This is a genomic window from Streptomyces sp. NBC_00878 (assembly GCF_026341515.1).
GTDB lineage: Bacteria > Actinomycetota > Actinomycetes > Streptomycetales > Streptomycetaceae > Streptomyces.
Map to the genome: position 1 here is coordinate 1 of NZ_JAPEOK010000004.1, position 52216 is coordinate 52216.

The window sequence follows — 52216 nt, forward strand, 5'->3', positions numbered from 1 at the left end:
TGCTCCGGCGAGGATCTTCCCCGCGATGATCGAGTTCGCGGCGATCTTGTCTGAGGTGACAGCGAGCGCGTCCAGCTTCGCGGTAGTCACGGCGGCGGCCGCGATTTTCGAGGCGACGACGGCTTCGGCGGCGATGTTCCCGGCGAGGATCGTCAGGGCGGCGATCTCAGTGGCCGTGATCGTGCCTGCGGCGACCATGCCTCCGGCGATCAAGGTGCGGACCTCAATGTTGTCGAACCACGCCTCACCCACCGAGACCGAAGACGCCTCCACCAGGAGGAACGCGGCGATCGTGTTCGGTGGCGCCTGGACCTGCCCGGTGGCCCGTTGGTAGGCGCCTCCGACGGTGAGTCCGTCGACGACGCCGTAGCCGGTCACCCCGCCCGCAGCGTCCTCGTAGCGGAAGAGGAGCTTGGCGCCGCCGCCGTTGAAGTCGGCGGACGTCTTGTAGTCGAACGCCAGGAAGTGCCGCTCTCCCGGCAGGACGTCGTACCGGCCCATCTCCACGTTGATCCAGGTGGTGAACCCGGTGTTGCAGTCGATCATCAGGGCGGTCGCTGAGTTGTTGCCCGGGGTGACCAGCGAGAACTCCGGCCGTCCCGCGATCTTCGCGGCGATCAGCGGGCCCTCGAAGGACGGGTCGGGGGCGAGGTTGCCGATACCGAGGCCGAGCTGGTCGGCGCCGATCGCCCCGACGGCGACTTTCGCCGCGGTGACGGCTTCGTCGGCGAGCTTCAGGGTGGTGACGATGCCGTCCACGATGTCGTCCGCCACCACCGGAGTCGGGCCGAACGGTCCGACGGTGGCGGATGCCGGGGAAGCGGTCCCGGATGCGGAGCGCGCCACCAGGCGTACGTAGACCGGGGTATCGCACGGGATGACCACGGTGGCGCCCTGCGCCGTCTCGATCGTCGACTGCAGAGTGGCCGGGATCGGGTCATAGACCGCAGTGATGGAAGCGTGGACTTCAACCCGCTGCCAGTCCATGGGGATGACCGCGCCGCCCGCGAACAGACCGTCCCAGCCGACGGAGACGCCTCCGAGGACGGAGGCGACGATCGGTGCGGACGGCTGCGGTGGGGGAGGCCCGTTGACGGCCTGGACGCCGACGGTGCCGTCGCCCTGGAGTCCGACGATGGTGCGCAGGCTTCCGGTGGCGTCGTTGACGGTGATGGCGGCGTTCTCGATGCTGCCGCCGTGCGCGTACCGCTGCCCCTTCTGGACCTGTTCCAGGCGTCGCCGCAGCGCGTTCAGTTCCAGGGGGATCGACGTGTTGGCCATCAGGCGTCCTCGGATCCGTAGTGGAAGGCGTCCGCCCGTTGGAGGGACAGGGTGGCGGTGTCGGCGCGGTCTCCGGGTTTGTAGGAGTCGGCGAGGATGCGGGCCCAGCCGGTCCAGGACACCCACTGGTTGTGGACGGCGACCTGGACGTCGTCGCCGATCTGCCAGGATCCGAGGGGGGCGTTGGGGTGGTCGCGGATGGTGATGTCCTGGACCTGGCCCATGACCTGCAACTGTCGGCGGCGGGCGCGGGCGCGGCGGCCGAGGACGTCGTTGCCGTTGACGGTCGGCAGGGCCAGGACGGATTCCATGCGCAGGCGTCCGTCGCGGACGGGGTCGACGGCGAAGCGGGTGCCGGTGCCTTCGCCGGATCCGGTGGCGATGATGACGTTGGCGTAGGCGTCGCCGGAGTACTCCACTGCGGGGGCGTCGATGATGTTGACGCCGGTCTGGAAGCTGATGTCGGTGCGGCGGGCGCCGAGGCGGGGGTAGCCGAGTTTGATGCGGCGTTCGATGCTGCCGTTGGCCAGGAATGATGAGGTGTTGGTGTACTGCGGGGAGCCGTCCTCCGACACCAGGTCGTCGAGATGGTCTCCGAGGAGCGGTGTCTCGTACCAGTGGGAGGCCCACGGCTCGGTCGGGGTGCCGGCCTTCGCGCTGGAGGTGGTGGCGTCGACGATGACGTCCAGGTCTCCGTCGGGCTGTTCCTGCGCGTACGCCCAGATGTCGCGGATGATGACGCACGGATCCTGGTTGACGTAGGGGGCGCGGCCGTTGAGGTTGCCGTGGCTGTCGTAGCGCTTCATCAGGTACGACGACCAGGAGGCGGCCTCCAGACGGTATTCGCCGTCCTCGGCTTCGACCGACCAGACGAGGCCTCCCCAGCGCAGGCGTCCGTCGGCTTCTGCGTAGATCAGGGCGGTGGCGGGTTCGAGGACGGACGCGTTGGCGCGCACCCACTTCGGCGCCAGGGTCGCGGTCAGACTGCCGGGCCCGTTGAGTTCGTTGCCGAACTCCACCCCCGACAGCGGCAGCGCCGGGTGCAGGACTTCCCCGGTGAGGGCGTGCTGCGCGAAGTACCGCCAGCGACCCATCAGAGAGGGCCCTCCTCGAACTCCACGTCTGCGACGAAGGTGGTGGCGGCGTCGCAGCCGAACTTCCCGACGTTGCCGGCCTTCGGCCGCATGCGGGAGCGCAGGGTCACGTTGGTGCCACGCATCGCCGCACCCAGGGTGTCGGTCAGCGACAGGGTGTCGGCCATCACCGCGGTGTAGCGGTGCGGGGCGGTGCCCTGGTTGTCGTCGATGTAGACGGCCTGGGCGGCCTGTTTGGTGCCGAACTGGAAGGTCAGTTCGCCGAAGATGTTGCCGTCGACGAGGCGGATCCCTCCGACGTCCCACTTGATGCGGACCTTCGACGCCCAGGCAGGGACGGCGATGGTGTAGGTGACGCCGGAGGGGAAGTTCTGCCAGGTCTCGGTCGTTCCGGAGATCTCCACCAGGGGCCCGGGGTAGAACAACGGCAGGAGCTGGCGTTCCCGGCGCGGGTTGGCGACCTGCCGCAGGTCCACGATCACCGCGTTCGTGACGGTGGCGGTGGAGGCGGGCAGGTCGATGCGGGCCAGGGGGATAGCGGAGTATCCGGACGGCACCGTGGTGGCACTGCTGGACACGTTGGAGATCACCTCGAAGAACACGATCGGGTCGGTCTCCGGGTCGCGGGTGCCCTCGTACTCCGGGTCCTCCACCCGCAGGACGATCATGTCGGAGCGGGCGGAGCCGCCGGTGGCGGCGATGCCGACGCTGGTGTCGGTGCCGATGTTGTACGCCGCGTAGTGGCCCTGGACCGACGACACCTTGCCCGCGATGACCGCGGACCCGTCCGAGATCTGCACCCCCGCCCCGGGCGTGGACAACTGGGACACCTTCATGTCCAGGCCGGTGGTGACGCCTTGGTTGTCCCGCGCGAGGTCCTTGACCATCATGCGGAACTGCTGCGCGGTGTGGCTGGCGCCGGTCGTCATCATCGGCACGGGGTGCAGCGTCATCAGGGCCTCCTACAGGGCCTTGTAGGCGGGCCACCAGGTGACGGCCAGCGTGCTGGTCAGGGTGGGGTCGGTCGCAGCCCACGCGATCTCGTTCGGGCCCGGGGTGAGGCGGAACAGGTCGATGCGGGACTGCGGAGTCATGGGGGCGCCGCCGCCGTTGTTGCGCAGCACGGTCCGCCAGCCGGGCCGGGTGTCGATCTCCACCCATTCGCCGTCGGCGAGGGTGGTCTGCACCGTGATCGAGACGCCGGATTCGACGTGGGTGATGGACGGGTTGGCGCACGGCCCGTTCACGCGGAGCAGCGGCCACGTGGGCGCGGTTCCGGCGACGCTCAGGAAGGAGGGCCGTCCCACGGCGAAGGGGTCGCCGGCGATGGTGAACGGGGGGACGATCGGCGCGGTGAACCCGCCGTGGGAGAGGATGCCCAGCGGGATGCTGGTGGTGTCCGGCTCGTCCGCGTAATAGAGGTGGTCCTGGCCCTGGAATTCGATGTCCAGGGGGATCCAGCCGTGGATGGACTTGGTGACGTCCGGCTCCAACTTGCGCAGGCGGCCCCGGACGACCCGGGTGGGCCGCCCGGGGAACTTCAACCTGAGGCTCATCGTCAGCCCGCCGGAGCCACGCACTCCTGCGCTGTCCGCATCAGCCTGCAGGGCGGCCAGGGTGTCCAGGGCCCCGGCCTGGTTCCCGGACTGGCTGATCCCGGCGTCGATCCTCAGGGTGCGTCCGCTGTAGTAGTCGGCGCCGATCCACAGGCCGTCCTCACCCGGGGGTTCGACGTCCTGGGACCGTACGGACGGCTGCCCGAGTCCTTCGATGGTGGCGATCCGTACGGAGGTGCCGCGGCCGATGAGGACGCTGCCGAGCTGGTGCTGGCCGTCCTCGAGTTCGATGGGCGTGCTCATTGGCCTCTCGCCCCCACTCCCCCGCGGGCGAGGCGCCGCAGCTGGTAGCCGTTGTGTGCGTCGACCTTGCGGGCGGTGTCTTCCGCGTTCCCGCCGGAGGTGACCTGCCAGGTCTGTGAGCCGATCAGCGGTCCCTGTTCGCGGATGATGACGACCCGTCCGGCGTTGGCGTCGGTGAGGCCGACGCCGAAGCGGGAGGCGACGTCACGCAGGACAGGCATCGCGTGGCGGCGTTTGTTGGCGCCGAGTGGCAGGTAGGCCTCGCCGCCAGTGGACGGCTCGGCGAAGGTGACCGCGCCGCCGCGGGTGGCGTAGATACCGGACCGGATACCGCCGTCCGCGTACGCCATGCCCTTCTGCGCCTTGCCTAGGTCAGCGAGGAAGCGAGTCGATCGGGAGCCGAGCGCCGTCTTGATCTGGGAGGTGGCCTTGGTAGCGGTGGCGATGATTTCGTCCTCGCCGAGACCGGTGGTGGCCGCGACGTCGTGGATGCCCGTCTTGGAGTTCTTCACCGCGGCAATGATCGACACCAGCGACTGGACCTGGTCGGGGGTGAGCGCGTTGTTGGCGCGCTTCGCGGCCGCGTTCGCTGCGGACGCCTTCTTGCTGTCCGAGGCAGCGCTGGCCGCGAGTTGCTGGGCCGCCTCGTCGTTCTGCGCCGCCAGTTGTCCGGCCAGATCCCCGAAACCCTGCGCGGCCAACTTGGCGAGGTTCTTCGCGAACAGCTCCTGATTTCCGGTCGCGTGATTGAGCTGCACCTTGTAGTCGGTGAGCGACGCGCGGGCTTCCTTGGCCAGCTGGCGCAGGGCGATCGACATCTGCGCGATGTACTTCTTCGACCCGTTCGCCATCTTCTTCGTGAGGGCCACGCCGTCTTTGCCCATGGAGGCGAGGGCTTCGGCGACGTCGCCGCCCGCAGTTGCCGCGACCTTCTCCAGGTCCCGGTTCCAGGCCGCGGTGGCCCTACCGGCGGAGATGAGCTTCTTCTCCACGGCGCCGACGTCGAAGTAGTTGACCTCCTTGGTCGTGGTCTTCCCCTTGACCTTGACCTTCACCTTCTTGGTTTTGTTGCCAGCGGATCCGGCGTCGGATGCGGAGTACAGGGAGCCGGTGGTGGGGTCGTAGCGCCAGTCGGTGACGGAGCCTTGGGCGTTCCACTGGATGTCGTCCGGGTTGCCCCCGAGGCGGCGTACGGTCTCCTCCGCGATCGCGCGGGAGCGGGGCCGCTTGGAGGACGCGAACGGAATGTAGGCCTCGCCGCCGGTTTCGGGTTCGGCCCACATTCGGTAGGTGGGCTGGGCGATCTGCGCGACGTGGTTCTCCCGGCCCATGCCGCCGTCGGCGAACCGCTGCAGGCGGGCGCCGGCGTAGATGTTGCCGTCGGCGGAGCGGCCTGCGGTGGAGCCGTAGTAGGTGCCCGACGGGGGGCCGCCCGGGCTTCCCTTGATCTTGTACACGGTGGTATAGGTGACCGTCACCGAACGGTTCCTGAGTCCGGCGATCGCGGAGGCCAGCGAGCCGACGTTCGCGCGCTGCGTGCCGGTCGGCACGCTGATCACGACATTCTTCCCCTTGGTGTCCCTGATCTTGAATCCGAGGGCCTCCAACTGCTGACGGGCTTCGGCGGTCGGGGCTTTCATCGTGATGGTCTTGCCGTTGGTGGAGGCGACCTTGCTCTTCACGGCCTCCAGGTCGGCGATGGCGTCCTGCGTCGTCGCGTTGATCGCGAGGGTCTTGTCCTTCAGGCCGTCACGCTTGCCCTTCAGGGCGTCCAGGCCCGCGCCTGCGGCGCCGGTCTCCGCGGTGACTTTGAACTTGCCGTCCTTCAGCTGCACGACCTTGAAGCCGAGGCTCTCCAGCATCGACACGGCGTCGCTGGTCAGCGCGGACACGGTGACCGACTTGGCGTTCGGGGTCTTCTCGATGGCGGAGATAACCGAGTTAAGGCCCGCGATGGCGTCCTCGGTGCGCATCTCCAGGGTGACGGATTTCTTCTCCGGGATCTTCAGGTAGGAGTTGGCGAGCGCTTCCGCCTGCGCCTTGGTCAATCCCATCGCGTCGGCGGCCTGGATGAACGCGGTCCGGCCCTCGGTGTAGATGGCGTTGACCTGCTGCCACGACTTTCCCTGATCTCGCGCCGATGCTGCGGCGGCGTCGGTGTTCGCCGCCAGGTCGGACAGGACCTTCTCCGCTTCACGGGCCTTGCCTGAGCCCAGGTCGAGTTCCCCGTTCTGCATCTTCAGGACGCCACCGAACTTCCCGGAGGCTTTCTGTACATCGTCCAGGGACTGTTCGAACGCGCTCATGGCGGAGGCGCCGGCCCGGTTGACGTCGTTGAGGGCTTGCAGGCTTTGGCGGAGGCCGTCCGCAGAGGCTTTCTGGTCGGCGAGTTTCGCGGAGGTGTCCTGCGCGGCCTGCCCGAAGATGCCCATGGACTGGGCGGCCAGTTCCTGCTCGAAGGCCTGGTCGGCCAGGGCGGACTTGTAGTCGCCGAGTTGGGCGCGGAGTTCCTTCCCGGACATGCCCTGCTTGCGCATCGCCTCGGCGACCCGCTCGAAGGCGGCTGCCGCGATCTCGCCCTTGCCGCCCCGCACCAGGTTTGCGAGGGATTTGTCGACCGCGTCGAGGTCCTCCTTGGCTTCCTTAACGGGGGTGGAGTCCATCCCGACGAGCTTGGTGAGGAACTGCTGCGTCTTGTCCAGGTTGGAGGGCCGGGCCAGGGTCCGCAGGCTCTCCCCCAGCCCTTCCAACTGGGGGCCGAACGCGCGCAGGGCTTCGCCGGTGACCTTCCCGGTCTGCCCGAGCTCCCCGAGGCTCGTGGTGAGCTTCTCCACGTTCGGCGGGGCTTCCTTGCCCATCTTGGACAGGCTGGACAGGACTACAACGACCGCGGCGATCCCGGCGACGATGATGGATGCCCGCGCGGCGACGCCGAGGGACATGAACGCCGCTCTCAAGCCGGCCAGGCCGCCGCCCGCTGCGGCCGCGGTCGTGCCGAGCGCGGCGATCCGGGCCTGGACGGCTGCCATGCCACCCGCCAGTGCCGCCATGCCCGCTCCGGACAGCTGCAGGAGTTTCAGGGCGGTGGCGACCTGAATGATGATGCCGACCAGCTCGGGTGGCAGCGCGGCCACCAGGCGGGCTGCTGCGGTGACCAGGGTGAGCATGGTTGGTCCGGCTTCGGATGCGGCCTTCAGTAGCATCACCACGGCGTCTGAGATCGCGCTGAGGGCTTCGCGGGCGGCGGGCCCGTTGGTGCGGGCGTAGTCCATGAACTGGGCGAGCGGCCCGGACTTGAGAGCGCCGCCTTCGGACAGGACCCGCAGGAAGTGCATGACCTTGTCGGTCATTGCGTCGAGCTGGCGGTCGGAGAAGTCCGCGAAGCGGTTCGCCATCGCATCGAATCCGGGCGTGGCCATGGCGCCGCCCGCGACGGTGGTGAGGCGGTCCAGCTGCGCGGATGCGGACTGCACGTGCGGGGTCAGCCGGGGAATGATCTGGTCGAGGACGGTGATGCCCTGTGTGAGGGGCTTCATCGTCCAGGTCGCCATGTCGTCGGACCAGTCGGAGAAGTTGCCCTTCAGCCGGGAGACGGCGATCGCGGCTTTCTGGGCTTCCGGCGGCAGTTCGGCGAGCGCCCGCTGGTAGGTGAGCTGCGCGGTGATCGCTTCGGTGCTGGCCTTGCCGTGCTCACTGACCGCGTCCTGGTACTTCTTCTCCGCGTCGGCGACCTGGCCGAGGCGCTCTACCTGGCCGCCGATGGCGATGCCGAAGGCGGTCGCGCCCACCGCGGCGGATCCCAGGGCGCCTCCCAGCGGGATGAGGGCGGTACTCAGGCCGGCGGTGAGCGGTACTGCGGCGGTGGCCAGGCCGGTGAAGAGTGCGAGGAGTCCGCGCACGGACTGGCCGGCCTGCTGGTTGGAGGCGGTGAGCCCGCCGACGCGTCCGCGGAGGTCTCCGAGGCGGCCGTTGACATTGGTGAGGGAGCCGTCCAGGTCGTCGAGGTCGCTGCGGAAGGTGCGGGTGCCCGTCGACAGGTCGTCCAGGCGGGTGCGGGCCCGTCCGGCGGCGGTGCTGATGCGGCGTACGGCGGACGCGGTCAGGACGGCTTGGGTCTGGAGTTCCTCGAGTTCGTTCTTCGCTTCGCGGGCGGCGCGCTGGAGGGTGTTGAGGGAGTGTGCGGTGTCCTGGGATGCGCTCTGCAGGGCGGCAAGGCCGGCAGTTCCGTCGACGTTCAGGCCGACGGTGATGGACTGGTCGGCGCCAGCGGCCGTGACGGCGGCGGTGACCTCATCGCGCAGATGGTCGCCGTCGACATCGAGGCGCACGGTGAGGGCTTGTCCGGAGGCGCCGGCGAGTGCGGCCTGGATGTCGCTGTGCAGGTCGGCGTCGTCGATGTCAAGGCGGACTCTGAGGCCCTGCCCGGATCCTGCTGTGGTGAGGGCCGCGTTGACATCGGACCGCAGATGGCCGGCGTCGATGTCGAGGCGGACGGTGATGTCGTTCGCCGCGGCGGCCCGTAGTTCAGTGAGTGCCTGTTTGGCCTCGTTGATGCGGTCGCGGAGTTTGCGGGCCTCCTTGGCGCTGTCGCGTAGTGTGCCCTTGAGGTCGGATCCCTGCCCGGTCAGGCGTACGGACAGATTCCACTCGCTCATGGAGGCCCTCCCCTCGGTCGGTCAGTGGTGGTCGCGGGCGAACTGCATGGCTTGGTGGACGCTGGTGGGAATCAGGGCGACCTTGACGCCGTGCCCGTCGTCACCCTCGGGGACGGTCTTGCGCTTGTCCTCGATGAGTTGGCATCCGATGCAGCGGTGGGTGACGGCCTGGTAGGCGTCCTCGTCGCCGTCTGCCTGCTCGTCCCACTCCTCATGCCGGGTGCCGCAGTGCGGGCACACGGTGTGCTGGTAGGCCTGGTAGGCGCGGGCTTTGCGGCGGTCGAGGTCGGACCAGGTGCCGTCGCCGTGGCCGCGGAACTGCGAGTGGGGGATTCCCCACCGATTGCAGAGCTCCATCTCGGCACGGAAGGCGGCATCATCCGTCAGCCTTTTCCCAGGTCGGTCCGCTTGTGGAGCTGGACGGACCAGGCGGCCTGCCACAGGTCGTGGGCGTCTCCAGACGACCAGGTGGCGAGGTACTTGGCGGCGGCCTCGACGGGCATGCCGTCCAGGGAGGCGGCGGAGATGACGGCCGGAGCGAAAGTTTCCATGTGCCACTCGCGGCCTGCGGATTCGTCTTCCTCGGTGGCCGGGTGTGCCGCCTGCAGCTTTTCCAGGTCCTGGCGCTCGAGGGCTTGGAAGGTGAGCACGATCGTCTTGCGGTCGTAGACCTTCTTCAGTTCGTCGGCCGCGGCTTGGGCTTCCGTTGCGTTCTTCTCGACCAGGGAGCGCGCTTCGGGATCGGTGTCCGCCAGAAAGTTGTCGCGGTAGGCGGTCAGGCGCTGGCACTCCTCCTTCGCTTCCAGGTACCTGGCGCGCAGTTCGGAGTCCTCGCACAGCCGAAACGTCCGCGTTGGCCGCTTGACCGCGTCCAGACGCTTCTGGAGGGCTTCCCACTTGCTGGTGGTCGTCGTCATGTCGATTCCTTTGGGAAGGCCCGGCCGGGCGCGCGGCGCCCTTCCCAGACACGCCGGGGCCCGGCCGGGGGCTTGAGGAGGTGGGGTCAGCCGCCGGGCGTGGTGGTGGTGACGTTGACGGCAGGGCTGGTGCCGCCGGTCAGGCCGGCCGCGGAGGCGGTCATCTGTGGGACGTCGACACCGTCGTAGGCGCCGCCGAAAGTCACCGTCACCGGGGTTCCCGGGTGGGGTCCGCCCGCGCACACCACGTCGCCGGGCGCCAGGTTGGACAGCGCCACGAGAGCGGACTGCACCGCGGCCGCGTTCGCGTCGAACGCGATTCCGGCGGTGGTCTGCCCACTCCAGGTGAGCGTGTAGGTGCCGCCCGTCGGGGTGCCGGTGATCGTGACGGTCTGCACCTCGTCGGTGCCCGCGGCCGGGACGGTGGCGTTCTGCAGCGGACGGTCGGTGATGACGAACTGCACGTTGATCTTCGCGGCCTCGTTGTCCGTGCTGTAGCCCTTGGAGTTGGAGGCGACCTTCACGGGGAAGACCTCCAGGCCCTTGGCCCCGGGAACGTCTCCCTTGGAGAAGACGCACATGTACCCGGTGGTGCCCTTGGCGAGGTCGGTCTCGATGTCGTCGAGGGTGTTGTCCTCGTAGAAGCCCAGGGAGCTGTCGGCGGCCTGGTCGTCGCCGTCGATCTTCGCGACGAACGTGGTGCCCATGTCCGGGGTCTCGATGGGCTGGTTCTCGAGGTTCCAGCCGTCGATGGTGTGGATGCCGTCGGTCAGGTCGTTTCCTGCGCTGATCTCTGCACGAGTCGGAAGAAGATCCGTCGATGCGATCGTCGGCAGGAACTTGAATTTGGTTGTGCTCTTGCGGTTGAACCTCATGGTGGCCCCTCGCGGATCGGGGCCAATCGTGGGGCCCCTGCTACACGTGTGTCGGTGTGGCGGCCACCTGTGGTGGTGGCGTCCGCGTGGGGTCCCGCCGCGGTGCGGTGATTGCCTCCCTGAAGAGGGTCAGGCGCCGGTCTCCTCGAGGAAGAACCGGTAACGGATCACACTGGTGATGATGGCATCTCCCGCGTCGGACGTTCCCCCGGGTTCCCGGGCCTCCCGGCGGTCGCAGTGCACTCCGGGAATGGTCAGAGGGTGCTGGTAGCCGGGCGTTCCGTCGGTGCGGCGCTGGATGACCTTGCGGCCGCGGTCGGCCAGCCACTGCGCCTGTTCGCCGCCGCCGCGGGTGTCGTCGTCTCCTTCGGCCGGGCCGGATACGAACGTCGCCTGGTAGGCGGAGATGGCGGTGGTGTGCCGGTCGGCCAGCGTGTGGTCGTCGGTCAGGTGGTCCAGCGGGTCCAGGAGCGTGTACGGCGGCGCGTACGGCGTGCCGGTGGCCGGGTTGATGGGTACGGTGCGCTCCCCGACCGGCTTCCCGGTGACCAGCTCCAGGAGTTCGATGACGGCCTTGGTGACGGGCTCTCGGTCGATCATCATCAGCTCCCGAAGATGCGGTCGCAGGCGGCTTTGAACGGGTCGATGATGATCTCCTCGAGCTCGTTGACCGACGGTTCCACGTGCGGGAACGGGGGCTGCCGGAAGAAGCGGCCGAGGCTGTCGTACATGTTCATGTAGCCGTACTCGAGACGCCGTCCCTGCGGAGCGCGGGTGCCGATGGTGACTCCGCCGCCGTCCGGCACCGGGAACGGCTCCGGCTGCCACGACCCGCGGTAGTCGCCGGAGATGACGTTCGGCCCGGGCCTGCCCGACGCCCGCTCCATGATGAGCGCGCGCAGGAGGCGGCCCTGCTGCTGCACAGTGCGGTCCACCTCCGGTCCGACGCGGTCGGCGGCCGTGTTCAGCCGTTCGGCGAACTGGTCCAGGTCCATCAGGTCACCTGCCTGGTCTGCTGGATCTGGTCCAGGGCGGTCGTGCGGACGACGGCGATGGTTCCGGCGCCGCCCGGGTCCTGGACCCGCCACTTGCGGCCGAGAAGCGCCAGGTCCCCGCCCTCGTGGATGGCGACGACGGAGACGATCTGGTCCTTCTCCGCGACCGGGGCATCGAGGGGGGTGAGGAGCCGGTACTTGGAGCGCGTCTCGGGCGCCCACGGCAGGTTGGCGCCGGGGATGGCGATGACTTCGGCGGCCGTGCCGGCGGTCTGGACGGCTCCGCGCCCCTCGTAGAGGGTCTCCGGCTCCGGATAGGTGTACTGGCCGGTCTCGGTGTCGAAGACACGCGGCCCGGTGCTGGGGTCGGTGATGCGTACGGTGTCCCAGGGGATCAGGTCCTCGATGACCTGGGTGATTGCGGTGAAGTCCAGGGCCATCAGTCGCCTGCCTTCCCGCCGCGCGCCCACTCCGTGAGGACGGCGAGCATCGACCGGGCGGTGGCGCCCGGGCCGCCGCCGTAGTCGGACCGGTTCAGCGACTCCTGGTCCAGCAGTACGGGGTCGACTTGGGCGAGGAACGCGGCCACGATGTCGCCGGGCGTCTGGCTGACCCCGACGGCGACCTGGGCGAGGCCTTCGAACGCTGTGTTCTTGGGGTGTCGGGTGTGCAGGACCAGCCGGGGCAGTGAGGCCGCGATGTCGTGCTCGAGGACGTACCCGGTGACCAGGCCGTCGGACAGGGGGGTGCCGTCCAGGGCGATGGTGGCGTGGCCGGGCTGCGCGTCGATCCGTACGCCGCGCGCCTGCGGCTCGGACGGAGTGGCCATCACTCGTCGCCGCTCTTGCGGATCTCGGACTGGTTGACGATCTGCTGCGCCGACGTGATCAGTCCGTTCTGGTCGATCCACGACAGGCCTTCGCTGCAGGACAGTGCGAGGGAGACCTCTCCGTCCTTGTCGACGACCTTCGCGATGACGAGAGCGGACGACACGAGGTCGCCTTCGTCCATCTCCAGGGTGTTCCCCAGGCCGTCCAGGATCGGCCCCATGGGCTGTTCGGTCATAGGAGGGCTCCGGACATGATGTCGGTACGGCCAGCGATATCCAGGCGGGGCAGCAGTTCCCGCTGGCAGTTCGGATGTGCCACGGGGTGGGCGAGGGCGTCCTGCACGGTACGGATAGTCCGGTTGGCCTTGTCCTCGTCGTCGTGCGACGTCCATCCACAACCAGCGCCGTCACGGATCTCCACGAACGGCGTTCCGAGCTCATCCTGGGCAGTGTGGGCGGCGCCGGTGTTGGCGGTGGTGACGGCCTGCCAGGTGACGGCTGCGGACGCCCACGAGTCGACGGGGTGCCGGGCGTTGTTGGCGTAGACGACGGTTCCTAGGGGATGGTCGCGACGTAGGGCGGCGGTGTCGACGCGGAGGCTCTGCGGGTCGCGGGCGGCGTCCTGGGCCGCGCGGAGGAAGGCGCGGGCGCGGCGGAGGGCTTCGCGGATGCGGGAGGTGAGGTCGGCGTAGTACTGGGCGGAGATGGTGGTGATGGCGTCGCGGTGCCGGGCGGTCCACCCGAACCGGGAGAGGGGCCGGTCGGCGCGCTCCAGGATCTGCCAGGCGCCTTCGCGGTAGACGAGGGGCAGGTCGGTGGCGGCCCAGCGTTCGACGAAGGACATGGCGGCCCGATCGAAGGCGGCGAGGGCCTGGTTGAAGGCGGCGACGGCGGCGCGGACGCGGGCGTTGGCGCCGCGGCTGGGCCCGGGCCGGATCGTGGCGAGGGCGGCGAGGAGGGCGTTCTGGGCGGTGGCGAGGATGCCCCAGGCGCCGGTGAGCCGGGTGGTGGCGTTGGTGATGAACCCGATGAGGCGCTGACGGAGGGTGCGTCCGCGCCGTACGGGGGTGCTCATCGGCGGGGCCGTTCAACCAGGTACAGCACCCCGAGCGCCGTGTCGCCGCTGTCGCCGCTGTCGCCGGCGGGGTCGTCGGGCGCGGGCGAGGCGCCAGACTCCAGGAGTGCGATCTCCCGCTCGTACGCTCGGATGTTTTCGCTGATGGAGACGGAGACGACGCTGGAGACGTTGACGGTGGCGACTTGGGCGCGCAGGTCGGCGAGGCGTTCGTTGAGGACCTCAAGGGCGACGGCGCGTGCGGTGCCGAGGCGCGTGTAGCGGGTGTTCAGGTCGGTCAGGTCGGTGGCCCTGCCGAGTTTCGAGATCAGCCACGCTTGTACGGATGCGTCCACGGGGCGTCCTTCCAGGGGCGGTGGGAAGAAGTGGGTGCGCGGGTGCGGGCCCGCCCTGTTGGCGCCCCCACCACAGGGGGCGGGCCCGCACTCCGCTAGTCGCCGCTGTCGCCCTCGCCAGCGGCGTCCCGGCCCCGGGCCGGCTTGGTGGCCGCGGTCTTGCGTGCGGCGGTCTTCTTGGCTGCCGGGGCGGCCTGGGGGTTAGCGTCGCCGGAGGTTTCCGAGGCGTCGCCAGAGGCGCCGTCCGGGCCGTCGCCGGTGCCGGCTGTCTTGGGCGGGCGGGGCAGCTTCCCGTCGACCCAGGCGGCCCGGCTCGTCACCAGGGCGGCCAGGCGCGGCTCCGGGCAGGTGCCCGGGTGCAGCGTGACCGACTGGCGGGTCTCCGGGTCCGTGACGTACACGGTTGCTGCGAGCTGTGCGGCCATGGGTCACCACACCGTCGCAGCGATGTGGATGTCCGGGGTGTACATGACCGGCAGTGCGGCCGCGGCGCCCTTCGTCCACACCTGGACCGGGTCGTCCTGGTAGCCGGAGGTGACGATGATGCCGGGGGCTTCCTCGCGGTCGATGGCGGGGTTGCCGCCGCTGGAGAGGACGATGCCTTCGGCGGTGAGCCCGTACTGGGTCTCGGCCATCTGGCGGGCGTCCGGCGGCAGGAGGAAGAACATGTTCTCCGGCAGCGGGCGGGCGTCGGTTCCGTCGTCCAGGGGGATCTTCACGTCGTAGGTGACGACCTGCGGCAGTCCGTACCGGGCGCGGACCGTGTTGACCTGGTCCTGCGCGAGGACCGCGGTGGGGATCGTGGACGCGGAGTTGACGCTGTTGTAGTAGGCGGCCCGGTAGGAGTCGTTGCCCAGCATGAGCGCCCACGTGGTGTACGAGGTGAGCGCCCGGGAGGGTGCGGGGGCTCCGGAGTCCCGCAGGACCTTGATCCACCGCATCTCGTCGGCGAGGATGTCGGCCGTCGGGTCGGTCCAGTCGACCGGAGCGGTCGGCATGTTCGCCGAGGGGACGTTGTGGTTGGCCTCGATGGTCAGGCCGTTCTCCCCGGTCAGGGTGAACTTCCCGTCGACGAGGAGGTCGCCGGCCGCGAGTTCCATGCGGTGGCGGACGGACAGGACGTGGGCTGCGGCGTCGTCGTAGATGGATTCGACGAGGTCGTCGCCGTCCATGCCGCGCTGCACGTTCTGGAGGATGGTCTCCAGCTCGCTGATGATGTACTTCTGGCCGAGCGGCAGGAGCTTGCCCTCGGTCACCCAGCGGGTGATCTCCCGGGAGGCGACCTTGGTCTGGGCGTCCCACGCGCGGTAGGAGGCTGCGGCCACGCGCCGGTTGCCGCCGCGGATCTGGTACTTGACCGAGTTGACGGTCCGCTCGGGGATCACGGACTGGGTGAGGAGGTAGTCGGCCGGGGTCTGGATCTCCCGGACGAACGCGTTGATCTCCGTCGGGTTGATGCCCCGCAGGAGGACCTCAAGCATGTCGTTAGGCATGGGGGGTCCCCTCTCAGACCTTGTAGACGAACTGGGTGTTGGAGCCGGTCGGCACGTCGGTGGGGTCGAACGCGACGGGCAGCTTGGCGGGGTTGATCTGGCCGTGGACCATGAGCGGGGCGGCGGCCTTGGTGGCGCCGGGGTAGAACGACACCTCCATGAAGAGGAATCCGGCGAAAACGTCGGTGCCGTCCGCGGGGGCCGCGGTCCCGCCTGCGGTGGTGGTGGCGATGGTGATGTCCGGGGTGGTGCCGCCGGTGAAGCTCTCGGTGGTCGTCGGCGCGGCGACGTTCTCACCCAGCTGAGTTCCGCCCCAGGTGAGCGTCCACGGTCCGCCGGCCGAACCGGTGACGACCACGTCGCCGGGGGCGATGTTGGACAGCGCCTCCAGAGCGGTCTGGACCTGGGCTGCGGTGGCGTTGTAGGCGAGCGCGGCGGTGGTCTGTCCGGACCAGGTGATGGTGAACGTTCCGCCGGTCGGGCCGCCGGTCACGGTCAGGGTCTGGACCTCGTTGGTGACCGCCGCGTACGGGGCGTACAGACCCGATGCGGTGATCTTACCGAGGGGGATGCCCGACTTCAGCTTGCGCTCCGGCTGGTAGGCGGACGCCGCAGTCCAGTGGAGGTTCTCGTCGAACTGGGTGAGGTCGAGGGTGACGGTCTCGTTTGCTTCGATGCCGAGCATGCTCATGAGCCACGGGCGGCCGACAGCGAGCGTCTCGGTGCTGGTGTACGGCTGGATGTCCACGCCGTAGCCCCTTTCGCGAAATACGCGGGTGTGTGTGAGGGCACCGGTTGGTGGTGCCGTCCACGTGGGGTCAGGGCGTGGTCCCTACGGTGGTGCCGTTCTGGGGTCAGTCGGTGTCCGGTGCGCGCAGGCCCCGGTCGATGGCCATCTTCCGGGCGCGTTCCTTCACGGCGTCCTTCCCGCCGGTGGGCTGGCGGGGTGCGTTGCCTCCGGCCGGCGCCCCGGACGGTGCGGGGGGAAGGGTCTGCGGGGCGGCGGCGGTGCCGAACAGTTCCGGGCGGCGCTGCTTCAACTTCGCTGCGGCGTCCGCCACAGCGGCCGGTTCGGCGTCGGGGGTGTCACGCAGGTCCCGCTCCAGCATGGCCAGCGCGTCCTGGAGGTTCGGGGCCGATACCTGGCCCTGGTCGTCGAGGACGTCGATGGCGCCGATACGGATGAGGGCCTGCTCCCGCAGCAGGGCCCGGCGGTCCGCGGCGATCTGGGCGCGTTCGCTGTCGACGGTCTGCCGGTCGCTCTGGAGGGCCTGCTGCTGCCGCTGGATTTCCTCCTGGCGGCGCTGCTCCTCGGACAGCTGCTGCTGGCGGGCCTGTTCGGCCTGCTTGAACACGTCACCGAACCGGGCCGGGTCGAAGGAGTCGGGGTCGATGCCTGCGGCTTCGGCTACCTGCCGGAAGGCGGCGCGGCGGCCCTCTTCCTTCTCGTCCTTCATGATGACGTTGAGACGGCGCTGGGTGAAGGTGACCTTCTCTTCGTCCGGGTCCACGGCGGGCGCAGGCGGTACGGCAGGTGCTGCGGGAGGCTGCTGGCCGGTGCGGGCGGCGAGCTCCGCTGGCGTCGGCACGGCGGCGGGAGGTGCGGCCGGGTCGGTGGCGGTGCCGGAGTTGTAGAACGTGGCGAGGGCAGCCACGCCGGTGTACGGGTGGGCCCATCCGGTACGGGCTACCGGGCCGAGGCGGTGCTGCGCGGGGCGACGCATGTGTGCAAGTCCTCCCAGACTCGTTTCAGGCCCCGCGCCTAGATCCAAGTTGAGCACAGGAATCACGTGGTGTTCCCCCCGCTTCCCTCGGGCACCAGATCCGGGTCCTCATCGAGGCCCGTACCGGCGCCGGTGGGCGGCAGTTGCACGGCGGGTGCTTCGGGCTCTTCGGGGGCCTGTCGGCCGAGGAAGTCGGCTACCTCGTCGGTGTTGCCGAGGGCGTCGGCGAGCATGCGGGCGTCCTCGAAGGAGCGGGCTTCGATCTGCTTGATCTCCTCCTGGGCGTCCTCGATGGGCCAGCCGGATTCCTGGAGCATGCGGATCGCGGTCTCCAGGCTGATGACCTTCGCCGCGTAGGCGTCGGTGACCTGCTGGAGGACGGCGGCCTTGTCGGTCGGCGTGTACGGTCCGCGCTGGATCCGGGCCGGGAGCGGCTTCACTCCCGCCCAGTCGGGGTGCTGGCCGGCGAGGAACAGCCGGATGACGAACTTCGGCAGGAGCCGGTCGGCGTGGTCGCGGGCCAGGCGCATCGCGGAGATCAGCGAGTCGAGCGGGCCCAGGGACAGTTGGAGGGCGTAGCCGGAGGGGACCTTGGAGGGGTCGACGGTGCCGAGGGCGACGGGCGGGATCCGTACGACGTTCGCGGCCCGGTCGGCGAGGTGGTGGACCTGGCTGCGGAGTTCGGCGAGGTTGTTGCTGGTGTCGACGGTGGTGAGGGCGCCGCCTTCGCCGAGGGTGAGGACCAGGCCGGGGGCGACGCTGTACTTCTGCTGCGCGCTGATGGCCTTCCCGGAGATCCCCAGGATCGGGGCGCCGGTGGTGGCGGAGGCGCGGGAGGAGTCGGTGTCCGATCCGGCGAGTTCGTCGAAGACCTGCAGCGCCTTGGCCAGGGACGACTGTCCCCAGTGTTCTCCGGCGGGCGGGGGCGTGTTGGGGACGTGGATGACCGGCACGAAGTCGATGAGCATGTCGAGCCGGTCGAGGACTTCGCCCTGGTCGCTGGTCGCGAACTGGGCCTTGTCCATGGGAAGGCTGTCGACGTCGACCGGGGCCTTCAGGTCGCCGAGTTCCCAGGTGGCGTCGGTGAGGTAGCAGGTCTTGTAGGAGGGGGTGTCGCTCCACGCGTACATGCGGGTGATGGACCCGTTGCCGTCCAGCTGGTCGCCCTGGCCGAGGACGGGGGCGGGCGGCTGGTCGGCGGCGGCGGAGAGGACGTCGGTGCGGATGGGCCGTCCGGTGCGGTCGACTCCGCTGGACGTCTGGGGGCGGATCCAGTCGAGGTGGTAGGTGATGCGGCGCAGCCGGGCGGGCAGGTGGCGGGCCTTGTCCTCGGGGAGCTCCCACGCGAAGTGAATCTTGTCGGGGTAGTCGGATCCGTCGTCGTCCTCGCCCAGGACGGGGAAGTAGAAGCCCGGGTCGTAGACGCGGACGCGTGCGCGCTGCTTGTCGGCGTCCCAGTAGAGGAGGTAGACGCCGTCGCCGAGGCCGACGGCTTTGCGTTCGGTCTGCAGCATGCGCAGCGGAAGGAGTTCCTCATCGGCCCACTCGCGCAGCAGTGTCTGGAGGCGTTCCGCGGCCGCCGCGTCCGGGCCGCCGCCGGTGCCGGTCTGCTCGGCTCCGGGAACGGTGATGGTCTGCTCATTGCCCAGGACGTCGGAGGTCAGCTTGTCGACGAACATCGACGGGTCGCCAAACTCGCGCTTCTCCCGGGCCGTATCACCCTCGAGGAACGAAGTCAGCTCGCCGACCTGGTTGTTGTCGTAGGCGGTGAGGAGTTTGTAGGCGGCCAGGCGGCGTTCGTCTCCGGCGGGTACCCATGTCGCGGCGGCCTCGGGGAACGCCCGGCGGTGCGGCATGCCCAGGGAGTCGCTGTAGAGCGGCTTGTAGTTCAGCCACGACCAGCCGTCGATGATGGCCGACCTGACGCCGGAGAACAGGCCCACAGCAGTCCTTCCCGCTGATCCAGGCCCCGCGCCCGTGATCAGAGTACGGGCGTAGGGCCGGTGTCTTCCCCCGGCTACCGGCGGCCGCGCAGACGCTGGTCGCTGTAGTGCTGGCTGCCGAGGGCTTCCTGGGCCGGGTCAGCCAGCTCGGTCAGAGCGTGGACTGCGGCGTCCATGCGGTCGGGTGAGTCCATGCCGGGGATCCAGGTGACCATCTGGCCCTCGAGTTCGACGTGTTCACCGACGTGGTGGACCTTGCCCTGCTTGTACAACTGGGCTATCGGTTCGGCGCGCAGGCGCTTCCCCTGCTTGGCGTGCACCTCGATGATCGACGGCATCAACAGGCCGTTCGTCTCCCCATCGCGCTGCATCTCGCTCCATGCCTGGCGGACGACCTGGGCAGCCATGTCGCCGCCGAAGTTCTTCTCTACGACGATGGCGTCCGCTTGGCGGTCGATGGCCAGCTTGCACACCTCGGTCCCCCAGGCGTCGGCGCCCATGGTGCGGGACCGGTCGTCGAGAACGTAGAGGTCGCCTTCGCTGTCGCGGGCGGCGCAGACGAGGCCCACTTCGTCGTTGCGCAGGGTGTCCCCTCCTGCGTGGTCGACGGCGACGATGACCCGGGTGGGGGTGACGCCACGCCACGCTTCGGGCTTGATCCGGTGGCCAGTGATCCAGGCCCATTTCCAGACGCCGCCCTCGAGCGGGCGGGGCTTTTGCTGGTAGAGGGCGTACCAGACGCGTTCACCGACGGACTCTCGGATGTCGGCGAGTTCGGCTGCGTCGTACTGGTCGGGCCACAGGGGTTCGCCGATGGGCCGGTGCAGGGGGTCTTCGGTGCTGTCCGCGAGGGCGGGGAGGTCGATCTGCAGCCAGCGGTGGGGTTCGTGGGCGAGGAGCCGGCCGGAGAGGTCGTCTTCATGCCAGCGCGTGTTGATCAGGATGAGGGAGGCGCCGGGTGCGCGGCGGGTGAAGAACACGGACCGGTACCACTCCCAGATGCGTTCGCGTTGGGCGGGGCTGGCGGCGTCGTCGTGGCCTTTGAAGGGGTCGTCGATGATGCCGAGGTTGAAGCCTTTGCCGTTCAGGGCTCCGCCGACACCGGCAGTGACCATGCCGCCGCGGACGCTGGATCCGCGGCGCTGTTCGAGGTCGAAGCGGTTCGCGGCGTGGGAGGCGGGGTGGAGCTTGATTCCGAGGGTGGGTGAGTACTCCTTGAGTTGGTCGCGGACCCATCGGCCGTGGTCGTCGGCGAGGTCGGCGCCGTAGCAGGCGATCATGACGCGGTGTTCGGGGTGACGGCGCAGGTACCAGAGCGGTCCCCAGCGGGAGGCGCGCTGGCTTTTGCCGTGGCGGGGCGGGCAGGTCAGCATCACCTGCAGCCGCTCCCCTGCGGCGATCCGCCGGAACGCGCTGTCGATCATGTCGAGGTGGGCGGCCTGCTTCTCCCGGCCTTCGGTGAGGACGGCGGCGAGGGCGCCCGGTGAGCGGTCCATGGCCATCTGGCGTTCGATGCGGGCGAGTTTGGCGCGGGTCTCGGGGCGGGCCCGGGTGATGACGCGGCGCCGTTGGTCGGCCGGCAGGGATCGGTAGCGGGCCTCGAGGGACGCCTGGCGGTCAGGCGCTGTCGTCACCGTCGTCCTCTTCGTCGTCCTCCAGGTCATCGCCTTCGCCTTCGTATTCGTCGTCCAGGTCGGCGTCGGGGTCGATGACGGGGATCTCCGCGTTGTCGCGGTCGGAGATGTCGATGAGCGCCATGATTTCGGCTGCTTCGCCGCTGGAGAAGGGGATGGCGCCGCCGTCGGGGCCGCTGATCTCGGTGCGGACGGGGACCTTCAGACCGAACAGTTCGGTGATGTCGGCGATGAGCTTGCGGGCCTGCTCGTTGGCCTTCAGGTCGGGGTCGACCTCTGCGGTGGCTGCTGGCATGACGGACCGCAGGAGTTCCTCCAGGCGTGCTCCCTGGAGGTAGCGGTACAGCTGGGCGTCCTGGATCTCCAGCGCGTGGGCTTTCTTGATGGCGCGGGACAGGTCGGACCGGGCGGTGGAGGGCGAGATGTCGAAGTGGTCGGCGATCTGCGCGGCCGTACGGCCCTGGATCTTCATGACGAGCATCTCGCGGCGTCGTTGGGCGACGACTGCGCTCTTTGCTTTGGAAGGTGGCATGCGGTGGGGCTCCCGCGTCGTGTGTGGTTGTGGGCCCCGCGCCTGCCCCGATGATCGCTGATGGGCGTCTGTTTGTTCCCCCGGACCCCGGGCGTGAGAAGGCCCGGTACGCAGCCGGGGGGGGGTGGTCTACGTGCCGGGCCTTCGTGCTCGGGTGCCAGGGGGAGGGCGTCCCCGAGCGTCTTGGGGTGCTGCTGCCCTGTGGGGGTGCATATATGCGGGGTGCGCACGGCCCGGCTCCTGGACGGGCGCGGGGACACCGGGTCCGGGAGTGTTCGGGCCGTGCACTTCTGATGGTGGCCCAGGATCGGGCGTTTGTCCGATGCGCTTCCCCCTGCGCGATCAGTTCCAGGGTGCGGGGCCGCCGTTGGCCCAGGAGACGAGCTGGGTGCCGTCGACGAGGCGGATGGGCTGCGGGAGCATCGCGTTGGTGTCGCCAGCCTGCTGGGTGAAGGCTGCAGTGGTGACGATGACGGCCTGGTGGCAGTGGTGGATGTCGCGGTAGACGCCGTTGATGGTCTGCACGGTCTCGGAGCCGATGTTGTTGCCGTGCCGGTACTTCTTGCACTGGATGAGGATGCGGCGGCCGTCGGTGAGGTGGACCAGGACGTCGGCGCCGCGGTCGTTGGCCTGGCCGACGGCGTGTGCGGTGTGGACGGCGGGGTGTTCGTGGGCGAGTTCGGCGATGGCCTGCTCGAAGCGGGCCGGGGTGAGGCGGTGGAAGGCGTCGATGGTGCGGCGGCCGCGGGCGGGGAGGGCGGCCCGGCCGCGGCTGACCTGGTGGGCGCGGTGAATGATCGGGTTGAGCCAGCGGGGGCGGATGGCGCGGACGATGGCTGCGGCGGCGATCAGGATGCCGATGATGGCGGCTTGGACGGGCCAGGTGCGTATGCCGACGTAGAGGAGGAACGCGGTGAGGGCGGCTCCTCCCCAGGTGAGTTGGGGTAACGCGTTGCGTCGTCGGGGGCGGGTACGGGTCTTGCGGGGGCGGCGGGTCGGGGTGTGGGTGGCGGCCATGGCGGTCTCCGGTGGGTTAGCGGGCGGAACGCAGGTCGTTGCGGTTGGTGGCGATGAAGCCGGTGTTCTTGCTGTGGGCTTGGCGCCGGTCGACGTTGACGGTGCCGTTGAAGTGGTTGTGGATCTCGGGCGGGGCCGCCTCTACGACCTCCTTGGCGCTCTTCATGAGGCCCTTCAGGGCGAGGACGGGGAGGCCGATCGCGGCGGGGACGGCGACGATGCAGCCGCAGATCCAGGCGATGACGGTGGGGTTGGCTTCGCCGGAGGCCCACAGGATGCCGGTGACGGCTCCTCCGAGCATGGCGGTGAGGACGCTGGTGGAGAGGATCGTCGTGTTGAGGTCGACTGCTCTCTGGCTCATGGCGGGCCGGCCTGGCTGGGAGACGGGCGGGGCGGTGCCGATGGTCGGCGCGGGCACCGGATCCCGGTAGGACGTGGGGATGCGCGGCATCTGCTCAGCGGCGACGTCCTGGTTGGCGTCGCGCATGGTGTCTTCGATGTCGGCGAGGAACGCGGCGGCGGCCCTGCGGGTGTCGGAGAGCTGACCGGGCGTGGTGGTGCGGTGCTGCTGATAGGGGGTCACGGGGGCGGGTTCTCCTTGAGGCGGCGGGCGGTGAGGGTGGGTGTAGATACAGAAAGCCCCCGGGTACGACCCGGGGGCTTTCTGGTCGTGTGGTGGTGTCAGCCGGTGTCCGCCTCGTCGGCGCTGCCGGACTGCTCGTTGAAGTAGATGGCGGCGAAGCGCACAGCAGAGTCCTCGCTGAGGCCGGCCTTCTTGAGGCCGGAGATCAGCTCACTGATGTGGAGCATCGCCTCGTCCATCGGGGTCATCTTCAGGTCGGGGAACTCGTCCGGTTGCATGGGGAACCTCACCGCACTCGACTGCCGCGTAGGTTCCATCATCGCCCTTGCTGAGCTTGTCCTGTAGGGCGAGTTTCGTGCACAGGTCACGGAAGGTGCGCTCGGCGCTGGTGTATCCGGCCTTGACCATGAGGGGGTACACCTCGGATGGCTTCGCCTGCTTTCCGAGAGAGGCGAACAGTTCAACCGCGAGGTCGTCGTTGGACTTCGGGACGACCCTGGTCTTCGCGAGTTCGATCGCCGCGTCCTGTGCTGCGGCCCGCTCCAGTTCGTCGTCGTTGAGCATGGTCTCGGTCAGTCGCGGGATCTGTACGGAGGATCCGCTTGCTTCGACCGGGTGCCCTTCGTCGTCGATGGCGCGGCCCAGCAGCACGTCGTAGGACTCGGGTGTGGGCCAGGACTGGTACAGCTCCCACACCGACTCGTGCATCCGGTCCGCTGTGACGTTGCCGTAGGCGTCGCCGCGGAGGTTGGGGATGCATCGGGCCCACCGCTGCCCGTACGCGAGGCCGGCCGCGCGCGCGGACACCTCGTCGAGGTCGGGGCGGATGCTGGAGAGCTGCCGTGCCGCGTCCATGAACAGCGACTGCATCCGCTCGTACTCGGGCGACTGCTCGGTGAACGCCTCGGCCATGGTGGCGTAGGCCTTGGCCGGTGCGGGCTGGAACGGGCCCTTGGTGGCGCTCATGTAGACGACGGTGCCGGGGTCGGTAAAGATCGCCATGTCGGGGGCGCCGAATCCGGGGAACAGCATGTCGAGTTCGCTGGCGTTGTTGGTGCGCAGTCCGATGCGGCCGGGGGTCAGTTCGTCCATGGCTGCGGTGATGTAGTCGCGGGTGGCGCGCAGGCCCGTGTTGGAGACGCGGACGTTGACGGATCGGCCTTCTTCGATGATGAAGTCGATGCCCTCGAGGACGTCGTCGGGCATGGACTTGGTCTCGTCGACGCGGATGTGGATGGAGGGGATCTCGGGGCGGGCGGGGAGGTTGTCGATGTCCTCGTCTTCGAGGAGGTCGGCGTACTCGGTCTTGCGGGCGGCGATGACGTTGCGGGCGGCCTGCACCATCAGTCGGCATTCGTCTTCGTTGGTGGCGGGCCAGTCGATGAGGGGGACGCCGATCCCGTACCGCAGGTAGGGGTTGATGAAGACGGCGGACATCTTCGCCGAGGTGTCCATGTCCCAGACGATCGCGTCGTCGCAGCGGACCAGGCCGAGGCCGAGGGTTTTCATCAGGGCGGTCTTGCCCGATCCCTGGGCGCCGATGGCGATGAACCCTTCGTCCTTTAGGTTCAGTCCGGCTTCGCTGCCGTTGCCGATGACGCCGAAACCGACGAGCTTGTTGATCGTCGTCGGGGTGAGCTTGGGGTAGGGGATGGCGCCCGACATCATGTTCTTCCGGGCGATGGCGATGAACACGACGTTCCGGGGAACGTCGGCCCCGCCTGCGGAGAAGGACACCCCGCCGCCCTTCGGGAGGTGCAGGGCGCCGGCGAGTTCGGCCTCGTATCCGCGCAGGGAGTCGATGTTCATGTGCGCAGGCAGGGTCACTTTGACGGTCTCACCGGCTCCGGAGGGCCAGCGGTCGACGATCGGGTCTGCGACAGCCCCGTCGATGCCGCAGATGTCGTACAGGAGCTGCGCCCAGCCCTGCTGGGCCTTCACGATCTGCTCACCTTGCGCGAGACGGCGGTCGAGTTCCTTCTCGGCCTCGCGGGTCGTCTCCCCCCACTTGTCCATGCCGATGTTCACGGCCGCGCCTGCGCCCCACGTGGCAACGCCGATCGCCATCGTGAGCAGGGTCGGCCGTGTGGCGAGCGCGTACGACAGCCATCCGGTGGTGGCCATCCATGACGCGGCGCGGGCCACCGTGACGCGCCGCCACGACCCGCGGGCCTTCTCGTAGAGGACGGCCGTGCCGGTGCAGACGACACCGGCGGTAGCTCCGGCCTGCCACGGAATGTCCGCGAGAGGCGCCACCAGGGCGCTTGCGCAGGCCAGTTCGGCACCCCAGGCGGTGAGGCGTCCTGGGGTGACGGCGTCGCGGCTGAAGTCCCACCGCTTCGGCTTGTCCGAGAGTGTTTCGAGGCCTGCGGGAATGTCTGTCGTAGTCATGGTCTTCATCTCCTTTCCGGTTTCCGGTCCTAGCCCCTGCGGCCTCGGACGACGTCCCACTTCTTCTCCGCCTGCGGTCCCTTGCGAGGCCGCGCGTTCAACTTCAGCTCGCGCGCGTGGGCCCGCTGCGCGGCCTTGATGGCCTTCCGCAGTTCGGCCGCCACGGTCTTCACCTTGGATGCGGTCGCGCGGACGGTGTCGTCCACGACGTCCTCGGTCGGCCAGGTCTTCGCCATGCGCCGGTACAGCTTGGTGATGGAGTCGGCGACGAGTTCTACGCCGCGGGCAGAGCCGGCGACCTCGGACAGGCAGACCACCATGTGGCCCCGGTCGAAGCCCTTCATGAGGGAGATCAGCTTTTTCGTGCTGCCGTCTGAGGCCGGTACGAGCTTCCCCGAGCCGCCGCCGGTTCCGCCGGACGGTGAGCTGCCAGCGGGTAGGGCGAGGCGCTGCTGACCGGACGACAGGATCGCGGCCCGCAGCTTGGCAGCATCGAGGGTTCCGGAGGCGTTGCGGATGTTCCACCGGTCCTCGCCGATGCGGGGTTCCATCACCCGGTAGATGTCCTCGCGGTGCGCCTGAACGAACACGACGATGATCGTGTCGGCCATGCGTGCGGCGGTCAGGGCTGCGACTGCCGCGTTGTTCAGGTGCTTCACGACGCTCGGGTGGAGCGGCGCCGTCTTCTGAAGGGCTGCGGCAGCCTCCCGGACAGCGATCGACAGGTTCCGGCACAGGGCCGGGATGCCGACCAGCTCGACGACGTGGTCGGCCATGTCGGCGTCCTGGTCGTTGTGCAGGCCGTTCGCGAGCTGCTCTGCCATGGCGACGAGCAGCCGGTAGGCGACGGATGCGCGCACGTCGATCTGCCGGGCGACCGCGGCGCCGGCCGTTCGGGTGCCTGCGGGCTGCGTCGTGGCTACGGGGTAGGTCACGGGGGTGCTCCTTCGCTGTTCGGTCCCCGCCGCGAGGGCGAGCAGTTGACCTTCGCGGTGCAGTTCGAGGTCGACCTTGGTGTTCTCTTCGCGGATCACTTGAAGCTTCACCGCGTGCGGGTCGCCGACGGTGCCGTCCCGGGCCGCGTCCTTCTCGGCCCGCCTTGCGACCTCGATGGCGCGGCGCCGGCGGACGCGCTCGCGTCGTGCCTTGACGACCTGGATGCGGTCTTCGACCGGGTCCTTGCCGCCCTTCGGGCCCTTCGGGTCCAGGCCGTCGGGGGCTGTGGTCGACGCGCTGTCGTTGCCGCCCTTGCGGGGCTTGTTCTTTTTCGTCTTCTCCGGCTTCTGAGGCTTGTCCTTGTGGCCTCGGCCGCGCCACCGGCGGTCGTCGGGGTAGTCGCGGCTGTGGTCCTTCCGGGCCTTCGGTGTCTTTGATCCGTTCGGCGCCTTGGGGTCCTTAGTGGCGCCGCCTGCCGTGTCCTTTCCGGGCTTCCCGGGCTTGTCGGTCTTGTTCTTCGGGTCCTTGGGGTCACGCTTCTTGAACTTGTCCGCGAGGCCCTTACCGAACTTGCCGAGCTTGTCGGCGACCGGGTCCTTCACCTTCGGCTTGCGGGCCTTGCCGCCGCCAAGGCCCGAGCCGCCACCCGCTCCGGGGCCCTTGGGAGTCTTATGCCGGTTGCCGCCAGCACCTCCCGACCCGTTCGGGGAGTGGTGTCGGCCTCCGCCTCCGCCGTTCCCGTTGCCTCGGCCGCCGGAACCCGAGCCTGAACCGGATCGGTCGCGCCCCGATCCGCTGCAGTCGTTCCCGCCGGTTCCGTTGGCGTCGCCGTTCGCGTTCTCGTCGTGCTCCCGGCGCCGTGCACGCCACATCGAGGCGGCCACGAGGACGGGCAGCGTGGCCCCGCCGACGATGGCGCCGACCGGGCCTGCGGCAAGGAATCCGAGGCCGATTGCCGCCGTCTCGCCACTCACGCTGTGTGAGATAGCGGCGTATCCGTTTCGCAGTGAGTTATCCGTGTTGCCCTGAGATGGGCGGGGGGCGGGGCGGGGCGGGGCGGCGCCACGACCCTGCTGAACGACCACGAGGGGGCTCCCTGAGCCGTCCTGACCCCCGCCCCGCCCCGCCCCGCCGCCACCGATGTCACCGTCCGTAGCGTTCGTGGGCGTCAGCGAAAAGCCGGACCCGACCGAAGTAATCGTGTCTGCACTCACCTCCTGCACATCCTTTCCATGGGATCGATCTGGTTGGCCTGGGGGGACTTTCGGGCGGGGATTTCGGTGTTCATCGGACGGCTCCTCGCGCCTTCGGATTGGTGCCTGTCAGGGCCGCGTTCGGCGGCGTCGGCGTCCGTTGAGGAGGAGCCGTCGGAGGCTGCTTCGGGTGGGTCGTTCGGGGGTGAGGGGCTGCTGGAATGCGGCGACCGTGCGGGGGTTCTTGCCGGTGTCCCGGTCCTCGGTGTTGGGGGGCGGTCCGAACACACGCTCATCCATCGGGGTTTCCTTTCTTGGCCTTCTGGAAGACCTCGTGCATTTCGTCGTAGAGATCGCGGAGGGTCTGGTCGGTCTCGCCGTATTTCAGGTCGCGCCAGGCCTTGATGAAGGCGCGCTGGGAGGGCTGTCCGAGGTCTGCGTAGACGCGGAAGGCGCGGGCCTTGCGCTCGGCGTCGGTTGCTGCGGGGTTCGAACGCGGCTGCGGCTTGTCGTCGTGCGGCTGGTCTGCGTCTTCGGTTCGGCTGGGGGGTGCGGCTTCGATAGCCGCGCTGGTCACAGGACCGACAGCATGCGGAGTAGCCGCGTCCATGTATCCCCAGCCGGTGTTCGACCGCACGCCGCGCATGAGGGCAACTTCGAAGTGTTCGCCGCCGATCTGCATGCCCTTCTCGTAGGCGATCCGGTCGACGAGGTTGGCTTCCGCCATCTGCCGCTCTAGTCCTTCGAGGCCGTGCAGTGCGGCCCGGCCGGCCTTTACGAGGGCGCGCCGGTACATGCGGTCCGTCATGCGCTTGGGCTTTCCGACGGAGTTGAGGTTGACGAATTGGTCGGCTGCGTTTCCGCGGGAAATGGCTTCGGCGTCGGCGCCGCGTGCACCGATACCGAGTCGGCTTTCCAGGCGGTTCTTCTGGTCGGTCCACAGTCGGGCAAGGATCCCGTCGGACTTGATTTCGATCTTGCCGAGCTTGGACTCCAGCTTGAGGAGCTTGTGGAGGCCGTAGGCGAGCATCACGGGGCCGACGATGCGGACGAGGGCGGTGCCGAGGTCCTCGCCTTCGAACCGGGTGACTTCGATGGCGCCGATGGCTTGGGCGAAGACGAGGGCGTAGACGACTCGGGCGGCGCCCTTGTCGTTGAAGGCCCAGGAGTACACGGACAGGCCCAGGACGATGACTTCGAGGGCGAGTCCGATGGTCAGGTGCCAGGGCGAGTCCATGTGGAGGCGCTTCTCGGCGAAGCGGGCGCTGGTGTTGGTGGAGAGGGCGAGGCCGGCGATGACGACGAGGCCCATGCCGAGGAAGCCGGTGACGGTGCGGCGCTTCTGGGCGTCGCGGGGGGCGCGCCGGGTGGTGCGGCTTTTGGCGGCCATGCGGTGGCCGAAGGCGAGGGTGGTGAGGGCGAGCAGGACGGCCCATGCCTGGACGGGCACCTGCGCGACCGCGTTCTGCACTGACGTGAGCATGGGCGGGTCCTTCCTGAGGTTGGTGGGTGTCAGGTGCGGCGGTTGTGGAATGCGGCGTTCTGGAGGGCGTTGTGGGCTTCGCGGGCCAGGTCGCCTGCGGCTTGGAGTTGGTTGTCGGGGGTGTCGCCGAGGGCGAAGGACGTGTCGACGGCCTGCCGGGCGAGTTCCAGGAGGTGCGGGTCGCGGTTGGTGCGGAGGAACGCGGCGCGGGCCCGGGTGACGTGGGTGCGGGCCGCGTACCGGTCCTTCAGGTCGTCTTTGGTTTCGTCGTAGCTGCGGCGCCGGGTCTGGATCTTCAGGTATTGGTGTTGGCGGTGTTCGGCGAGGGCTCCGAGGAGGGCTTCGGCGTTCTTTGCTGCCTGGTCCTGTTGCTGACGCTTACGGTCGGTGTGGTTCTGCCAGTTGGTGATGAGGGCGGAGAGGAGGACGCCGGCCAGGGCTGCGGCGGCCGTCATGATCGCGGTGCTCATGGCTTATCCCTCTCTGGTCAGGTGGCGGGCTGGTCGGGGGTGCATTTGGCGGCGAAGGTCTTCAGCGCTTCGTGCCAGTCGCCGGTCCAGGTGTGGTCGATGTCGGATCCGACGATCTGGAAGGCGCGCATGCGGGCTTCGTCGTCGGTCACGGGCTGCGGGGCCGGGGTGGAGGGCAGGTGGGTGGTCATCGGTCACCGCCGGTGTGCTGCGTGTGGTCGGTGACGTAGGTCCGGTAGCGGTCCATCTCTGCGGTGGAGGCGTTGCTGGCCCGGACGGACACGGGGCATCCCTTGGTCGGGCAGGTGTAGTAGGTGGTGCGCAGGCCCTGGCCGATCCGGATGGCGAGGAAGATGCCGCTGGAGAGGACGGCCATGACGACGGCGACGATCGCGACGACGGAGACGTCCTGGTCGGCGAGTTCGGAGGCGAGCCTGCTGGCGACGACGCCGGAGGTGATGACGATTCCGGCTTCGGTGGCGGTGGCCTTGTTCACGGTGTTCCTTTCGCTGGTTGGGGTGGTGGGGTGCTGGTCTGGCTGAGGACCGTCCCGCCTTGTCGGGGGCGTGTGGGGCGGGACGGTCTTCGGCCGGGCCAGAGGGTGGTGGGGCCCGGCCGTGTCGGCTCGGTCCGGGCCCCGGAGGGGACGGTTAGATCCCGCAGTTGGTGCAGCTGTTGCCGGTGTTGCTCTTGCGGCAGAAGAAGCAGATCCAGGCGGCCAGGCGGGACAGGATGGTCTCGGTCATGGGTTGGGTTCCTTCCGGTGGTCAGTCGGTGTGGATGGCGCCGCAGGCGTTGGCGGCGTGTTGGTGGAGGTCGGGGTCGGCGAGGTGGCGTACGAGGTTTTCGCCGTGGCGTTGGGTGGTCTTCTGCTGCTCGAACGGGAGGGTTCGGAGGGCGGGGTTGGTGTCGGTGTGGGTGAGGCGGGCGACGAGGTGGCTGATGGCGGTGAGGACGTCGGTGCCGTCGGCGGACCCGGCGAGGGCGGCGATCAACGTCTGTGTGTCGTCGACGGCGAGCCGGGAGGTGGCGATGTGGCGGATGCCGTCGCGGATGAGGTCGATGCCGGCGTTGAAGCCGTCCAGGTCCTCCAGGACGTCCCCCAGCTCGGTTCCGTCGACGGGGGGTACGGCGTTGCCGTCGGTGTGGACGTTCATGACTGGCCGCCTTCGTCGGGCTGGCGGGTGATCTCGTCGAAGGCGGCGACCGCCTCGTTGGGGTCTTGGGCGGCCATCTCCATGAGGAGGTCGGCGTCCAGGCCCAGGCAGTGCTCCTCCAAGTCGGCTTCCAGGTAGGCGTCCACCCGGGTCTGACCGGGGATGTCGATGTCGCGGGTGGCGTCCGTGAAGGCTTTCGCCGCGGCCAGGGCCTTGATGGCGATCTGAATGTCCCGGGCTGAGAGGGAGGCGTCGCCGACGAACTGGCCGGTGGAGCTGAGGAGCATCAGGCGTCCGGCGTTCTCGGTGTCGTCGGACAGTTCGAGGAACGCGGACAGCAGGTCGACGAGGGGCAGGTTGGTGTCGTCGGAGGGGCGGTCGCCGCCGGGCGTCGGGTTCTCGATCACTGGGCGCCTCCGACCAGGTGAAGGTTGGCCTTTCCGGCCGGGGCGGGCTTGGCCCGCAGATGGGCGGCACGGCGGGAAGCGATGGCACCCAGGTCGTCGACGTTGGTGATGTCCACGTCGACGGTGCCGAGCTCCTCACCGCTGTCGATGACGGTGACGGTGACGCGGAGGGCGACCCCGGCCGCCGAGGGGACCTCGGTGGCCATGTCGGTCAGGCCACCCAGCAGGTTCCGGCCCGCACGGCGGGCGAGCATCTCGCGGGCGATGCGCTGCTGGTCCATCACGCCACCGCCTTCACGACGACGAGGAAGCTGTCGGTGTGGAGGTCCATGACCACCTGGGCGGGCTGCCCGGCGGTACGGCGGTCGGCGGCGAACTCCTCGGCCGGCCAGGACCCGCGGGGCCCCCCAGCGGGGAAGCGTTCCAGGACGGTGCGGTCAGCGTTGGCGGCCATCACCGGGTCACCGCCTTGCGGATACTGCGGACGATGTGACGGGTCTCGGAGATGACGGCGCGCGTGGTCAACCGGGCGTAGCGGGCCGGGTCCTCGCAGAGCAGACGGCGGTTCCCGGCACGCCGGTCACGGCGCTCGATACGGCGGGCCGCGCTCCGGTGCGCGGCGGCCAGCAAGTAGTAGGAGTCGCGTATGGCAGCCACCTTGGTGACCTGCTCCCAGGGGATGCCGGTCAGGTTGCCGAGGACGATGTGGGCCGAGTGCCGGGCGGACAGGCTGCGGGCCGTGCGCTGAGCGCAACGCATCTCGGCGTAGTGATAGTTCGACGTGCGGACCGGGGCGACCGGCTGGACGTTGTCGTCAGGGTGCGGTGCCATGGAAATGGTTGCTGTGCGATCCTGCTTCATGCGGATCGACCTCCTGATAGCGCAGGTAGGGCGGTTCTCAGTTCCTTGCGGTGCTCGTAACACCGCTCGGGACGCACGGCCCCGGGTCGGCTTCTGCCGTCCGGGGTCGTGTTCGTTGTGCTGGTACCAGAGTCCCGCACCTGGTGGACATTGTCAATCGGGTTGGGCCATACTGAGGGAGATTCATTGGCGAACGAGACAGGTAAGGAGGTCCCGCGGTTGATGACCATCCCGGAAATTGCGGAGCATCGCGGGCTGAGCCGCCAGCGCGTGCACCGGATCGCCAGATCGGATCCGAAGTTCCCGGAGCCGGTGCTGGAGCCGGGTACGACGCGCGTCAAGTACCCGACCGATGCGGTCGACGAGTACTTCGCCACGCGGGTCCTCCAGCCCGGCCGGCGTACGGACTTGGAGGCGAAGCAGCAGGAGACCGATGCGGATGAGTGATCCGGATGCCGATCCACCATGCCGTCCCCCACTCGGATGCAGTCCGGCGGGGCACTCCCGCCGGATAGAGGACTACAGTATTGCTCTATCCAATGCTCTACCTGCAAGCCTTACGGAGCAGAAAGGGGACAGTGCATGAGCGGAAACACCGGATATGCGGAGATCGCCACATTTTTTCGGCGGCAGATTGCGGACGGCACGCTCGCCCCGGGCGACTCGATGCCGACACAGAAGCAGGTTCGTCAGCAGTTCGGTGCGTCCATCACCACGGTGAACAGAGCCTTCCAGATGCTCAAAGCGGAAGGCCTGACAGCTGCTCGGGTGGGCCAGGGAACAACGGTTGCCGAGAGGCCCCGAGTAGCCGCGACCGCTACCGCTCGTCTACGCCGGATCTCCCGAACTGGGCGCGCTTACGGACCCAAGGAGAGGTCCGTCGACCATCAGGCGCGGCTGCTGTCGTGCGCTGATCCGGATGTGGCTGCCGAGTTGGACATCGAGTTGCATGACGAGGTCCTGGTGCGCAGTCGTGTGTACATGAAGGGGAACGTCCGCACGATCGCTTCGTTCTCGTTCATCAATCCGCGGGGATGGGCCGCTGTGCCGGAGAGCCTAAGCCCCGAGCCATTGGAACGCTTCTGGCAGGAGGACTACAAGGAGCGCACGGGCCGAACGACCGTGAAGCTTCCTGAGCGGCGCGGCGCCCGCCTCGCGTACCCCTACGAACTGGCCATGCTGAAGGTCGACGCGCCTCCGAACGCTGCTGTCCCAGTTCTGGTCCTGCTCAACACCTGGCACGACGAAGATGGTCCGTTGGAGCACTGGCAGGACGTCTTTGCGCCGGGGCTGTGGGACAGCGACGAGGAGTAACCAGAGCCCCCAAGGGACGTTCCCCCAGTACCCGGAGAGGAGTTCGGAGTGATGCACATCCCGCCGTAGAAGGCGGGCGGTCGGCATTGGGTCACCACAACCCGCCGACCGCCCTTTCAGGCCGCCGACCTGCGAAGACAAGCGGCCCAGCACAGACCACCAGTTACGGAAGGACCTGTACGTGGCAAGCGTATCTCCCCTTCCCTCCAAGGGAAGTAATCAGCTGGGGGTGCTCGGATGACCGAGCACAAAGACCCCGCCTACATTTCGTTCACCGACGCCGCAGCCCTGCTCGTAAGGCGCGGCATCGCTGGCAGCATCACGCCACGGGGCCTGCGCTACATGGCCATCTCAAGGGGTCGTAGGAAGGCCCCCGACGAGCAGCGGTGGCCCTTCGGTGACGGTCCAGGCCAGGAGCCGTATCTGGTCGCGGGCAGGACGCGCATGATGCGTACCGCCCGTCTGCTGGAGTACCTCGAGGAGTTCCCGCCCAAGGGGCGCGGTCCCGCACGAGACGCCAACGGCTCCGACAGTTAGCAGTATCGGTCGCGTCTCCGACCAGTCGTGTTCGCAGCCACGGCCCGGAAACGCAAGACGGCCCGGCAGAAGAGAGTTCGCAGCTCCCCTCAACGCCAGGCCGCCCAAGCAGTACCAGCGGGTTGGAGCCCGCTGGCGTTCGAAGTCCCCACGGATAGTTAGGCGAGGCTTCATGCCAAGAGTAGCGGCACTTCGCAACGTGCCAAGTGGTCGCCCCGATGTGATCACTCACATGGTGGGGGGCCGATGAGGAAGCGCTCCGGCCGGCCGCCACGGTTTGCTGCGGTCCCCAACGAGACGATCGATGACGCCGTGAATCTGGACTTCATGGCGCTCGCCCTGCTGACGATCCTGATCCGCCATCGCGACGGATGGGACTTGACGCTGGAGAGGATCGGCAAAAAGTACGGGTACGGGCGTGAGGCGCTGGCGAAGGCCATGGGTCTGCTGATGGTGGCCCAGTACGTCGTAAAGATCCGCATGATGTCCGTACACGGCAATCAGTGGTCGACGGAGGTCTACGTCTACGACACGCCTGCCACTGAGGCCGAGGTGGAAGCCCTTCTCGAGGCCGTCGAGAAGGAATCAGAGGTCGTACGAGCGGAAGTCATCCAGCCCACGAAGACGGCCCTCGAGCACGCCGCGTCTCGCCGAACAAAGCTGGCGGCCAAGGACACGGGTCGCCAAGGGCCCAGCGTGGCCGTTCCCCGAGTGCAGGAAAACCCGCACTCGGGCGCGACCTGCGGAAACGACGAGAAACCCCAGGTGGGCCCCGAGTGCCGGGATTCCCGACAGTCGGGGGACCCTGCAGTCTTTAAGAAGACGGTGGGTGAGAAGACGAAAGAAGATGAAGAACTCGGTGGTGACGGCCGTCAGGCCCCCTCAGGTAGTAGGGGTTCGCGTGGTGGCGGCTCCGCCGCGTCCGGAAGAACGAATCCCCCTCCCCTGACCCGTGACGACAAGCGCCGGTACGAGCAGGCCGTTGCTGCGCTGCCGCCCGTTCTGGCGAGCCTCGTGCCGAAGAACGCACCCAGGGATCTGAGGCAGGCCGTTCTGGATGCCCTCGACTCCGACGGGCCGGCCGCTCGTACGCCGGAGCAGCTGGTCGACTACCGGCTGATGCCGAAGTGGCGGAAGCACTACGGGTCCCGGGACTCCGCTGGACCGATCCGCAAGCCGGTGGGCGTGCTGAAGGCGATGCTGCGCTGGGATGCCGAGTGCGGTGACAAGCGCTGCGACGAGCGGACGAACGTCGACTCTGGGGAGGCGTGCCGGGCTTGCGAGATGCGGGCTGTGGACCGCCGTGCGGACCGTGAGAGGGAGCAGCGCTCCTCACGTCCTGCGGGGCCTCCGGTGGACGTTCCTGGGCCGCGTACGGAGCCCGTGCCGGTTTCGCCGGTGGTTCATCAGCCGACGGTGGTGGTGGATGCGTCGCTGGCCCCCTTGGGGGACACGAAGGCCGGTATGCGACAGCTGCGGGCGGCGATGGTGGAGAAGGCGTTGCGGCCGCGCGTGTAGCGGCCCGCTGTCCGGTGTCCCAGTTTCCCGTACCCGGGACACTCAGAACTCGAAGTGTGGAGGGTGGCATGTCGATTCAGCTGGAATTCCCCGTATCGGACCGCCGACCGACGGACGTCATACGCGACCTGTCCGACTACGGCAAGGCTCGCGCTCCCCAGATGGAACGGCCTCGCGCGTCCGATCAATCCCTGCGTAATATCGCGGCTGCCCGGCTCCGGGCGACTGCCCTTCCTGGCAGTGAAGAGCGAGCCAAACTGACCTCCGAGCAGATCGTCGACCGCAGGACTTCGCTGGCGGACGCCCAGATAGCTCTCTCTGCGGCCCGGGGGGTTTCGCTCGACGACATCGATCCGTTCTCCGGCTACAGCACGTCCCGCAGGGCTTACGGCGCTGTCCGCCACTCGTGGATCTCGCTCATCAAGTTCCACGGGTTCAACGACGGCTATGACCAGCAGCCGCTCGACGAGGCTCTCGCATGGTGGGCGGAGCGCCGACCGCAGTACCTGGACGGGGATGACTGGCTGGCCGCCGGAATGGCCGCTCACCGCGAGTACTGGCAGGGCGTCGGTCGCGGGTGCGGCGCACCGTACTGCGATGGGCACCCCGGCTGAGCTGGCCCGGGCTGGGATGGTCGACAAGGCGCGCAGGCCCCGACGGTGACGTCCGGGCCCTCCGGTATCTGGGAGGGCCCGGCATCCTGTACCCCATGCCTGAGACGCTGCTGATCGAAGTGCCGGTCCTGTTCCAGTGGGTGCAAGCCCGTTCCGGAGGCTGTGGCTGCGTGTGCGCTTCCGTGCACCGCGGCTACGGCATCGAGCAGGGCGCGTGCTTCCAGGACGGGGAGCCGGACCTGTGGGTGCACCTGGTGGCCGCCGACGAGGTGTCCGGGAATCCGGTCCGGGTGTGCGCGAACTGCTACTACGCGATCAAGGCCAAGCTGCAGGACAGGTAGTCGAATTCACACCACCCCTCGCTAGGCATTGCATTGCCATGTTCGTACGGGTACGGTTTGTTTCACCGACCGGGGCAGGACGTCCACGCAAGGCCATACCTGCCCCGGCCGGGCCCAACACCGAACCCCCGAGGAAGCCCGACCTGCGCAGTCTGGACCGTCCAGACGCAGCGGACTTCCCAACGGGGGATGAGATGACCGAGAACCATGCGGACAACGGCCAGATACGCACGCAGTACCTGAAAGTTGCGGTCCTGGCCGCGTTCTACACGATGATGCGAGCCCTAGGCGGGGACCCCGGAGACGCCACTGTCTACCTGTTATTCGCCAGCTCCATCCTCAGGATTCGACTCTGACCAGGGCCCGTCCGTCACCCCCGCGGACGGGCCCTCCGACTGCCCAGGGGAACCATCCGACCGATCCACGGCACCGTAGACGTGACGCCCCGAGGAGGACCACCCCGCCCATGACGACCGAGACCGTGTACCGGCTGCGCTGCGACGGCCCCCACTGCCCCACCACCGTCCTCACCGAGAATCTGAAGGACGCGCCTGAGGGATGGCGGGTGGTGAAGTCCACCGACCACATCCCCGTCCCGCCCCCACAGCCCGCCTACCAGCGTGGCCGCCGCACCAACACGTTGTCCTACGCCGAGCAGTGCCGCGGCTCCTTCACCCTCCACCTCTGCCCCGACCACACGACCGTGTTCGACGCGCACCTGCCACGCACCGACGGCCTCCACGCCCGGGCCGGCCGCGATCCGAACGCGTACGTGTCGTGCTCCTGCGGCATGCCGTACGTCCTCTCCGGCACCGGCTTCCGCCTCGCCGCAGCCGACATGAGCGGCCCGGCCGCGTACACGGAGAAGCAGTGGTGGCGGCACCTGCCCACCGAACTCAAGTGGTACGCCGAACGGAAGCCAGCCTGATGGCCCGCCGTATCCGCGCCCGCGACATCGACGCCGTCCTCGCCTGCAACGGCTACCACCCGTCCGAGTTCCTCGACGGCGACTGGGATCCCGGCTACCGCACCGCCCAAGAACATCCGCGGCAGGTGAACGTCTTCCACGACGGGCCCGGAGAGCAGGACGGCCTCGAGCAGTACCGGCTGGAACTGCAGGCCGCCGGCTACTGCGTGATGCCCGATCAGCAGGTCGGTGGCGGGCGCCGCAGGCTGCACGTGACGAAGCCGTAGGGGACGACGAGAGGATGACGCCGTGACGGACACGCTTCCCGAGGGGCATCCGATCCCGTGGGAGGACCTGGTCGCGTACGAGCAGGAGCAAGGCGGCTACTGGCTCTACCCGCCCGGCTGTGACGTGTACGGCAACGGCAAGGTGTGGGTGTCCGTGCCGCGCCCCGAACAACCGGGTGAGGTGAATCGGTTCGTGAACCAGGTCCAGCACCTGGCGCAGATCGTGGACGCGCGCGCGAAAGAGACCGGGAACCCCGACATGGCGGCGCTGGCGGAAGAGTTGAAGCGGGTGTGGGCCGGGCGGCCGAGCGCAGCATAGGACTGGTTGCTCCGGTTCCCGCCCGGTCTGTCAGTGGCTGCCGCTACGATCCCGGGCACACGTCTACATCCCGGGGGAATCCATGCGAATCATGCGCCGCAGACCCGTCCTGACCGTCATCGTCGTCCTGGCCGCGGCCGCGATCGCCGCGACCACCTGGGCATTCCTGCGGCCCACCTACGGCGACACCGTCAGCTCCTGCCAGACAGCGCTCTCCGCGCAGTTCAAAGCCAGCGGCAAGGGCAAGCCGGAAGCCTGCCAGGGAGTGAAGGAAGACGACTACTCCGCGATCCTCATGAACCAGATCATGGGCGATGAAGGCTGGCTGGACGAGGACGGGCGCTTCGACAAGAACAAGATGCTCGAGGACACACTGAACGGCGAGCAGTAGCCTCGGACTCGCTGCAAGACTGGCGGACGCCGACACTCCCTTCCCGAAAGGCCTTCCCGGTGACCGAGTGGCACACCCAGAAGCTGGTCGTCATCAACGACACCTACGACCGCGACTACGCCTCCAACGGCAGGTCCCGGTACGGGGCGTATCTCCAGCAGCGGCCCGAGGAGTTCCGTGACTCGTGGACCGAAACGCCTCAGCCGATCGAGAGCCCAGAAGAGTTCGCCATGGCCGCCTGGCGGGTCGCGACCGCCCCCGTCATGGTCCCCGGCTACGTACAGGTCCGCCCCGACCTGCGCGGCGTCACGCTGCACACCGACGACGAAGACGGCACCCTGTACGTCGACATCTGCGTTCCGCTCCGCCACACGCACATCGGCGGCGACACGAAGCGGTTCCCGTACCAGTGGCAGGACTGGCAGACCGAGCGGAGCTACGACGACTCCGTCTACCACGCCCTGCTTGAGCCGGAGTCCAACAAGAAGCCATCCGTCCTGGCCACGGCCACCGTACGGGTCCCGGGGCGCGACTGGCCGGCCCTGCCCGCCCCGACCGTGTACGACGGACCGAAGCTGCTGGGCGAAGCGCGTGATGTTGTCACCGCACTGGTTGCGTACATCAACGATGATGCTGGTCCGATGGTCGCTCGGGTCCTCGGAGAGAAGCCGTGAACGGCACCAAGCGGCGAGTGGTGGGGGACGCCCACACCGACTGGAAGTGCGACACGGGCGCGTCACTCCTCGCGGACGCGATGACGCCCGGACCCGGGAAGCTGGGCACCATGCACGGGGTGATCTACGTATGCCCGCAGCACCGTGCTTCGGCTGAGGAGCAGATCGGCAGGGCCGGTTACCTGCCGGAGGTCAGGGACGCACCCCCGGGACACAAGTGGGATCCGTGGCCCTGCGGACACGTCACCGCGTACAGCGAGAAGGCGCTGGTGGGCTTGTCCAGGCCGGGCCAGATGGTCGTGACCCGGAATCCGGACGGAAGTTCCCACCCGGCCTACAACGCGGACTGGCCCGAGCGGTTGCAGGTCGAATGGGTTGTCGGATGCGTCGCCCTCGACACCGGGCTGCGTATCGACGTGAAGCCCGCCTCCACGATCCGGACCGGCGTCGGATACACGCCGCCGCCGGATGCCCCGGAGGAGTACTACCTGACGGTCCGGGGCGGGCGCACTCTCACCGGGGGATCCAAGTACACCGCGGAGGGCGTGTACGCCTTCCTGGACGGGCTGAAGGCTGGCGCCAAGCTGTTCCAGCCTGAAACGACCGCAGGGAACGTTCGGGCGTAGCGCTGCCAGACTGGTGGTGCCCCTTCGGACACGGGGGCACCCGAGAGCGCCCTCACGACCCGAACCTGTCCGGCGAGGGGAAACGCTGGTCGACTGCCCCCAAGCGTCACCTTGGGGGCGTCTTCATGCCCGGGCACAGTGTGGCGTGTTGGGGTGTTGGTGGCGGGCCGGGCTGGGACCTCCCCCGGCCGGGCCCGCCGTGCACACCCGGGTAACGAGCGGAGCCGGATTGGGGCACGCCCGACCATGCGGGCCACCCCCATCCGTCACAGGCATTGCAATGCCATGCCGTATCGGGTACGGTAGAGACATCACCCACCAAGGAGGACCCACATGAAGGCCATCACCTTCACCGTTCGCAACGTCACCGCAGGCCAGCGGAACGACGCGGGCGAGATGGTCCTCCGCCAGATCGGCGACATCACCCTCACCCTGGAAGGAATGACCCGCACCGAGATCGCCGAGTGGCAGTGGGCGACCGACGCCCTGAACACCCGCGGCATCGACGAGGAGATGTTCCGCCTCACCGTCAACGGCTGGAAGGTCGTCCACGAGACCGCCGGTGTCGTGGGCGTGATGCTGCAGGGCGCCGGCACCCGCGTCCACGTCGAGTGGTACGACGCCGTCAACGGCGACTTCTTCTCCGCGGCCTGGACACGCAACCTGCGCCACGGTGCCGCGCAGATCGTCAACGCGCGCCAGCACGCCGGCCAGGGCCTCCCGGTGGACTTCGTCCCGGAGCCGGTCAAGGCACCCGAGACGGTCCCCGCGGTGCACCCGGTGTGGCTGGAGAACGACACCCTCGTCCGCTACCACGGCTCCATCCAGCAGCTGTCCGGCGGCATCTTCCGCGTCTACGAGTGCGCCGTCATGGACCAGTGCGACCACTGGGACTGCAACGGCTACGCGCTGCTCCCCGTCGGCTCCTGGAAGCCGTGCGCCGTGCACGTCGGGATCGGCTCGGTCACCGCGCTGGACGCGCAGCCCGTAGCGGCCTGACCACCTCGCCCCGGACCGCAGAAAAGCGGCCGGGGCAACCCTTTGCCCGAACCGCGACAGGCTGGACCCCAGTACCCGCGCCCCGAGGAGCCGCCCCCATGCCCGACACCACCGAACCGGTCACCAACCAGCAGCCCGCGCCCGCCGTGTGAGCCCCACCCACCCCCACAACACCTTGCCCCAAGCTCCGCGCCAGCATCACCAAGCTCGGCATCGAGGAGCCCATCCGCCTGTGCTGGGGCCACGAGAGCTGCGGCACCGCACTGCACGTCGTCGACGGCCACCACCGCGCCGTCCTCGCCCGCGACATGGGCCTCAACCGCGTACCCGTCGCCGACGCCTGGGACGGCACCGACTGGTTCGCCAACTCGTGGTGAGCCCACCCCCCCGCCGTCCGGTCTGTCTGACACATCCGGATACCAACCGCCAGGAGACACCGCCATGGAGCGCTACATCAACCGCCGGCCCGGTGAACGCCGAGTCCAACCCGAGATCAGCGAGCAGCACATCCGGCCCCTGGCCGCCGACCTTGCGACGATCACCGACCCGTCGGCGGCGACAACAGAACTGCTGGCCGTACTGCGCGAGGCTCAGCGCGCGTTCGGGGGCGGTGACGGTGGCCAGGCGTGAAGGGCAGGAGCAATTGACCGTCATCCGGTTGTCGTTCGCCGAAGCCTGCGCCGCCGTGGACCGGCTGCACCGCCACCACAAAAGGCCGCAGGGCCACATGTGGAGCCACGGCGTGCTGACCTCGCAGCAGCGCCTGTGCGGCGTGGCCATCGTGGGCCGCCCGGTGGCCCGCTCGTTCGACGACGGGCTGACGGTGGAGGTGACGCGGGTCGCCACGGACGGCACGGCCAACGCGTGCAGTGCGCTGTACGGGGCGGCCTGGAAGAAGGCCCGGGTCGATCATTGGCGGGCGATCACGTACACGCAGGACGGGGAGACGGGTTCGAGTCTGCGTGCGGCGGGGTGGCGGCTCGTTGCCGAACTGGATCCACGCCGCGGTTGGGACACGCCGTCGCGGCGCAGGGAGGACCGCGGTGCGGACCGTGTGCGGCGACAACTGTGGGAGCAGGCCCGTGCTGATGCGCCGCCGTTCCCGGATCTGACCGGCCTGCGTCACGAAATTCGTCACGAAATTCCCTGCCTGGCGTGCGGCGAGTACTTCGCCCTGAACCCAGGCCGCGGCCGTCCGGCCACTCACTGCTCGGACGCGTGCCGCAAGCGGACGTCCCGTCGGCGGGCCGCGCAACGGCTGGCTCAAGCCGCGTGACCACCCATGCAGCACCGGTCGGGCGCATCGGTAGTGCGCCCGACCGGCACCCCGAACCGTATCGATCCCTTGGAGCCGTCTTGAACAGCACACCCGAACCACAGACCGCCGCCGACGTCTGGAACTCCCGCTACCCGATCGGCACCCCGGTCACCGCGTACCCCGGCGCCCGACCCGAAGACGATCCGAACGGCGAGCGCCTCAACACCCGCACCCGCAGCGAAGCCCAAGTCCTCAGCGGTCACACGGCCGTCGTCTGGGTCGACGGTCACAGCGCCTGCATCGCTCTCGCTCACGTTGACCCGGTCCAGTCCGCTGACGCGTACAGGCCGCCCGCGAAGTACTGGCGCTCCGACGGTGCCGAATGTTGCCCTCATGCCCTTCCGGTCGGCCCTGGTTCGTGTGAGGCCTGCTGGGACCTCGTGAAGTGGGATGCCCTCAACGACCCCGACGCCTCGCCTGCCGTGTCTGTCACCGTGCCGTCCGCCCAGGAACGCCGCGACCGGTACGCGGCCCCGCTGTACGCCCTGATGCGGCAGAACGGCTGGGACGGCGAGCACACCGAGCCCGTGGTCCGCGAGATGGACCTGGTGCTCGCCGCGGTGCTGGCTGTCGCGGACGCCGAGCAGGCAGACACGCGGGCCGCCGTGTTGCGGGAGGCCGCGACCATCGTCCGGTCGATGGACAGCGACTACGCCCTGCAAGAGGCCGCCGAGCACCTCGACGGGCTCGCGGTCGAGGCCGACGAGGAGCGGGAGGCGCAGGCCAACCTCGACGCGCTGGCGCCGCTCGCCGAGGGCGCACCGTTGCCCGACCTGGACGGCCCCGCGCTCTACGAGAAACTCGTCGGCATGTTCAGCGGCCCGCTGCCCTGGCCGCCCGACAGCCGCGCCGATCTGGTCACGTTCCGGGAACGGATCGCTGAGGGCCTGTACGCCCACGACCACCCCGGGTGGCGTGTGTCGATGGTGGAGAGCAGCGTAGGGCCCGTTTACCGGGCGCGTGCCGTTGCGGTCGTCACCGGGCTGCGCAGCCTTGCCGCCGTGTTGCCGCAGCCCGAAACACAGGCCGGGCACGAAGCGCGTCCGGCCGAGCACGTCTGGCGCGCCGAGCTGTACGACCCGCTGGCCGAGGAATGGGCGCCCGGGACCCGGTACGTCGACCGCGACCGCGCCGTGAACGCCCTGACCCACGCCCGGCGCATCGGCCCGGCATGGAAGGACGGGACGCCGACCGAGCGCCGTCTCGTCCGGGCGACCACCACGTACACCGTCGAAGCCGTGCAGCCCGAGCCCGAGACCGAGACGCACGTGGTCGCGGACGGCTCCGACGACCCGGAGCACGTCGACGACTGCCCCGGCTGCACGGACTTCAGCCTCACGGGCCATGTCGCCACCGCGCCCGCCGTCGTGTCGCAGCCCGACGAGGAGGCCGACCGGATCTTGGCGTACCGCTCGGTCGGCGGCCGGATCCTGCGCTGCCTGACCCACATCCCGCAGGAACCCGGCGACGACTTCACCCCGCTCACGTCCGGCGACCTGCCCGACGGCGGGATCTGCACCTTCCCGGACTGCGGCGCCGACGTCCTGATCCCACAGCAGCCCGACGAGGAGGCCTGACATGGGCGACAACCTTGCCCGCCGATTCGCGGCACGGCAGGTGCAACTCACCGCCGACGAACTGGAACGCGAAGCCGAGCGCCTCGCGGTCGCCGCCCGCACCTACGCCGACGAGATCGCAGCAGGACGCCACGGCAGCGCCCACCGTCTGGCGCAGGACGCCGCCGCTCTGGCCCTGACGGAACGACGCCTCGCAGGGATGCGGGACATCGCGGGGCTTTTCGATGAGGAGCCGTCGTCGTGATCGTGGACCTGTATGAGGCGGTCGACCGGGTGCTGTGGGCGATCGCCTACGGGGCGATCCGCCGCATCCGCGCCTACAAGGTCGGCGCGTACTTGCGGGCCCGCGCAGACACTGCCACCGGCTACGAACGGACCAACCTGTGACCAGCCACATCGAGCAGGTTGAGGCCATCAACGCCAAACGTGCCGCGATGCCCAAAGACCAGCGCGTCAAGGCCGAGGCAGCCGACGCCCCATACCTGCGCATCCAGCTCGCGTACGCGATGCAGCGCGCCGAGGACGCCGAAGCCCGGACCGGCCCCACCGACGCCCTCGAGCAGCGCCTGGCCGCTATGGAGAAGCTCGCCGCCGCGTGGCAGAAGGAAGCCGAACGCGCCCGCAAAGACCTCGCCGACCAGGCTTACACGGACGACGCCATCGAGTTCGTTGCCTGGTCCGCACTGGCCGGCCCGCTCCCCGAGGTCGACATCGTGTCCATCCTCAGGACCATCCGACAGTGCCGGTACCTGGCCACGGAATCCATCCACGTCTTCGCCGACGACCTGAAGAACGCCAAGAAGCGCATCACCGACCTGCATACGCCCGTTCAGCATCTGGGCCAGACCTGGTGCGACGAATGCTCCGTACGGCGCCGCACGGGCCCCAAGACCGACGAATGGGTGGCGTTCATCGCGCACCCCTGCCAAACCATCCAAGCCCTCGACAACACGGAGCCCACCACGTGAAAGCTCTGACCGTCCGACAGCCGTACGCCGACGCGATCGCCCACGGTGCGAAGCCCGTCGAGAACCGAACCAAGCCGCTCCCCCGCAAGTACGAGGGCGTCCAGGTCCTCCTGCACGCCGCGAAGGACCAGCACGTCACCAAAATCACCGCCGTCGGCATCGCACAGTTCACCGGCGCCCGCATCACCGACTGGACGGACACCCGCAGCGCGATCCTCGCCGCCATCACGTTCACGGGCTGCCACAAGGCGGCCGACGATCGCTGGTGCTGCCGTCCGTGGGGGCAGGTCACCACCCGGGTTCAACCCGAGGTGTGGCACTGGGAGATCGGACAGGTGACCCGCCTTGACCAGCCGGTTCCGGCGTCCGGGGCGCTCGGCTTCTGGCCCGTGCCTGACGACGTCCTGGCTGCCGTGGCCCGGCAGGTCCGCCTGGACAACAAGGAGCCCACCACGTGAGCCACATGAAGGGCCCGGGTCCGCAGCCATGCTGCGATGCACAGGCGGAACGCGACCAGTACGCGGCAGCATCCCGGCACCTCGCCTACCGGATACGGCACACGGCGTACATCTGGGCGACGACGCTGCCGGAGACGATCCGGACGGCGGACGTTGTCGAGGCCCTGTCCGGGATGGCCTCCCACGTACCCGACCGGCCCGAACTGCGGGATGACCTATGGATGCGGATCGCCGGAGCCTATGAGGCCAGGTTCGAGAACGACGGCCACCCCGAGGACGCACGGCACGCAGCAGACGAAGCGATGTCGGTCGTACAGCCCGTAATCACCGAGCTGAAAGACTCACGGGAAGCCGCCGAGAAACGCCTCCAAGCGGTCACGGAAGCCGTCATCCTGTGGCGGGACCGCCCCGGCGGCGACATCGGTCTTGCGATTGCGCTCGCCGGGATCCTGGACATCGAGCAGCCGGAGCCGCCCGCATCGGCCGCCCTCGTGCGCGTGCTCCGCGAATGCGACCGGATCGAGCGAGCCGTACAAGGCAACCCCACCACTCCGGACTTCGACGGCGCCTACCTCGCCTGCATCGGCCACATCCGGGAGGCGGCAGGACCCGTCCAGGTGGAGACGGATCCGAGGCAGTCCGCCTACGACGCCGTCCTGGCGTACATCCGCCAGCAGCCGGTCGACTTCATGCCCACCACTGTCGTCGACCGCAACGCGATGATCTGGGACGTCGTACACGCCGCCCTGGACGCGGTCGGCGTCCCGGAACCCGGCACGCAGCTGAAGGAGGACTGACGTGCTGCACTCCGTACCCGCCCCTGCCGAGGAGCAGCGGCCGAAGAAGACGTTCCCCGAACTCGTCGCCGCCATCTATGAGGACGACCGGGTCGGGCACGAAACCCGCGAGCTGCTCCTGGCCGTCGCGTACGCGGTGGACCTTGCCAAGCGGGAGGACGGCGTCAGCCCGCTGAGGTTGGCACGCCGGAAGCTGGGTGTGGAGCACGGCCGGCAGGCCCGCTACGACCGCCTCGTCTCCGCGGACGCGCCCCGCTACAAGCCACCCCAGGACACTGCCGATTGGGGGCCCAGCGGTGCGCCGGGCTGCGAGGCCCCGCGCCTGCGCCGGTACGTCTACCGGCCACGCCAAGCCCCCTCACCCTTCGACGATGAGGCCGTCGTCCGGTTGCGTCCGCTACCCGAGACGATCGTGCACGTCGGCCCGGACCACGTCGACCCAGTCGACTACCGCAACGAGCACCGGATCTGCGGCGCCAACTCCCACCGCCGCGTCCTGGAGAAGGACCCCCGCACCGGATGGATCACCGCGCACTGGTTCTGCAAGCGCCACACGGACCAAGCCGACCGCGTCACCGAACAGGTCCGCGAACAGAACGATCAGGCACCCGAACCGATCCCCAACACCGGCGGCCTGCTCCCCTGCTACTTCAACGCCGACTGGGCGAAGGTCTACAAGTACTACCGGCCCCGGTGGGAAGTCCCTCAGTACGGGCTGTGCGCGGACGACTGGCCCACCGATGTTGCGTCCGCACGGTCGACCATGCACTCACGGATGCGCGTCATCGACGGCGCCGACTTGGAGGGTGAGTGAGGCGCCGGGTGTCGCGGCGGGAGATCGTCCGTCGTCTGGAAGCCGTCGAAGCGCAACTCGCCCAGCGTCCCGCGCCCCTGCTCCCCGGCCAGGAGGCGATCACGGTGGCGACGATCGGCCACCACACCTACCTGGGCCCCGGACTGTGCCGCGAGGATCTGTACGGCACCATCTGCGGCGCACACCGGGACGCCCACCAGTTGATTGCCGAGGAAGACCTGCTGTGACGGTCAGGCGGCCGACTCCGTGACCGTGTCGTCCGTGGCGTCCGTGCCGGCTATCGCGTTCCCGTCGTCGACCTGATGGTCGGGGGACGTCGCCCACCGATAGGTGAGCTCATGCAGCGTCTGAACCCCCCACAGGGCCTTCAACGCCGTGATCTCGTCGGTGAGTTTGCGCGGTGACATGCCCAGGCGGGTGGCGGTGAGGCGTTGCTGGATACCGGCCGCGACGTCCCGCAGGATCGCCCGCTGCAACGCGGTCGTACGGATCCCTCCCCCGGGCTGTGAGACGGCGTCCACGGCCCGTACACCGGCCCGGCAGCGCAGTTCTCCGTGCCACGGTGACGCCCGATGCCACGCCTCATCGAACACCGCGGCGACGAAGGCGACCAGGGCGCGGTCGGTGACGTACCAGGCCGCGTGCGGCGGGGAGCCCTCCACCACATGGTCGGTGATGAACGCGTGCTTCCTGTCGACGACGATGCAGCGTTCGAACGGCGCCACCAACGTCCGGTAGGAGGCACCCCGCCCGGACATGATGTGCGCGCCCTCCGCGGTCACCGGATGGTCCCGCACCGTGTCCCGGTACAACGTCCGCAGCACCACGCCGCGTTCGAGCGCGCTGGTGTCGCGGTCGACGGAACGGTTCTGCAGGTTCTTCGTCCTCGGCCCGCCCGGCTGAGCCGCCAGGATCTCGTGCTCCGCCGAACCCACCACGTCGTCCAGGCGGGCGTTCACCATCGCCGGCGCGTCCAGGAACTCACTGCCGCCGCCGGCCCGCCACTGCGACGCCTCATAGTGCACCGCCAGCCGCTCCGACAGATCCGGCATCGCCTTCAGACGGGCGACACGCCGTTCAGCCTCCTCGATCTCCTCCCGGACTTTCCGCTGAGCAACCTTGACCGGATCCAGGACGACAGGTACGTGCGGGCGGTCCGGATCGAATCCGACAGCCCCCCATTCCACGAGTTCGTCGAAATGTTTCTTGCTTTCGTCCGGGACCTTTTCCTGACGGGCGATCAATCCGTATACGCGGACCGCATCCGCCGACAAAAAGCCTCTGTCACCAGGTGTGTTACCTGTGGCCAACGATCTGCTCCCCCATCAGAACCCTGATCAACTGCGAGTCTCCGCAATGCGCACACGCGCACCCGCAAAAGTACAAAACCGTAACTCCGATACGGCAGCCTATCCGTGGGGCGTCCCCCGGCGCCGGTACTCCGCATCCTCCCCACCACCTACGGTGTGTCTACTGCCAGCACACACCACGGGGGTGAGGACTCGCAGCAGGATGCGCAGCACCACAAGCCGGGGCCGCCCCACAATCATGTACCGGACATGACGAAAGGATCCCCTGACTGTGAAGCCCGTACGACGCGCACTCGCAGCCCTCGCCCTCACCGCGGCCGCCGTACTCACCCTGGCCGGTGTCGACGGAACCGCCACACCGCCGGACACCGCATGGGGAGCCGCCACCACAACCGCCGACCCGGCCACGCCGCCCGCCGACGAGCCCACCGGGCCGGCCGTCACACCCCTCGACACCGCATGGGGATAACCCCCAGCCTGTAGACCGCCCGGCAGGTCGCCCCCAGCGCCTGCCGGGCCCCGGGCCGGGCCGGGGGAAGGCCTCGCCGAAACTGCGGCAGCGTAGACCGCATGACCCCCACCCAAGTCGAATGGCGGCCGATAGCCGAGTTCCCCTACGAGGTCAGCAACCACGGCCGCGTCCGACGTTCCACCGGCGGCAGTAACTGCACGAAGCCTGGACGCGTCTTGAAGGGTTCCGTCGACCGCTACGGATACATAGTTGTCCGGCTGTCCCGGAACGGCCAGGTGCACGACCGCAAGGTCCACCGGCTGGTCTGCGAAGCCTTCCATGGCCCTTCAGAGCTGCAAGTCCGCCACTTGGACGGGAACCGCAGCAACAATACTGTGGCCAACCTGCTGTGGGGCACGGCAGGTGAAAACGCTGCCGACCGTGACCTGCACGGTACGCATCGGCGAGGGGAGCGCAGCCCCCGAGCCAAGCTGACTAACCGGCAGGTTGCCCAGATCAGGAGGGAACACGCGCGGGCCCGGGTGGGACGCCAGAGAGTTCCTCGTGGCTGGCTACCCGTGGTTGCCGATCATTACGGCCTCACCATTCACGGCCTGGCCACGATCCTTTACCACAACGGATACGCAGATCAGGGAGCGGCCCAACCATGACCAAGACCGTGGCAGTGGACTTCGACAAAGTGATCCACGCATACAGTAAGGGATGGCAGGACGGCACTATCTACGACCCGCCCCTCCCCGGCGCCCTCGAAGGTCTCACCGCCCTGATGGAGACGTACGCCGTGTTCATCCACACCACCCGCGACGCCGCCTCTGTGGCCTCGTGGCTGGCCGACCGGGGCTTCGACACCGTCGTCGACGTCGAAGGCCCCAAGCACCCGAAGCGCGAGTTCTGGAACGAACAAGATGCCCTCCTGGTCACCGACCGCAAGCTGCCGGCCGTCGCGTACATCGACGACCGCGCCATCCGCTTCCAGCACTGGGAGCAGGCCCTCCACGACATCGGCAATGTGACCTGATGGCCCGCATCTCCGCATCGCCATCCCCGTACGTCCGCCTGCGCCGACGGCCGGACGACGACCGGCTGTACGTGACCAGTAACGGCAGCACCGAAGCCGGCTACCTAGCCGAGGCCTCCATCCAGTACAGCGTCGGAGACGTGCCGCTCCTGCACTTCGAACTCGAGGAGCACCCATCCGACTTGTACGGCGACGGCATCGACGCCGCCCGGCACGACATCAGTGTCGACCGGATCCTCCTTCACGACTTGCAGGAACTGTCCAAGTCCGTCCGGTCTCACGAGCATCCGTTCCACGCTCTGCTCAAGGTCCTGGACCAGGTCCGCCCGTATCTGAGTGAGGCGATGCCGCCGTGCGGGCACGAGGACGTCATCGACACCAGCACCCTGGGCGACGCGACCAGCCGCGGCATGTGCGTGTGGTGTCCGGTGGACATGATCCTACTGAACGACGAATGGATGCCTTCCTCCTGAACGCCTGCGTCCGCGCCTGTGGTCGTGGGAGGCTTGCCGGGTTGCTGATGCGGTTCATCCCCCGTGGCCGTATCGGCTGACACTGCCCGGACCGCGATCCGCAAATTGCGCCTGGGGTTCTTGTGGCCCGCGTCTCTGGGGAGACCGGGCCACAGGCATGTCCGGGTACCGGACCACAACACAAAGAAGCGGCCCGCCATCCCCAGGGGTACGGGGGACGGAGAGCCGCTTCACCATTGACGAACCACACCGTACGGGACACCACCGATAACCAGCCCCCGAACGCACGAAACGGCCCACCAGTCCAAGTAGGACCAGTGGGCCGCAACGGGTGCCCCCCAGGCGGAAATGCCACGCTACGCCTTCCGCACGTACGGCGGGAACACCCTGGCCACCCGCTCAGCCAAATCCGCCGCAGCACGATCATCACGCCCATGCCGGCGCCCCGACTCCAACAGCATTGACACCATCTGCGCCGGACTGACCACCCACACCGGGCCCGGGAACTCCGCAGCAGACGCCTTCAACACCCCGCCCGTCACCTGCGATCCGTGCACCACCACCAGCGGCCACACCGCATCCGCAGGAAGCGACAGCCGCTGAGCAGCCCTCCGCGCGTACGAGGCGACCTTCTCTATCTGCTGGTGCCGGTCCTCCGTCCCGCAGTGCACCCGATCACGGACCAGCCACGTCGGCTTCTGCGCGTGCCACTGCTTCGAATCGACGATCACCACGCCCGTTCCGCCCGGCGCGGTCAGCACATGGTCCAGATCAGCCGTAGATCCGGGTAACGCCCGGCGGTGCACGATCAGCCACCCGGACGCGAGAAGCGGCTGCAGCATCGCCCTGGTGGCAGCTTCACCACGGTCGCCTATCTTCTGCCGTTGGGCCCGCGCCCAGGCGTGTGGATCGACACGAGGCTTCCACCAGGCACGCAGGCGCCTCCACACGGCTCCCATCAGACGGTTCACCGGACGTCTCCCGTCTGCTCCAGCCACGCCCCGAGAGACTCGTACACCTGACGCACCTGCGATCGGCTCAGAACAGCGTCGTCCTGGTTCACCGACAGGCGCAACCAAGGCCACGGCGTCCCGTCCTCCGGCTGGTCGTCCCGGCCGTCACGGGTGATGTGCGACGGAACCTCGGCCAGCTGAACGACACCGCCCTTCGGGTCGTCCTCGGACGGCAGAATGTGCGATCCCCGGTACGCGCACGGCGGATCGTCCTCCAAGTCCATGATCGTGCCCCACACGCTCACCGGTCCTCCCTCCACCAGCGCAGCCCCTCGGGCTCCGCACGCTCAACATCCCCATCGCGCACGGCCAGGTACCGGCAGTACGCAGCCACGCAGTCCGCGGCGTACTCGCGCTGCGGCGTCGTCATCTTCGACGTCACCCACCGCCACTTCCCCTCCAGCCACACGGTGTGCCAGGCGCCGCTCTCGGAAGTGTTCTGGCCTTCCGGGCGCAGGTCGTTCAAGCCGTCCAGTGTGACCGCCAGGACGTGAGCAGCAACACCTGCGAGGAGCACCGCATCGTCCTGCTGAACGGCCACCTGCTGCCACTTCGCGACCAGGGCGCGGGCTTGCTTGACCTGATCCTCGGCCGCTTCTGCACGCTTCCGTAGCGCTTCGGGGTCGTCGTCCTCCCTGCGGTAGCCGGGGGCGAGCATCCGCTCGTACTTCGGCCGCCACTTCTCGCACGCCTGGCACGTCACCGCGGTTCCCTCCGGCAACGGGCCCTGCATCATCGACTCCCCGCAGATCCCCGGCCCGGTCGCCCACGCGTCGAACATCTCCAGCCACGAGTACACGGCCAGATGCACGCCGTCCGGATCGTCGGAGATGATCGTGGCGTGTACGGGGCGCAGGTAGCGGCGCGTCTTGTCGAGCTCGGTCGTTTCGCTCACCGGTCTCCCTCTCCCACGACGAGGCGCATGCCGCACGTGCGGAGGATCCGGGCCGCCCACCACAGTGTGAGCACCGACCTGCCCATCAGCATCTGGTTCAGGTGCTTCGTGCTCACCTGCAGCTCCCGTGCCACCGACGCCTGCGAACGGCCGGACTTCTCGAACGCACGGCGTACCTCGGCACGCAACGATTCCGTGATCTGGTCCGCGTCGTTCTCCCGGGCTGTGTCCGGCACCAGACTCGCGTCCACCGCAAGCAGGCGCACGCACCGCGGGCCCTTCAACCATTCCCGGACATCCGCCGTCAGCAGCGTTCCGTAGCCCTCCGAGGTGCTCTGCGTGGTGTCGGTGATGTCGCACATCTCCCCGACGAACGCGTGCGCGTCCTGCGCCCAGTAGAGCTCCGTACCCAGCCGCTCCACCTCCTCCCGCGCTTCCCGAGCGGTGAGCAGCGGATGCTCGCCGGACTCACGCAGACCGGCATAGTGACGGGCCCAACCAACCGGCCCTGAAGGCTTCTCGCTCATCGTTGCCCCTCCCCAGCCAGGATCCGTACGCACAGATCGCAGTGGCAGCGCGCCCGGTCGCAAGCGTTGGCGGCCACCCACGACCGGTAGTGCCCTTGCGCGAGTTCGTCCGCGGTTCCGCCGGCGACCTTCCCGCCCAGAGCAATCCCCAGCGCCCCCTGAAGGCCCTGTACCTCCCCGGTGGTCATCACCCACTGATCGGTCAGCACCAGGCCCTCGGATGCGGCACGGATTGTCTGAAGGTGCGTGTTCCTACGGTGGAGCTCCCGCGTCAGCGCGTACACGACCGGGCTCTTCGCCGGATCCTCGG

The 52216-nt window shown here is 68.8% G+C and carries 70 protein-coding genes (1 of these 70 cut by a window edge); 27 read left to right on the plus strand and 43 right to left on the minus strand.

Annotation, left to right across the window (positions count from 1 at the left end; genetic code table 11):
• From OHA11_RS47380 to OHA11_RS47560, 37 genes are all read right to left on the minus strand, one after another.
• A partial coding sequence (locus tag OHA11_RS47380) for a hypothetical protein (RefSeq protein ID WP_266508811.1) occupies positions 1-1281 on the minus strand: 1281 nt, incomplete at its 3' end.
• On the minus strand, positions 1281-2375 hold the full coding sequence (locus OHA11_RS47385; RefSeq protein ID WP_266508812.1) for a hypothetical protein: 1095 nt from the start codon (positions 2373-2375) through the stop codon (positions 1281-1283). The genes OHA11_RS47380 and OHA11_RS47385, both read right to left, overlap by 1 nt.
• Positions 2375-3328 carry a hypothetical protein gene (locus OHA11_RS47390; RefSeq protein WP_266508814.1) on the minus strand — a complete coding sequence of 318 codons (954 nt, stop codon included), beginning with the start codon at positions 3326-3328 and terminating at the stop codon, positions 2375-2377. The genes OHA11_RS47385 and OHA11_RS47390 overlap by 1 nt, the downstream gene beginning before the upstream one ends.
• Positions 3329-3337: 9 nt before the next feature.
• Positions 3338-4234 carry a hypothetical protein gene (locus OHA11_RS47395; RefSeq protein WP_266508816.1) on the minus strand — a complete coding sequence of 299 codons (897 nt, stop codon included), beginning with the start codon at positions 4232-4234 and terminating at the stop codon, positions 3338-3340.
• On the minus strand, positions 4231-8889 hold the full coding sequence (locus tag OHA11_RS47400; RefSeq protein WP_266508818.1) for a hypothetical protein: 4659 nt from the start codon (positions 8887-8889) through the stop codon (positions 4231-4233). Before OHA11_RS47400 ends, OHA11_RS47395 begins: the two co-directional genes overlap by 4 nt.
• 21 nt (positions 8890-8910) lie before the next feature.
• A complete protein-coding gene (locus OHA11_RS47405; RefSeq protein ID WP_266508819.1) occupies positions 8911-9246 on the minus strand; it encodes a hypothetical protein in 336 nt (111 codons plus the stop codon).
• A gap of 26 nt (positions 9247-9272) precedes the next feature.
• Positions 9273-9806: a hypothetical protein gene (locus tag OHA11_RS47410; protein WP_266508821.1), complete on the minus strand. Its 534-nt coding sequence runs from the start codon at positions 9804-9806 to the stop codon at positions 9273-9275.
• Between the two features lie 86 nt (positions 9807-9892).
• On the minus strand, positions 9893-10681 hold the full coding sequence (locus tag OHA11_RS47415) for a hypothetical protein (RefSeq protein WP_266508823.1): 789 nt from the start codon (positions 10679-10681) through the stop codon (positions 9893-9895).
• A gap of 129 nt (positions 10682-10810) precedes the next feature.
• Positions 10811-11284 carry a hypothetical protein gene (locus tag OHA11_RS47420; RefSeq protein WP_266508825.1) on the minus strand — a complete coding sequence of 158 codons (474 nt, stop codon included), beginning with the start codon at positions 11282-11284 and terminating at the stop codon, positions 10811-10813.
• Positions 11284-11676, minus strand: a complete 393-nt coding sequence (locus tag OHA11_RS47425; RefSeq protein ID WP_266508827.1) for an HK97 gp10 family phage protein — start codon at positions 11674-11676, stop codon at positions 11284-11286. Before OHA11_RS47425 ends, OHA11_RS47420 begins: the two co-directional genes overlap by 1 nt.
• Complete coding sequence (locus OHA11_RS47430; RefSeq protein WP_266508829.1) at positions 11676-12116, minus strand: DUF6093 family protein; 441 nt, start codon at positions 12114-12116, stop codon at positions 11676-11678. Before OHA11_RS47430 ends, OHA11_RS47425 begins: the two co-directional genes overlap by 1 nt.
• Positions 12116-12505, minus strand: a complete 390-nt coding sequence (locus OHA11_RS47435; RefSeq protein ID WP_266508831.1) for a hypothetical protein — start codon at positions 12503-12505, stop codon at positions 12116-12118. The genes OHA11_RS47430 and OHA11_RS47435 overlap by 1 nt, the downstream gene beginning before the upstream one ends.
• Positions 12505-12741 (minus strand): hypothetical protein, encoded by a 237-nt coding sequence (locus tag OHA11_RS47440; protein WP_266508833.1) that lies wholly within the window; start codon positions 12739-12741, stop codon positions 12505-12507. The genes OHA11_RS47435 and OHA11_RS47440 overlap by 1 nt, the downstream gene beginning before the upstream one ends.
• Positions 12738-13580, minus strand: coding sequence for a hypothetical protein (locus OHA11_RS47445; RefSeq protein ID WP_266508835.1), 843 nt, complete (start codon positions 13578-13580; stop codon positions 12738-12740). Before OHA11_RS47445 ends, OHA11_RS47440 begins: the two co-directional genes overlap by 4 nt.
• Positions 13577-13915 carry a hypothetical protein gene (locus OHA11_RS47450; protein ID WP_266508837.1) on the minus strand — a complete coding sequence of 113 codons (339 nt, stop codon included), beginning with the start codon at positions 13913-13915 and terminating at the stop codon, positions 13577-13579. Before OHA11_RS47450 ends, OHA11_RS47445 begins: the two co-directional genes overlap by 4 nt.
• A gap of 95 nt (positions 13916-14010) precedes the next feature.
• Positions 14011-14340, minus strand: coding sequence for a hypothetical protein (locus OHA11_RS47455; RefSeq protein WP_266508839.1), 330 nt, complete (start codon positions 14338-14340; stop codon positions 14011-14013).
• A 3-nt stretch (positions 14341-14343) separates the two neighbouring features.
• Positions 14344-15408, minus strand: coding sequence for a major capsid protein (locus tag OHA11_RS47460; protein WP_266508840.1), 1065 nt, complete (start codon positions 15406-15408; stop codon positions 14344-14346).
• 13 nt (positions 15409-15421) lie between these two features.
• Positions 15422-16156, minus strand: coding sequence for a hypothetical protein (locus tag OHA11_RS47465; RefSeq protein WP_266508842.1), 735 nt, complete (start codon positions 16154-16156; stop codon positions 15422-15424).
• A gap of 106 nt (positions 16157-16262) precedes the next feature.
• The gene (locus OHA11_RS47470; protein ID WP_266508844.1) at positions 16263-17132 is read right to left on the minus strand and encodes a hypothetical protein; all 870 of its coding nucleotides are present in this window, start codon (positions 17130-17132) and stop codon (positions 16263-16265) included.
• 62 nt (positions 17133-17194) lie between these two features.
• Positions 17195-19075, minus strand: coding sequence for a hypothetical protein (locus tag OHA11_RS47475; protein WP_266508846.1), 1881 nt, complete (start codon positions 19073-19075; stop codon positions 17195-17197).
• 74 nt (positions 19076-19149) lie between these two features.
• Entirely contained in the window at positions 19150-20709 is a 1560-nt protein-coding gene (locus tag OHA11_RS47480; protein ID WP_266508848.1) for a terminase family protein, read from the minus strand.
• Positions 20693-21241, minus strand: a complete 549-nt coding sequence (locus tag OHA11_RS47485) for a sigma factor-like helix-turn-helix DNA-binding protein (RefSeq protein ID WP_266508849.1) — start codon at positions 21239-21241, stop codon at positions 20693-20695. The genes OHA11_RS47480 and OHA11_RS47485 overlap by 17 nt, the downstream gene beginning before the upstream one ends.
• Positions 21242-21583: 342 nt before the next feature.
• Complete coding sequence (locus OHA11_RS47490; protein ID WP_266508850.1) at positions 21584-22258, minus strand: restriction endonuclease; 675 nt, start codon at positions 22256-22258, stop codon at positions 21584-21586.
• 16 nt (positions 22259-22274) lie between these two features.
• Complete coding sequence (locus tag OHA11_RS47495; RefSeq protein WP_266508851.1) at positions 22275-22841, minus strand: hypothetical protein; 567 nt, start codon at positions 22839-22841, stop codon at positions 22275-22277.
• A gap of 98 nt (positions 22842-22939) precedes the next feature.
• On the minus strand, positions 22940-23068 hold the full coding sequence (locus OHA11_RS47500; RefSeq protein ID WP_266508854.1) for a hypothetical protein: 129 nt from the start codon (positions 23066-23068) through the stop codon (positions 22940-22942).
• A complete protein-coding gene (locus OHA11_RS47505) occupies positions 23052-25232 on the minus strand; it encodes a hypothetical protein (protein ID WP_266508856.1) in 2181 nt (726 codons plus the stop codon). Before OHA11_RS47505 ends, OHA11_RS47500 begins: the two co-directional genes overlap by 17 nt.
• A 29-nt stretch (positions 25233-25261) precedes the next feature.
• Positions 25262-27142: a hypothetical protein gene (locus tag OHA11_RS47510; RefSeq protein WP_266508858.1), complete on the minus strand. Its 1881-nt coding sequence runs from the start codon at positions 27140-27142 to the stop codon at positions 25262-25264.
• 348 nt (positions 27143-27490) lie between these two features.
• Complete coding sequence (locus tag OHA11_RS47515) at positions 27491-27661, minus strand: hypothetical protein (RefSeq protein WP_266508860.1); 171 nt, start codon at positions 27659-27661, stop codon at positions 27491-27493.
• Entirely contained in the window at positions 27654-28844 is a 1191-nt protein-coding gene (locus tag OHA11_RS47520) for a hypothetical protein (RefSeq protein WP_266508862.1), read from the minus strand. The genes OHA11_RS47515 and OHA11_RS47520 overlap by 8 nt, the downstream gene beginning before the upstream one ends.
• A gap of 29 nt (positions 28845-28873) precedes the next feature.
• Positions 28874-29314 carry a hypothetical protein gene (locus OHA11_RS47525; protein ID WP_266508864.1) on the minus strand — a complete coding sequence of 147 codons (441 nt, stop codon included), beginning with the start codon at positions 29312-29314 and terminating at the stop codon, positions 28874-28876.
• 17 nt (positions 29315-29331) lie between these two features.
• Positions 29332-29505: a hypothetical protein gene (locus OHA11_RS47530; RefSeq protein ID WP_266508866.1), complete on the minus strand. Its 174-nt coding sequence runs from the start codon at positions 29503-29505 to the stop codon at positions 29332-29334.
• Entirely contained in the window at positions 29502-29810 is a 309-nt protein-coding gene (locus OHA11_RS47535) for a hypothetical protein (RefSeq protein ID WP_266508868.1), read from the minus strand. Before OHA11_RS47535 ends, OHA11_RS47530 begins: the two co-directional genes overlap by 4 nt.
• Before the next feature lie 271 nt (positions 29811-30081).
• Complete coding sequence (locus OHA11_RS47540; RefSeq protein ID WP_266508870.1) at positions 30082-30471, minus strand: hypothetical protein; 390 nt, start codon at positions 30469-30471, stop codon at positions 30082-30084.
• Positions 30468-30878 (minus strand): hypothetical protein, encoded by a 411-nt coding sequence (locus OHA11_RS47545; protein WP_266508872.1) that lies wholly within the window; start codon positions 30876-30878, stop codon positions 30468-30470. The genes OHA11_RS47540 and OHA11_RS47545 overlap by 4 nt, the downstream gene beginning before the upstream one ends.
• A complete protein-coding gene (locus OHA11_RS47550) occupies positions 30875-31159 on the minus strand; it encodes a hypothetical protein (RefSeq protein WP_266508873.1) in 285 nt (94 codons plus the stop codon). Before OHA11_RS47550 ends, OHA11_RS47545 begins: the two co-directional genes overlap by 4 nt.
• Positions 31159-31332 carry a hypothetical protein gene (locus OHA11_RS47555; protein ID WP_266508874.1) on the minus strand — a complete coding sequence of 58 codons (174 nt, stop codon included), beginning with the start codon at positions 31330-31332 and terminating at the stop codon, positions 31159-31161. The genes OHA11_RS47550 and OHA11_RS47555 overlap by 1 nt, the downstream gene beginning before the upstream one ends.
• Complete coding sequence (locus tag OHA11_RS47560; protein WP_266508875.1) at positions 31332-31709, minus strand: hypothetical protein; 378 nt, start codon at positions 31707-31709, stop codon at positions 31332-31334. The genes OHA11_RS47555 and OHA11_RS47560 overlap by 1 nt, the downstream gene beginning before the upstream one ends.
• 252 nt (positions 31710-31961) lie before the next feature.
• Between OHA11_RS47560 and OHA11_RS47565 the strand changes: the two genes are divergently transcribed.
• From OHA11_RS47565 to OHA11_RS47675, 23 genes are all read left to right on the plus strand, one after another.
• A complete protein-coding gene (locus OHA11_RS47565) occupies positions 31962-32186 on the plus strand; it encodes an AlpA family transcriptional regulator (protein WP_266508877.1) in 225 nt (74 codons plus the stop codon).
• Positions 32187-32321: 135 nt separating this feature from the next.
• Positions 32322-33053, plus strand: a complete 732-nt coding sequence (locus OHA11_RS47570) for a GntR family transcriptional regulator (protein WP_266508879.1) — start codon at positions 32322-32324, stop codon at positions 33051-33053.
• Between the two features lie 237 nt (positions 33054-33290).
• A complete protein-coding gene (locus tag OHA11_RS47575; RefSeq protein ID WP_266508881.1) occupies positions 33291-33590 on the plus strand; it encodes a hypothetical protein in 300 nt (99 codons plus the stop codon).
• Between the two features lie 312 nt (positions 33591-33902).
• The gene (locus tag OHA11_RS47580) at positions 33903-35108 is read left to right on the plus strand and encodes a hypothetical protein (protein WP_266508886.1); all 1206 of its coding nucleotides are present in this window, start codon (positions 33903-33905) and stop codon (positions 35106-35108) included.
• Between the two features lie 68 nt (positions 35109-35176).
• Positions 35177-35722: a hypothetical protein gene (locus tag OHA11_RS47585; protein ID WP_266508887.1), complete on the plus strand. Its 546-nt coding sequence runs from the start codon at positions 35177-35179 to the stop codon at positions 35720-35722.
• A gap of 95 nt (positions 35723-35817) precedes the next feature.
• The gene (locus OHA11_RS47590) at positions 35818-36063 is read left to right on the plus strand and encodes a DUF6372 family protein (protein WP_266508889.1); all 246 of its coding nucleotides are present in this window, start codon (positions 35818-35820) and stop codon (positions 36061-36063) included.
• Positions 36064-36529: 466 nt separating this feature from the next.
• Positions 36530-36991 carry a hypothetical protein gene (locus OHA11_RS47595; protein ID WP_266508891.1) on the plus strand — a complete coding sequence of 154 codons (462 nt, stop codon included), beginning with the start codon at positions 36530-36532 and terminating at the stop codon, positions 36989-36991.
• Entirely contained in the window at positions 36991-37257 is a 267-nt protein-coding gene (locus OHA11_RS47600; protein ID WP_266508892.1) for a hypothetical protein, read from the plus strand. Before OHA11_RS47595 ends, OHA11_RS47600 begins: the two co-directional genes overlap by 1 nt.
• A gap of 22 nt (positions 37258-37279) precedes the next feature.
• Positions 37280-37576, plus strand: coding sequence for a hypothetical protein (locus OHA11_RS47605; RefSeq protein ID WP_266508893.1), 297 nt, complete (start codon positions 37280-37282; stop codon positions 37574-37576).
• A gap of 91 nt (positions 37577-37667) precedes the next feature.
• On the plus strand, positions 37668-37967 hold the full coding sequence (locus OHA11_RS47610; protein WP_266508895.1) for a hypothetical protein: 300 nt from the start codon (positions 37668-37670) through the stop codon (positions 37965-37967).
• 59 nt (positions 37968-38026) lie between these two features.
• The gene (locus tag OHA11_RS47615; RefSeq protein ID WP_266508897.1) at positions 38027-38641 is read left to right on the plus strand and encodes a hypothetical protein; all 615 of its coding nucleotides are present in this window, start codon (positions 38027-38029) and stop codon (positions 38639-38641) included.
• Entirely contained in the window at positions 38638-39267 is a 630-nt protein-coding gene (locus OHA11_RS47620; RefSeq protein ID WP_266508899.1) for a hypothetical protein, read from the plus strand. The genes OHA11_RS47615 and OHA11_RS47620 overlap by 4 nt, the downstream gene beginning before the upstream one ends.
• A 333-nt stretch (positions 39268-39600) precedes the next feature.
• Positions 39601-40266 carry a hypothetical protein gene (locus OHA11_RS47625; protein WP_266508901.1) on the plus strand — a complete coding sequence of 222 codons (666 nt, stop codon included), beginning with the start codon at positions 39601-39603 and terminating at the stop codon, positions 40264-40266.
• 441 nt (positions 40267-40707) lie between these two features.
• The gene (locus tag OHA11_RS47630; protein ID WP_266508903.1) at positions 40708-40896 is read left to right on the plus strand and encodes a hypothetical protein; all 189 of its coding nucleotides are present in this window, start codon (positions 40708-40710) and stop codon (positions 40894-40896) included.
• Between the two features lie 13 nt (positions 40897-40909).
• Complete coding sequence (locus tag OHA11_RS47635) at positions 40910-41542, plus strand: XF1762 family protein (protein WP_266508905.1); 633 nt, start codon at positions 40910-40912, stop codon at positions 41540-41542.
• 80 nt (positions 41543-41622) lie between these two features.
• Positions 41623-43161: a hypothetical protein gene (locus tag OHA11_RS47640; RefSeq protein WP_266508907.1), complete on the plus strand. Its 1539-nt coding sequence runs from the start codon at positions 41623-41625 to the stop codon at positions 43159-43161.
• Between the two features lies 1 nt (position 43162).
• Entirely contained in the window at positions 43163-43405 is a 243-nt protein-coding gene (locus OHA11_RS47645; protein WP_266508909.1) for a hypothetical protein, read from the plus strand.
• A complete protein-coding gene (locus OHA11_RS47650) occupies positions 43402-43548 on the plus strand; it encodes a hypothetical protein (RefSeq protein ID WP_266508910.1) in 147 nt (48 codons plus the stop codon). Before OHA11_RS47645 ends, OHA11_RS47650 begins: the two co-directional genes overlap by 4 nt.
• Positions 43545-44129 (plus strand): hypothetical protein, encoded by a 585-nt coding sequence (locus OHA11_RS47655; RefSeq protein ID WP_266508911.1) that lies wholly within the window; start codon positions 43545-43547, stop codon positions 44127-44129. Before OHA11_RS47650 ends, OHA11_RS47655 begins: the two co-directional genes overlap by 4 nt.
• Entirely contained in the window at positions 44126-44587 is a 462-nt protein-coding gene (locus OHA11_RS47660; protein ID WP_266508912.1) for an ASCH domain-containing protein, read from the plus strand. Before OHA11_RS47655 ends, OHA11_RS47660 begins: the two co-directional genes overlap by 4 nt.
• Positions 44584-45384 carry a hypothetical protein gene (locus tag OHA11_RS47665; RefSeq protein ID WP_266508913.1) on the plus strand — a complete coding sequence of 267 codons (801 nt, stop codon included), beginning with the start codon at positions 44584-44586 and terminating at the stop codon, positions 45382-45384. Before OHA11_RS47660 ends, OHA11_RS47665 begins: the two co-directional genes overlap by 4 nt.
• A gap of 1 nt (position 45385) precedes the next feature.
• Positions 45386-46198: a hypothetical protein gene (locus tag OHA11_RS47670; RefSeq protein ID WP_266508914.1), complete on the plus strand. Its 813-nt coding sequence runs from the start codon at positions 45386-45388 to the stop codon at positions 46196-46198.
• Positions 46195-46425, plus strand: coding sequence for a hypothetical protein (locus OHA11_RS47675; RefSeq protein ID WP_266508915.1), 231 nt, complete (start codon positions 46195-46197; stop codon positions 46423-46425). Before OHA11_RS47670 ends, OHA11_RS47675 begins: the two co-directional genes overlap by 4 nt.
• Positions 46426-46428: 3 nt before the next feature.
• On the opposite strand, the gene OHA11_RS47680 is transcribed toward OHA11_RS47675, so the two are convergent.
• Entirely contained in the window at positions 46429-47442 is a 1014-nt protein-coding gene (locus OHA11_RS47680; protein ID WP_266508916.1) for a hypothetical protein, read from the minus strand.
• A 337-nt stretch (positions 47443-47779) separates the two neighbouring features.
• Between OHA11_RS47680 and OHA11_RS47685 the strand changes: the two genes are divergently transcribed.
• The 4 genes from OHA11_RS47685 (at position 47780) to OHA11_RS47700 (ending at position 49471) form a co-directional block, all read left to right on the plus strand.
• Positions 47780-47977, plus strand: a complete 198-nt coding sequence (locus tag OHA11_RS47685) for a hypothetical protein (RefSeq protein ID WP_266508917.1) — start codon at positions 47780-47782, stop codon at positions 47975-47977.
• Between the two features lie 101 nt (positions 47978-48078).
• Complete coding sequence (locus tag OHA11_RS47690; RefSeq protein WP_266508918.1) at positions 48079-48630, plus strand: NUMOD4 motif-containing HNH endonuclease; 552 nt, start codon at positions 48079-48081, stop codon at positions 48628-48630.
• Positions 48627-48998 (plus strand): hypothetical protein, encoded by a 372-nt coding sequence (locus tag OHA11_RS47695; protein WP_266508919.1) that lies wholly within the window; start codon positions 48627-48629, stop codon positions 48996-48998. The genes OHA11_RS47690 and OHA11_RS47695 overlap by 4 nt, the downstream gene beginning before the upstream one ends.
• The gene (locus OHA11_RS47700; protein WP_266508920.1) at positions 48998-49471 is read left to right on the plus strand and encodes a hypothetical protein; all 474 of its coding nucleotides are present in this window, start codon (positions 48998-49000) and stop codon (positions 49469-49471) included. Before OHA11_RS47695 ends, OHA11_RS47700 begins: the two co-directional genes overlap by 1 nt.
• A 356-nt stretch (positions 49472-49827) precedes the next feature.
• Here OHA11_RS47700 and OHA11_RS47705 read toward each other — a convergent pair whose 3' ends face one another.
• The 5 genes in view from OHA11_RS47705 to OHA11_RS47725 are tightly spaced (at most 8 nt apart) and all read right to left on the minus strand, a layout consistent with a single transcriptional unit that may run on beyond the window.
• Positions 49828-50430 (minus strand): NERD domain-containing protein, encoded by a 603-nt coding sequence (locus OHA11_RS47705; RefSeq protein WP_266509091.1) that lies wholly within the window; start codon positions 50428-50430, stop codon positions 49828-49830.
• Between the two features lie 8 nt (positions 50431-50438).
• Positions 50439-50729, minus strand: a complete 291-nt coding sequence (locus OHA11_RS47710) for a hypothetical protein (RefSeq protein ID WP_266508921.1) — start codon at positions 50727-50729, stop codon at positions 50439-50441.
• Complete coding sequence (locus OHA11_RS47715) at positions 50726-51379, minus strand: hypothetical protein (protein WP_266508922.1); 654 nt, start codon at positions 51377-51379, stop codon at positions 50726-50728. Before OHA11_RS47715 ends, OHA11_RS47710 begins: the two co-directional genes overlap by 4 nt.
• Positions 51376-51906, minus strand: coding sequence for a hypothetical protein (locus OHA11_RS47720; protein ID WP_266508924.1), 531 nt, complete (start codon positions 51904-51906; stop codon positions 51376-51378). Before OHA11_RS47720 ends, OHA11_RS47715 begins: the two co-directional genes overlap by 4 nt.
• On the minus strand, positions 51903-52216 hold the 3' portion of the coding sequence (locus OHA11_RS47725; protein ID WP_266508925.1) for a hypothetical protein. The gene runs 181 nt beyond the window's last position; only the last 314 of its 495 coding nucleotides appear in the window; the start codon falls outside the window, past its right edge; its stop codon occupies positions 51903-51905. The genes OHA11_RS47720 and OHA11_RS47725 overlap by 4 nt, the downstream gene beginning before the upstream one ends.

Excerpts from the sequence above, each read along its gene's own strand:
- OHA11_RS47385 (WP_266508812.1), bottom strand. The coding sequence starts at position 2,375 with ATGGGTCGCTGGCGGTACTTCGCGCAGCACGCCCTCACCGGGGAAGTC.
- OHA11_RS47390 (WP_266508814.1), bottom strand. The coding sequence starts at position 3,328 with ATGACGCTGCACCCCGTGCCGATGATGACGACCGGCGCCAGCCACACC.
- OHA11_RS47395 (WP_266508816.1), bottom strand. The coding sequence starts at position 4,234 with ATGAGCACGCCCATCGAACTCGAGGACGGCCAGCACCAGCTCGGCAGC.
- OHA11_RS47400 (WP_266508818.1), bottom strand. The coding sequence starts at position 8,889 with ATGAGCGAGTGGAATCTGTCCGTACGCCTGACCGGGCAGGGATCCGAC.
- OHA11_RS47405 (WP_266508819.1), bottom strand. The coding sequence starts at position 9,246 with ATGGAGCTCTGCAATCGGTGGGGAATCCCCCACTCGCAGTTCCGCGGC.
- OHA11_RS47410 (WP_266508821.1), bottom strand. The coding sequence starts at position 9,806 with ATGACGACGACCACCAGCAAGTGGGAAGCCCTCCAGAAGCGTCTGGAC.
- OHA11_RS47415 (WP_266508823.1), bottom strand. The coding sequence starts at position 10,681 with ATGAGGTTCAACCGCAAGAGCACAACCAAATTCAAGTTCCTGCCGACG.
- OHA11_RS47420 (WP_266508825.1), bottom strand. The coding sequence starts at position 11,284 with ATGATGATCGACCGAGAGCCCGTCACCAAGGCCGTCATCGAACTCCTG.
- OHA11_RS47425 (WP_266508827.1), bottom strand. The coding sequence starts at position 11,676 with ATGGACCTGGACCAGTTCGCCGAACGGCTGAACACGGCCGCCGACCGC.
- OHA11_RS47430 (WP_266508829.1), bottom strand. The coding sequence starts at position 12,116 with ATGGCCCTGGACTTCACCGCAATCACCCAGGTCATCGAGGACCTGATC.
- OHA11_RS47435 (WP_266508831.1), bottom strand. The coding sequence starts at position 12,505 with ATGGCCACTCCGTCCGAGCCGCAGGCGCGCGGCGTACGGATCGACGCG.
- OHA11_RS47440 (WP_266508833.1), bottom strand. The coding sequence starts at position 12,741 with ATGACCGAACAGCCCATGGGGCCGATCCTGGACGGCCTGGGGAACACC.
- OHA11_RS47445 (WP_266508835.1), bottom strand. The coding sequence starts at position 13,580 with ATGAGCACCCCCGTACGGCGCGGACGCACCCTCCGTCAGCGCCTCATC.
- OHA11_RS47455 (WP_266508839.1), bottom strand. The coding sequence starts at position 14,340 with ATGGCCGCACAGCTCGCAGCAACCGTGTACGTCACGGACCCGGAGACC.
- OHA11_RS47460 (WP_266508840.1), bottom strand. The coding sequence starts at position 15,408 with ATGCCTAACGACATGCTTGAGGTCCTCCTGCGGGGCATCAACCCGACG.
- OHA11_RS47470 (WP_266508844.1), bottom strand. The coding sequence starts at position 17,132 with ATGCGTCGCCCCGCGCAGCACCGCCTCGGCCCGGTAGCCCGTACCGGA.
- OHA11_RS47485 (WP_266508849.1), bottom strand. The coding sequence starts at position 21,241 with ATGCCACCTTCCAAAGCAAAGAGCGCAGTCGTCGCCCAACGACGCCGC.
- OHA11_RS47490 (WP_266508850.1), bottom strand. The coding sequence starts at position 22,258 with ATGGCCGCCACCCACACCCCGACCCGCCGCCCCCGCAAGACCCGTACC.
- OHA11_RS47500 (WP_266508854.1), bottom strand. The coding sequence starts at position 23,068 with ATGCTCCACATCAGTGAGCTGATCTCCGGCCTCAAGAAGGCCGGCCTC.
- OHA11_RS47505 (WP_266508856.1), bottom strand. The coding sequence starts at position 25,232 with ATGACTACGACAGACATTCCCGCAGGCCTCGAAACACTCTCGGACAAG.
- OHA11_RS47515 (WP_266508860.1), bottom strand. The coding sequence starts at position 27,661 with ATGGATGAGCGTGTGTTCGGACCGCCCCCCAACACCGAGGACCGGGAC.
- OHA11_RS47520 (WP_266508862.1), bottom strand. The coding sequence starts at position 28,844 with ATGCTCACGTCAGTGCAGAACGCGGTCGCGCAGGTGCCCGTCCAGGCA.
- OHA11_RS47525 (WP_266508864.1), bottom strand. The coding sequence starts at position 29,314 with ATGAGCACCGCGATCATGACGGCCGCCGCAGCCCTGGCCGGCGTCCTC.
- OHA11_RS47530 (WP_266508866.1), bottom strand. The coding sequence starts at position 29,505 with ATGACCACCCACCTGCCCTCCACCCCGGCCCCGCAGCCCGTGACCGAC.
- OHA11_RS47540 (WP_266508870.1), bottom strand. The coding sequence starts at position 30,471 with ATGAACGTCCACACCGACGGCAACGCCGTACCCCCCGTCGACGGAACC.
- OHA11_RS47550 (WP_266508873.1), bottom strand. The coding sequence starts at position 31,159 with ATGGACCAGCAGCGCATCGCCCGCGAGATGCTCGCCCGCCGTGCGGGC.
- OHA11_RS47555 (WP_266508874.1), bottom strand. The coding sequence starts at position 31,332 with ATGGCCGCCAACGCTGACCGCACCGTCCTGGAACGCTTCCCCGCTGGG.
- OHA11_RS47560 (WP_266508875.1), bottom strand. The coding sequence starts at position 31,709 with ATGGCACCGCACCCTGACGACAACGTCCAGCCGGTCGCCCCGGTCCGC.
- OHA11_RS47565 (WP_266508877.1), top strand. The coding sequence starts at position 31,962 with ATGACCATCCCGGAAATTGCGGAGCATCGCGGGCTGAGCCGCCAGCGC.
- OHA11_RS47570 (WP_266508879.1), top strand. The coding sequence starts at position 32,322 with ATGAGCGGAAACACCGGATATGCGGAGATCGCCACATTTTTTCGGCGG.
- OHA11_RS47575 (WP_266508881.1), top strand. The coding sequence starts at position 33,291 with ATGACCGAGCACAAAGACCCCGCCTACATTTCGTTCACCGACGCCGCA.
- OHA11_RS47585 (WP_266508887.1), top strand. The coding sequence starts at position 35,177 with ATGTCGATTCAGCTGGAATTCCCCGTATCGGACCGCCGACCGACGGAC.
- OHA11_RS47590 (WP_266508889.1), top strand. The coding sequence starts at position 35,818 with ATGCCTGAGACGCTGCTGATCGAAGTGCCGGTCCTGTTCCAGTGGGTG.
- OHA11_RS47595 (WP_266508891.1), top strand. The coding sequence starts at position 36,530 with ATGACGACCGAGACCGTGTACCGGCTGCGCTGCGACGGCCCCCACTGC.
- OHA11_RS47600 (WP_266508892.1), top strand. The coding sequence starts at position 36,991 with ATGGCCCGCCGTATCCGCGCCCGCGACATCGACGCCGTCCTCGCCTGC.
- OHA11_RS47610 (WP_266508895.1), top strand. The coding sequence starts at position 37,668 with ATGCGCCGCAGACCCGTCCTGACCGTCATCGTCGTCCTGGCCGCGGCC.
- OHA11_RS47625 (WP_266508901.1), top strand. The coding sequence starts at position 39,601 with ATGAAGGCCATCACCTTCACCGTTCGCAACGTCACCGCAGGCCAGCGG.
- OHA11_RS47630 (WP_266508903.1), top strand. The coding sequence starts at position 40,708 with ATGGAGCGCTACATCAACCGCCGGCCCGGTGAACGCCGAGTCCAACCC.
- OHA11_RS47645 (WP_266508909.1), top strand. The coding sequence starts at position 43,163 with ATGGGCGACAACCTTGCCCGCCGATTCGCGGCACGGCAGGTGCAACTC.
- OHA11_RS47690 (WP_266508918.1), top strand. The coding sequence starts at position 48,079 with ATGACCCCCACCCAAGTCGAATGGCGGCCGATAGCCGAGTTCCCCTAC.
- OHA11_RS47695 (WP_266508919.1), top strand. The coding sequence starts at position 48,627 with ATGACCAAGACCGTGGCAGTGGACTTCGACAAAGTGATCCACGCATAC.
- OHA11_RS47700 (WP_266508920.1), top strand. The coding sequence starts at position 48,998 with ATGGCCCGCATCTCCGCATCGCCATCCCCGTACGTCCGCCTGCGCCGA.
- OHA11_RS47705 (WP_266509091.1), bottom strand. The coding sequence starts at position 50,430 with ATGGGAGCCGTGTGGAGGCGCCTGCGTGCCTGGTGGAAGCCTCGTGTC.
- OHA11_RS47720 (WP_266508924.1), bottom strand. The coding sequence starts at position 51,906 with ATGAGCGAGAAGCCTTCAGGGCCGGTTGGTTGGGCCCGTCACTATGCC.